52 protein-coding genes and 1 pseudogene (1 of these 53 running past the window's edge) are annotated in these 56579 nt (G+C 70.4%); 33 read left to right on the top strand and 20 right to left on the bottom strand.

Annotation, left to right across the window (positions count from 1 at the left end; translation table 11 throughout):
• Positions 1 to 102: the beginning of a pyridoxal phosphate-dependent aminotransferase gene (locus BZB76_RS33845; RefSeq protein ID WP_121438532.1), read on the bottom strand. It extends 1248 nt beyond the left edge of the window; only the first 102 of its 1350 coding nucleotides appear in the window; its start codon is at positions 100 to 102; the stop codon falls past the left edge of the window.
• A gap of 157 nt (positions 103 to 259) precedes the next feature.
• Between BZB76_RS33845 and BZB76_RS33840 the strand changes: the two genes are divergently transcribed.
• The 5 genes from BZB76_RS33840 to BZB76_RS33820 all read left to right on the top strand — a co-directional run bounded on the left by BZB76_RS33840 (position 260) and on the right by BZB76_RS33820 (position 6294).
• Positions 260 to 1234: a LysR family transcriptional regulator gene (locus BZB76_RS33840; RefSeq protein ID WP_121438531.1), complete on the top strand. Its 975-nt coding sequence runs from the start codon at positions 260 to 262 to the stop codon at positions 1232 to 1234.
• 192 nt (positions 1235 to 1426) lie between these two features.
• Positions 1427 to 2149, top strand: coding sequence for a DUF3159 domain-containing protein (locus tag BZB76_RS33835; protein ID WP_246007383.1), 723 nt, complete (start codon positions 1427 to 1429; stop codon positions 2147 to 2149).
• Between the two features lie 216 nt (positions 2150 to 2365).
• A complete protein-coding gene (locus tag BZB76_RS33830; RefSeq protein WP_246007382.1) occupies positions 2366 to 3541 on the top strand; it encodes a L,D-transpeptidase in 1176 nt (391 codons plus the stop codon).
• 171 nt (positions 3542 to 3712) lie between these two features.
• Positions 3713 to 4906 carry a L,D-transpeptidase gene (locus BZB76_RS33825; protein ID WP_121438528.1) on the top strand — a complete coding sequence of 398 codons (1194 nt, stop codon included), beginning with the start codon at positions 3713 to 3715 and terminating at the stop codon, positions 4904 to 4906.
• 62 nt (positions 4907 to 4968) lie between these two features.
• The gene (locus BZB76_RS33820) at positions 4969 to 6294 is read left to right on the top strand and encodes a glycosyltransferase family 4 protein (protein WP_147449654.1); all 1326 of its coding nucleotides are present in this window, start codon (positions 4969 to 4971) and stop codon (positions 6292 to 6294) included.
• Here BZB76_RS33820 and BZB76_RS33815 read toward each other — a convergent pair.
• Positions 6263 to 6775, bottom strand: coding sequence for a mycothiol transferase (locus tag BZB76_RS33815; protein ID WP_121438526.1), 513 nt, complete (start codon positions 6773 to 6775; stop codon positions 6263 to 6265). The genes BZB76_RS33820 and BZB76_RS33815 overlap by 32 nt on opposite strands.
• A gap of 176 nt (positions 6776 to 6951) precedes the next feature.
• Between BZB76_RS33815 and BZB76_RS33810 the strand changes: the two genes are divergently transcribed.
• The 3 genes from BZB76_RS33810 (at position 6952) to dinB (ending at position 10332) form a co-directional block, all read left to right on the top strand.
• Entirely contained in the window at positions 6952 to 7824 is an 873-nt protein-coding gene (locus tag BZB76_RS33810; RefSeq protein WP_121438525.1) for an STAS domain-containing protein, read from the top strand.
• Entirely contained in the window at positions 7821 to 8768 is a 948-nt protein-coding gene (locus tag BZB76_RS33805; RefSeq protein WP_121438524.1) for a sensor histidine kinase, read from the top strand. The genes BZB76_RS33810 and BZB76_RS33805 overlap by 4 nt, the downstream gene beginning before the upstream one ends.
• A gap of 346 nt (positions 8769 to 9114) precedes the next feature.
• Positions 9115 to 10332 carry a DNA polymerase IV gene (gene dinB, locus BZB76_RS33795; RefSeq protein ID WP_246007381.1) on the top strand — a complete coding sequence of 406 codons (1218 nt, stop codon included), beginning with the start codon at positions 9115 to 9117 and terminating at the stop codon, positions 10330 to 10332.
• Between the two features lie 6 nt (positions 10333 to 10338).
• Here the strand turns inward: dinB and hpaD are convergent, their stop codons facing one another.
• The 4 genes from hpaD to BZB76_RS33775 are packed head-to-tail and all read right to left on the bottom strand — an operon-like array spanning position 10339 to position 15270.
• The gene (gene hpaD / locus BZB76_RS33790; RefSeq protein ID WP_121438522.1) at positions 10339 to 11352 is read right to left on the bottom strand and encodes a 3,4-dihydroxyphenylacetate 2,3-dioxygenase; all 1014 of its coding nucleotides are present in this window, start codon (positions 11350 to 11352) and stop codon (positions 10339 to 10341) included.
• Positions 11349 to 12857, bottom strand: coding sequence for a 5-carboxymethyl-2-hydroxymuconate semialdehyde dehydrogenase (hpaE, locus tag BZB76_RS33785; RefSeq protein ID WP_121438521.1), 1509 nt, complete (start codon positions 12855 to 12857; stop codon positions 11349 to 11351). The genes hpaD and hpaE overlap by 4 nt, the downstream gene beginning before the upstream one ends.
• A 48-nt stretch (positions 12858 to 12905) precedes the next feature.
• Complete coding sequence (gene dapA / locus BZB76_RS33780) at positions 12906 to 13826, bottom strand: 4-hydroxy-tetrahydrodipicolinate synthase (protein ID WP_121438520.1); 921 nt, start codon at positions 13824 to 13826, stop codon at positions 12906 to 12908.
• A gap of 10 nt (positions 13827 to 13836) precedes the next feature.
• Complete coding sequence (locus BZB76_RS33775; RefSeq protein WP_121438519.1) at positions 13837 to 15270, bottom strand: fumarylacetoacetate hydrolase family protein; 1434 nt, start codon at positions 15268 to 15270, stop codon at positions 13837 to 13839.
• 179 nt (positions 15271 to 15449) lie between these two features.
• Here BZB76_RS33775 and BZB76_RS33770 point away from each other — a divergent pair, with 179 nt between their 5' ends.
• Positions 15450 to 16181, top strand: coding sequence for an alpha/beta fold hydrolase (locus BZB76_RS33770; protein WP_121438518.1), 732 nt, complete (start codon positions 15450 to 15452; stop codon positions 16179 to 16181).
• 52 nt (positions 16182 to 16233) lie between these two features.
• A complete protein-coding gene (locus BZB76_RS33765; RefSeq protein ID WP_121438550.1) occupies positions 16234 to 16908 on the top strand; it encodes a GntR family transcriptional regulator in 675 nt (224 codons plus the stop codon).
• 329 nt (positions 16909 to 17237) lie between these two features.
• Here the strand turns inward: BZB76_RS33765 and BZB76_RS33760 are convergent, their stop codons facing one another.
• Positions 17238 to 17987, bottom strand: coding sequence for an SDR family NAD(P)-dependent oxidoreductase (locus tag BZB76_RS33760; RefSeq protein WP_246007380.1), 750 nt, complete (start codon positions 17985 to 17987; stop codon positions 17238 to 17240).
• Positions 17984 to 18976, bottom strand: a complete 993-nt coding sequence (locus tag BZB76_RS33755; protein WP_121438517.1) for a methyltransferase — start codon at positions 18974 to 18976, stop codon at positions 17984 to 17986. The genes BZB76_RS33760 and BZB76_RS33755 overlap by 4 nt, the downstream gene beginning before the upstream one ends.
• Positions 18977 to 19081: 105 nt before the next feature.
• Between BZB76_RS33755 and BZB76_RS33750 the strand changes: the two genes are divergently transcribed.
• Complete coding sequence (locus BZB76_RS33750) at positions 19082 to 20095, top strand: aldo/keto reductase (protein ID WP_121438516.1); 1014 nt, start codon at positions 19082 to 19084, stop codon at positions 20093 to 20095.
• 54 nt (positions 20096 to 20149) lie between these two features.
• Here BZB76_RS33750 and BZB76_RS33745 read toward each other — a convergent pair whose 3' ends face one another.
• Positions 20150 to 21535 carry an amidohydrolase gene (locus BZB76_RS33745; RefSeq protein ID WP_121438515.1) on the bottom strand — a complete coding sequence of 462 codons (1386 nt, stop codon included), beginning with the start codon at positions 21533 to 21535 and terminating at the stop codon, positions 20150 to 20152.
• 130 nt (positions 21536 to 21665) lie between these two features.
• Here BZB76_RS33745 and BZB76_RS33740 point away from each other — a divergent pair, with 130 nt between their 5' ends.
• The 11 genes from BZB76_RS33740 (at position 21666) to BZB76_RS33690 (ending at position 33461) form a co-directional block, all read left to right on the top strand.
• On the top strand, positions 21666 to 22616 hold the full coding sequence (locus tag BZB76_RS33740) for an alpha/beta hydrolase (protein WP_121438514.1): 951 nt from the start codon (positions 21666 to 21668) through the stop codon (positions 22614 to 22616).
• The gene (locus BZB76_RS33735) at positions 22613 to 23362 is read left to right on the top strand and encodes an ABC transporter ATP-binding protein (RefSeq protein WP_121438513.1); all 750 of its coding nucleotides are present in this window, start codon (positions 22613 to 22615) and stop codon (positions 23360 to 23362) included. The genes BZB76_RS33740 and BZB76_RS33735 overlap by 4 nt, the downstream gene beginning before the upstream one ends.
• Positions 23359 to 25152, top strand: coding sequence for a branched-chain amino acid ABC transporter ATP-binding protein/permease (locus BZB76_RS33730; protein WP_121438512.1), 1794 nt, complete (start codon positions 23359 to 23361; stop codon positions 25150 to 25152). Before BZB76_RS33735 ends, BZB76_RS33730 begins: the two co-directional genes overlap by 4 nt.
• A 62-nt stretch (positions 25153 to 25214) precedes the next feature.
• Positions 25215 to 26381 carry an ABC transporter substrate-binding protein gene (locus BZB76_RS33725; RefSeq protein ID WP_121438511.1) on the top strand — a complete coding sequence of 389 codons (1167 nt, stop codon included), beginning with the start codon at positions 25215 to 25217 and terminating at the stop codon, positions 26379 to 26381.
• A 58-nt stretch (positions 26382 to 26439) separates the two neighbouring features.
• Positions 26440 to 27312, top strand: coding sequence for a branched-chain amino acid ABC transporter permease (locus BZB76_RS33720; protein WP_121438510.1), 873 nt, complete (start codon positions 26440 to 26442; stop codon positions 27310 to 27312).
• Between the two features lie 60 nt (positions 27313 to 27372).
• Positions 27373 to 28479: a zinc-binding dehydrogenase gene (locus BZB76_RS33715; protein ID WP_121438509.1), complete on the top strand. Its 1107-nt coding sequence runs from the start codon at positions 27373 to 27375 to the stop codon at positions 28477 to 28479.
• A 14-nt stretch (positions 28480 to 28493) separates the two neighbouring features.
• Positions 28494 to 29471 carry an aldo/keto reductase gene (locus tag BZB76_RS33710; RefSeq protein WP_246007379.1) on the top strand — a complete coding sequence of 326 codons (978 nt, stop codon included), beginning with the start codon at positions 28494 to 28496 and terminating at the stop codon, positions 29469 to 29471.
• A 98-nt stretch (positions 29472 to 29569) separates the two neighbouring features.
• A complete protein-coding gene (locus tag BZB76_RS33705) occupies positions 29570 to 30631 on the top strand; it encodes a FecCD family ABC transporter permease (RefSeq protein WP_211343335.1) in 1062 nt (353 codons plus the stop codon).
• Positions 30628 to 31668, top strand: a complete 1041-nt coding sequence (locus BZB76_RS33700; protein WP_170180891.1) for a FecCD family ABC transporter permease — start codon at positions 30628 to 30630, stop codon at positions 31666 to 31668. Before BZB76_RS33705 ends, BZB76_RS33700 begins: the two co-directional genes overlap by 4 nt.
• A gap of 66 nt (positions 31669 to 31734) precedes the next feature.
• Positions 31735 to 31941: a hypothetical protein gene (locus tag BZB76_RS33695; protein WP_170180888.1), complete on the top strand. Its 207-nt coding sequence runs from the start codon at positions 31735 to 31737 to the stop codon at positions 31939 to 31941.
• Between the two features lie 671 nt (positions 31942 to 32612).
• On the top strand, positions 32613 to 33461 hold the full coding sequence (locus BZB76_RS33690) for a hypothetical protein (protein ID WP_121438506.1): 849 nt from the start codon (positions 32613 to 32615) through the stop codon (positions 33459 to 33461).
• A 157-nt stretch (positions 33462 to 33618) separates the two neighbouring features.
• On the opposite strand, the gene BZB76_RS33685 is transcribed toward BZB76_RS33690, so the two are convergent.
• Entirely contained in the window at positions 33619 to 34647 is a 1029-nt protein-coding gene (locus BZB76_RS33685; RefSeq protein WP_121438547.1) for a LacI family DNA-binding transcriptional regulator, read from the bottom strand.
• 219 nt (positions 34648 to 34866) lie between these two features.
• Between BZB76_RS33685 and BZB76_RS33680 the strand changes: the two genes are divergently transcribed.
• The 6 genes from BZB76_RS33680 (at position 34867) to BZB76_RS33655 (ending at position 40584) form a co-directional block, all read left to right on the top strand.
• A complete protein-coding gene (locus tag BZB76_RS33680) occupies positions 34867 to 35859 on the top strand; it encodes an ABC transporter substrate-binding protein (RefSeq protein WP_211343334.1) in 993 nt (330 codons plus the stop codon).
• The gene (locus BZB76_RS33675; protein WP_121438504.1) at positions 35856 to 36722 is read left to right on the top strand and encodes an ABC transporter permease; all 867 of its coding nucleotides are present in this window, start codon (positions 35856 to 35858) and stop codon (positions 36720 to 36722) included. Before BZB76_RS33680 ends, BZB76_RS33675 begins: the two co-directional genes overlap by 4 nt.
• Entirely contained in the window at positions 36719 to 37513 is a 795-nt protein-coding gene (locus BZB76_RS33670) for an ABC transporter ATP-binding protein (protein WP_121438503.1), read from the top strand. Before BZB76_RS33675 ends, BZB76_RS33670 begins: the two co-directional genes overlap by 4 nt.
• Positions 37510 to 38325, top strand: coding sequence for an ABC transporter permease (locus tag BZB76_RS33665; protein ID WP_121438502.1), 816 nt, complete (start codon positions 37510 to 37512; stop codon positions 38323 to 38325). Before BZB76_RS33670 ends, BZB76_RS33665 begins: the two co-directional genes overlap by 4 nt.
• On the top strand, positions 38322 to 39332 hold the full coding sequence (locus tag BZB76_RS33660; RefSeq protein WP_121438501.1) for an amidohydrolase family protein: 1011 nt from the start codon (positions 38322 to 38324) through the stop codon (positions 39330 to 39332). Before BZB76_RS33665 ends, BZB76_RS33660 begins: the two co-directional genes overlap by 4 nt.
• Before the next feature lie 226 nt (positions 39333 to 39558).
• Entirely contained in the window at positions 39559 to 40584 is a 1026-nt protein-coding gene (locus BZB76_RS33655) for a LacI family DNA-binding transcriptional regulator (protein ID WP_121438500.1), read from the top strand.
• 86 nt (positions 40585 to 40670) lie between these two features.
• Here BZB76_RS33655 and BZB76_RS33650 read toward each other — a convergent pair whose 3' ends face one another.
• From BZB76_RS33650 to BZB76_RS33635, 4 genes are read right to left on the bottom strand one after another with little or no spacing between them, the layout of a single operon-like run.
• On the bottom strand, positions 40671 to 41489 hold the full coding sequence (locus BZB76_RS33650; protein ID WP_121438499.1) for a sugar phosphate isomerase/epimerase family protein: 819 nt from the start codon (positions 41487 to 41489) through the stop codon (positions 40671 to 40673).
• Positions 41486 to 42697 (bottom strand): dihydrodipicolinate synthase family protein, encoded by a 1212-nt coding sequence (locus tag BZB76_RS33645; RefSeq protein ID WP_121438498.1) that lies wholly within the window; start codon positions 42695 to 42697, stop codon positions 41486 to 41488. The genes BZB76_RS33650 and BZB76_RS33645 overlap by 4 nt, the downstream gene beginning before the upstream one ends.
• Positions 42694 to 43854, bottom strand: coding sequence for a Gfo/Idh/MocA family protein (locus tag BZB76_RS33640; RefSeq protein ID WP_121438497.1), 1161 nt, complete (start codon positions 43852 to 43854; stop codon positions 42694 to 42696). The genes BZB76_RS33645 and BZB76_RS33640 overlap by 4 nt, the downstream gene beginning before the upstream one ends.
• 31 nt (positions 43855 to 43885) lie before the next feature.
• On the bottom strand, positions 43886 to 44911 hold the full coding sequence (locus BZB76_RS33635; protein ID WP_121438496.1) for an amidohydrolase family protein: 1026 nt from the start codon (positions 44909 to 44911) through the stop codon (positions 43886 to 43888).
• 56 nt (positions 44912 to 44967) lie between these two features.
• On the opposite strand from BZB76_RS33635, the gene BZB76_RS33630 reads away from it, so the two are divergent.
• The 5 genes from BZB76_RS33630 to BZB76_RS33610 are packed head-to-tail and all read left to right on the top strand — an operon-like array spanning position 44968 to position 50033.
• Entirely contained in the window at positions 44968 to 45738 is a 771-nt protein-coding gene (locus BZB76_RS33630; protein ID WP_170180890.1) for an SDR family NAD(P)-dependent oxidoreductase, read from the top strand.
• A complete protein-coding gene (locus BZB76_RS33625; RefSeq protein WP_121438494.1) occupies positions 45735 to 47309 on the top strand; it encodes an acyl CoA:acetate/3-ketoacid CoA transferase in 1575 nt (524 codons plus the stop codon). The genes BZB76_RS33630 and BZB76_RS33625 overlap by 4 nt, the downstream gene beginning before the upstream one ends.
• The gene (locus BZB76_RS33620; protein WP_121438493.1) at positions 47306 to 48079 is read left to right on the top strand and encodes an enoyl-CoA hydratase/isomerase family protein; all 774 of its coding nucleotides are present in this window, start codon (positions 47306 to 47308) and stop codon (positions 48077 to 48079) included. Before BZB76_RS33625 ends, BZB76_RS33620 begins: the two co-directional genes overlap by 4 nt.
• Before the next feature lie 23 nt (positions 48080 to 48102).
• Positions 48103 to 48948 (top strand): shikimate dehydrogenase family protein, encoded by an 846-nt coding sequence (locus tag BZB76_RS33615; protein ID WP_170180889.1) that lies wholly within the window; start codon positions 48103 to 48105, stop codon positions 48946 to 48948.
• Positions 48945 to 50033 carry a glycerate kinase gene (locus BZB76_RS33610; RefSeq protein WP_211343333.1) on the top strand — a complete coding sequence of 363 codons (1089 nt, stop codon included), beginning with the start codon at positions 48945 to 48947 and terminating at the stop codon, positions 50031 to 50033. Before BZB76_RS33615 ends, BZB76_RS33610 begins: the two co-directional genes overlap by 4 nt.
• A gap of 745 nt (positions 50034 to 50778) precedes the next feature.
• Here BZB76_RS33610 and BZB76_RS33605 read toward each other — a convergent pair.
• The 6 genes and pseudogenes from BZB76_RS33605 to BZB76_RS33575 form a co-directional block, all read right to left on the bottom strand.
• Complete coding sequence (locus tag BZB76_RS33605) at positions 50779 to 51267, bottom strand: hypothetical protein (RefSeq protein ID WP_121438490.1); 489 nt, start codon at positions 51265 to 51267, stop codon at positions 50779 to 50781.
• Between the two features lie 29 nt (positions 51268 to 51296).
• A complete protein-coding gene (locus BZB76_RS33600) occupies positions 51297 to 51746 on the bottom strand; it encodes a hypothetical protein (protein ID WP_121438489.1) in 450 nt (149 codons plus the stop codon).
• Positions 51743 to 53317: a midas domain-containing protein gene (locus tag BZB76_RS34450; protein ID WP_147449652.1), complete on the bottom strand. Its 1575-nt coding sequence runs from the start codon at positions 53315 to 53317 to the stop codon at positions 51743 to 51745. The genes BZB76_RS33600 and BZB76_RS34450 overlap by 4 nt, the downstream gene beginning before the upstream one ends.
• Before the next feature lie 1785 nt (positions 53318 to 55102).
• The gene (locus BZB76_RS36810; RefSeq protein ID WP_121438486.1) at positions 55103 to 55294 is read right to left on the bottom strand and encodes a DUF397 domain-containing protein; all 192 of its coding nucleotides are present in this window, start codon (positions 55292 to 55294) and stop codon (positions 55103 to 55105) included.
• Positions 55291 to 56166, bottom strand: coding sequence for a helix-turn-helix domain-containing protein (locus BZB76_RS33580; protein WP_121438485.1), 876 nt, complete (start codon positions 56164 to 56166; stop codon positions 55291 to 55293). The genes BZB76_RS36810 and BZB76_RS33580 overlap by 4 nt, the downstream gene beginning before the upstream one ends.
• 176 nt (positions 56167 to 56342) lie before the next feature.
• Positions 56343 to 56579: pseudogene (locus BZB76_RS33575) on the bottom strand (hypothetical protein); the annotation flags it as partial.

The following is a 56579-nucleotide window of genomic DNA, read 5'->3' as shown; positions in this document are numbered from 1 at the left end:
CTCGTTCACCGCGAGCGTCGCCGACAGCGCGACGGGACGCGGCGCGAACGGTAGCGGAACGGGTTCGGACTCTTCCTGGGTGGACTCTTCCTGGGCTGGCATCAATGCTCCAAAGGGCATGCTGAAACGGGCAGGCGTCGATGAACGGTGGTGAAAATCCGGAATCCCCTGTGCGCCCCGGCCGGGCTCGCAATCATCCTTTCCCGCGTTTAGCATCATTACAAGCGAGTCTCGTCGATGCTGACCGTAAGGTGGACTGATGCTGGAGTTGCGCCGCCTGCGGCTGCTCGCCGAATTCGCCCGTCGCGGCAGCATCGCCGCGACCGCCGCGGCCCTCGGCTACACCCCGTCGGCCGTCTCGCAGCAACTGGCGGCCCTCGAACGGGAGTCCCGCGTCCCGCTGCTGGACCGCACGGCCCGCAGCGCGGAGCTGACCGACGCCGGACGCCGTCTCGCCGAGCGCGCCGAGGAGATCCTCGTGCTGGTGGAGACCGCCGAGGCGGAGCTGTCGGCCCACTCCGACACGCCGATGGGACGGGTCGTCGTGACCGCGTTCCCCACGGCCGCCGTCGCCTTCGCGCCCGCCCTGGCGGAGAGCCTCGGCGAGCACCCGGACCTGACCTTCGTCCTGCGCCAGACCCGGCCGGGCGACGGCATCCGGCAGGTGCAGAACGGCGAGGTCGACATCGCGCTGATCGACGACTGGACGGGCAAGGTCCCCGAGCAGTCGCCCGCGGCCCTGGAGTTCTTCCACCTGCGCCGCGACCCGCTGGTGCTGGTCGTCCCGGCGGGGCACCCGCTGGCGGACCCCGAACGGCCCGTCGACCTGAAAGAACTCCGGGACGAGGCGTGGATGGCCGCGCCGCCGGGGGAACCGTCCCGGCAGGCCCTCGAACGGCTGATGGACACCGTCGGCGGGGCCCATCCCGTCCCGTGGGAGTTCGAGGGCCTGCACACGATTCTGAGCCTGGTGGCGCGCGGCATCGGCATCACCGCGTTGCCCGCGCTGGCGCTCACCGCCGGTGACCAGGACGTCGCCGTCCGCCGCATCCCCGAGTGCAACCTGGCGCGGGAGGTCTACGCCGTGACCCGGGCCGCGAGCGTGCGTCGCCCGTCGGTCGCGGTCACCCTCAGGGCCATCTACGCCGCGGCTCGCGACGCTTCGTCCGCCCCGCCGGAGAACCGGGCGGGGCACCCGCTACCGTCGAAGACGAGGCCTGGATCACAGCCGTGACCAGCCCCGTCTCCGGCCGATTCCGGCCACCGCCCGCACGGGTCGGCGCATGGATCCGAACTAAGGGGGAACCGACGGCACACGGACCGGATCACACGAAAACGGACATGTGCGTGCCGCTCATCACGTACCGTGGGGCGAATCGTGACCACATCCGAGTCCAGGCACACTGATCGGGGAGCGCAACACTCGATGGATCGACCGGCGACCACTCCCGCCGCACCCTCCGGGGCGGTGGAGACGCCCACGCCGACGGCACCGGACGCCGAGGCGCAGGGCGGCGGCCACCACGCGTTCGAACTGCCGCGGGTGACGGCGCTGCTGATGCACGCGTTCCCGCGGTTCGTCGAGGGGGTCATCGCCCCCGTCGCGGTGTTCTACGCCGCGCTCACCCTGCTCGGGCTGAACGGCGCGCTCGTCGCCGCCGTCGCCTGGGTGTACGGCGGCATCATCTACCGCTTCGTGCGGGGCCACCCGGTCTCGGGGATGCTGCTGCTGGCCGCGGTCGGTGTGACCGTCAGGGCCGTGACGGCCGCCGCGACGCACAGCGCGGTCGTCTACTTCCTGCAGCCGACGCTCGGCACGCTGATCGTCAGCCTGTCGTTCCTCGCCTCGGTGCCGCTCGGCCGTCCCCTGGCCATGAAACTGGCCAAGGACATGGCGCCGATCCCCGAGGCGTTCCTGAAGCACGCGCGGGTGCATCAGTTCTTCCTGCGGATCTCGCTGCTGTGGTCGATGGTCCTGTTCACGAACGTGGCCGTGAGCCTGTGGATGCTGTTCAACGAGTCGATCGGCATGTACCTGTGGGTCCGCACCGGCATCGTCGCAGGGCTGGGCGCGATCGGCGTGGCCGTCTCGGTGTGGGGCTTCAAGCGTCTGGTGCGCCGCGTGAACCACGAGCCCGCAGGTGCCTGACCGACACCGCCTGACCGACACCAGCTGACCAACACCGCCTGACAGTCATCGCTTGCCGTCCGACCAACTCCTTGTGACCGACGTCACGTGATCGATACGCCCTGACCGGCACTTTTCTGGTGATCCGGTCGAACTTCCGGTCCCGTCGTGGCGTCTCCTTTTCACAGTTGGATTCACCGGCTTGGGGTGAAGCCTTGGGCTATGGGGGAGTTTGTTGTGATCGATGGGCGTTTCAGGCTGGTGCTGACCGGCGGCGCGGGGGCGGCGGTGCTCGCGGTCGGCGGCGTGACCGGCTGCACGATCGGCGGTGAGGGAAAGCTGGCCTCGGGCAACGCGGCCGACGCCGTGACGATCACGCCGGCCAACGGGACCGCCCAGGTCCGACCGGACGGGACCATCGAGGTCAAGACCTCGGGCGGCAAGCTGCAGAACGTCACCGTGCAGGGCCAGGGCGCCACCATCACCGGGGCGTTCGACGGCGGCCGTCGGAAGTGGCGCTCCACCCGGACGCTGACGCCCGGAACGTCCTACACCGTCACGGCGCAGGCCCGCGACGACGGCAAGACCCGCACCGTGACGAGCTCGTTCACCACGCTCAAGGCGGACAAGACGCTGTCGATCGTCGACGTCACCCCGAACGTCAAGGGGGAGAAGGTCGGGATCGGCATGCCGATCATCGTCCGGTTCGACCGTCCGGTCAGTGACAAGGCCGCCGTGGAGCGGTCCCTGCGCGTCACGCCGGACAAGCCGGTCGAGGGCGCGTGGCGGTGGGTCTCCGCCGACCAGGTCGTCTACCGGACGAAGACGTACTGGCAGCCGCACCAGACCGTCCGGTTCCACGCGAGCCTGGCGGGCGTGAACGCGGGCGGCGGAGTGTACGGGGCCGAGGACGAGCAGGCCACCCTCACCATCGGCGCCGCGCAGATCACCACCGGTGCCATCGACGGGCACCACATGACCGTGACGCGGGACGGCAAGAAGCTGCGCACCGTCCCGTTCAGCGCGGGCAACGGGCAGACCCGCGAGTACACCACCACCAGCGGCGTCCACCTGCTGATGGAGAAGGGCAACCCCGTCACGATGACGTCCCCCGGCCGGAAGCCGGGCGACCCGGGCTACTACAAGCAGGTCGTCAACTACGCGGTCCGTTTCTCCAACAGCGGCGAGTACGTGCACTCGGCGCCCTGGTCGGTCGGCTCGCAGGGGTCGGCGAACGTCAGCCACGGCTGCCTCAACGTCAGCCCCGCCAACGCGAAGTGGTTCTACGACATCATGCAGCGCGGCGACGTCATCAAGCTGACCGGCACCGACCGGCAGGTCGAGCCGGACAACGGCTGGGGCTTCTGGCAGCTCTCCTACGATGAGTGGCGGCAGGGTAGCGCACTGCGATGAACCTTCGTCCCACCAGCACCTCTTGCAACGCTTTGATCTCGGACACCCGTCAAAAGCCCGGGTCATGACATGATCCTTGAATTTTGTCGCTAATGTCTCCCTGATAGACGGCAGGTTCGGGAGGTCGTAGTGCAGCGGAGGGTTTCCGCAGGTGTTCGGGCGAGTGCGGGGATGGCCGGTGTCGTACTGCTGCTCACGACGGCCTGCAGCGGAGGAGAGAAGGAGGGCGGCGTCACCGTCGGCGAGAAGGCCGACGCGGCGCTCCCTCAGGTGACGATCAGTCCGGGCAACGGCAACACCAAGGCCAAGCCGGAGGACGGTGTCGTCGTCACCGCGGCGGGCGGCACGCTCCAGCAGGTCGCCGTCACGCTCAAGGGCAAGCCCGTCGACGGCGAGATGGCGGCAGACAAGACCAGTTGGAAGTCGCGGACGCTGCGTCCCGGCGCCAAGTACCAGGTGACCGCCGTCGCCACGAACCCCAAGGGCAAGACGGCGACGGTCAGCGCCACCTTCGCCACGCTCAAGGCGCCGAAGACGCTCGGCATCATCGACATCACGCCGAGCAAGAACGAGAAGGTCGGGGTCGGCATGCCGATCCGGGTGGTGTTCAACCGGGGCGTGGCCGACAAGAAGACCGTCGAGAAGGCCCTGGTCGTCAAGTCCACCAAGCCCGCAACCGGCGCCTGGCACTGGGTCAACGACACCACGGTGATCTTCCGGACGAAGAACGGCGAGTACTGGCAGCCCAACCAGGAGGTCACGTTCTCGGCGAAGCTGGCCGGCGTGCTGGCGGGCAAGAAGACCTACGGCACGGCCGACTACAACCGCAGGTTCCGCATCGGCGACGAGCACATCCTCCGCGTCAGCACCAAGACGAAGCGGGCGGTCGCCATGAAGAACGGCACCAAGGTCCGCAGTTGGCCCATCAGCGCGGGCAAGGGCGGCCGGGTCGTCAACGGCGTCGACACCTACCTCACCACCAGCGGCATCCACCTCACCATGGGCAAGGAGAATCCGGCGATCATGACGTCGGAGTGGATGGGCGTCGACCCGAAGGACAAGAAGAACGGCGGCTACCGGGAGGTGATCCCGCACGCGGTGCGGATCTCCGACACCGGCGAGTACGTCCACTCGATGGCCGCCACCATGTGGGCGCAGGGCCGCCAGAACGTCAGCCACGGCTGCCTCAACTCGCCGCCCAAGGACGCCCGCTGGTTCTACAACTGGTCCTACCGTGGCGACCCGGTGATCGTCACCGGCACCAAGCGCAGGCTCGACCCGATGAACGGGTGGAGCTACTACCAGATGACCTGGAACCAGTGGGTCAAGGGAAGCGCCCTCGACCGATCCGTGACCACGGGATGAGTTGACCGGGCCCCTCGGTGGGAAGATGGCGGGCACGCCCGCCACCAACCTTGGGGGACCCGGTGAACGAATCGACGCACGAACCGTTACCGCCGTCGCCTGGGCGCCGTCCGCCCGGGCTGCGGCGCCGTGTGCGGCGCGGCGCGCACCGCGCCGTGCGCCGCGTGACGCTGTGGGCCCTGCGCCCGCTGCGTTGGAGACGTGCGCCGCGACCGGGTGAACGGCTCCGCGTCCGCGTCCTGCTGCAGAACGCGCACGGGACCGGAGGGACGATCCGCACCGTGTTGAACCTGTGCGGCCATCTCGCCCGCGACCACGACATCGAGATCGTCAGCGCGTTGCGGAGGAGCAGGCGCCCGTTCTTCGCGATTCCCCGCGACGCGCGGGTGACGTACGCCGACGACCGGTTCGCGCCGAAGAGCGCCGTGGCGCGGCTCCTGGCCCGGTTGCCGAGCGTTCTGACCCCGGTGGACGAGGCGTCCTTCCGGCTCATGAGCCTCTGGTCGGACGTGTGTCTCCTGCGCGCCCTGTACCGGTCGCCCGCCGACGTCGTCATCGGCACCCGGCCGTCGCTCGTCCTGCTGGCGGCCGAGCTCGCGCCCCGCGGCGTCGTCACGATCGGGCAGGACCACATGAGCCTGGAGTCCTACCAGCCCGCGCTGTACCGCCAGGTCGTCCGAAGGTACCGGCGGCTGACCGTCCTCGCCGTCCTCACCGAGGCCGCCCGCGACGGATACGAGAAGGTCCTCGCCGGATCCGGCGTCCGCATCGTGCGCATCCCGAACGCCGCGCCGCCGCTGCCCTGTCCGCCGTCCCGGCGCGAGGACAGGGTCGTGCTGGCCGCCGGACGGCTCGTCGCCACCAAGGGCTTCGACACGCTCATCCGCGCCTTCGCGCCGATCGCCGCCGAGCAACCCGACTGGACCCTGCGGATCTTCGGCCGGGGAGTACGCCGCGACGGGCTGCTCGCACTGATCGACGAGCTCGGCCTCACCGGACGGGTCGAACTGCGTCCCGTCACCCGTGACCTGCACGGTGAGATGGCCCGCGCCTCGATCTACGCGCTGTCGTCCCGCCGCGAGGGCATGCCGATGGTGATCATCGAGGCGATGGGGATGGGCCTTGCGGTGGTGTCGTTCGACTGCCCGCACGGCCCCGCCGAGCTGATCACCCACGGGGAGGACGGGCTGCTCGTCCCGGCGGGCGACACCGACGCGCTCACCACCGCCCTCCGCGAGCTGATCACGAAACCCGAGTTGCGCGACCGGCTCGGTGAGCGGGCCGTCCGGTCGGCGCGCGCCCACGACCTGGAGCACATCGGGCCCGTATGGTCGCGGCTGCTCGCCGACGGCGCGGTCATCGGGCGCGCTGGACGAGACCGCGGATGAACGCCGCCTGCCCGACGTGCTGAAGGTCGTCGGAGACGACACTGACCAGCCGGACGCCCAGCGTGACCGGCGGGTCCCAGGAGCGGTCCACGACACGGCCCAGATCGGCGTCCCCGAGCGTGCCGACGTACCCGACCGTCCTGGCGTGCACGGTGTCGTGGTAGCCGGTCAGCAGGTCCGCCGACTCCACCCGCACCGAGGCGACCTCGTCGACGGTGTGGCCGTAACCGGTGTCGGACGGGTCGAACGGCAGGCCGAACCGTCCGGCCCAACCGTCGTCCGTCCACGCCTGCGGGACGCCCGCGACGGCGGCGATGTGGTCGTCCTGGACGCGGGTGAGATGCCAGACGAGCCAGGCGATCGTGTTCGCCGCCTCGTCGGCGCGGTAGGCGAGCTGCCTGGGGGTGAGCCCGTCTACGGCGCTGTGGACCTCTTCCCGGATCCGGTCGAACGCGTCGGTGAGCAGGTGCGCGCTGGTCATTGACGAGACGCTACCCGCAGACCGAGCCCGATTTCAGTGCCGGCGCGGCGAGTTCCGCTGTTCCGCTTGATACTCAACGTGTTCAATAGAATCCTTGGGGTAACCGGAAGGGTTCCGTGCGCGGGGGAAGGGGCGGATGCCGTGACGCGCCTCTCCTCGCCGACGCCGGGTGGGCCATGTCAGAGCCCCTGACCACCGTCCTCGGGGTCGCGCGGGGCGACCACGCCTGGATCCGCTACGCGGGGGAGGACGAGCGGCGCGAACTGCGTGCGGCGCAGGTGCTCGCCGCCGCGGAACGCGGCGAGCGCGTGGTGTTCGTCCATGCCGGTGCCCGGCGCGGCCGCCCCGGCGACGCCCCCGCCGAGGGCGGACAGGCGACGGTCATCGCCCCGCGCGACGCGGGGTTCGCCGCTGGACGGCTGGACGTACGCCGCCTCACCGAGGTCCTGGAGCAGGAGATCGTCCACGCCGCCCGGCTGGGGCTGCGGGGCCTGCGCCTGTGCGTGGAACTGGCCGACGTCCTCCAAGAGCCTCCCGACGTCCCGGCGCGCGGACGGGCGCCGGGGGAGGGGAACGGGCCGGCCGGCGGCTGCCCGCTCGCCGCGCTGCCCGCGCTGCCCCGCCCTCCGGCGATCATCTGCCATGGCGACCGTGCCCGCCTTCCCGGCCCGCGCCTGCGGGCCCTGGAACGCCGGCACGCGCTGGTGCTGGAGGCCGGACCGGTGCTGACGCGCGGTCCGCGGCTGTGCGTGCTGCCCGTCCACGGCCCGGCCGGGCTGCGCCTGGTCGGCGAACTCGACGACTCGAACCTCGGGGTGCTGGCACGGGCGCTGGAGACGGCGCCGCTGGACGGCCACGACCTGCACCTGGACCTGCGGGAACTGCGGCACGCCGATGTGGCGGCCGTCCGGCTGCTGGTGCGGGTCGCGGCGGCGATGCCGGACGGTCACCGGCTCGTCCTGCACGCGCCCGGCCCGGTGGTCAGGGCCGTGGTGCGGCACTTCGGGTGGGCCGGGCGGCTCGTGCTGGAAGAGGGGGGCCGGGGGTGAAGCGTTCGGCGTTCGTCCACCATGGCTGCGTGTACGCGGGCGACGAGGAGTTCCTGCGGATGGTCGTGCCGTTCGTCGACGAGGGGCTGCGCCGTGACGAGCCGGTGCTGGTCACCACCACACCCGCCAACCTCGACCTGGTGCGGGCGGCCCTCGGACGGCACGCCCGGCACGTCGACTACGCCGAGACCGCGTTCTTCGGCCGCCGCCCACCGCAGCGGGTCGCCGGGTTCCTCGGCTGGCGGCACCGGCATCCCCGCGCCGCCCGGGTCCGGATCCTCGCCGAACCCGTGTGGGCCGGACGGTCCGCGCGGCAGATCGAGGCGTGGGAGTGCATGGAGTCCGCCCTCAACGCCGTGCTCGCCGACACCGGCATCCACATGATCTGCCCCTACGACGCCCGTACCGTCGAGCCGGAGATCGTCCGCAACGCGCACCGCACACATCCGCACATGGTCGACGGGACCGAGGTGTCCGCGAGTTCCGGCTACGTGGAGCCCGTCTCGTTCGTCCGCGGCCGGGAGACGCCGCTGCGGGACCGTCCCGGCGACGCCGTCACCCTCACCTTCACCGGTGACCTCAGCCGCATGCGGCACGCCATCGTCATGGAGTCCGCGATGCTCGGCCTCGCCGGCGAACAGCTCATGATCTTCGCGGCGGCGGTCAGTGAGCTGCTCACCGGGGCGGACGGCGAGGCGCTGCCCAGCGTCGCGCTGTGGGCGCGGCCCGGGGAGGTGGTCTGCGACATCCATCTGCCCGCGACCACGTCCCTCGACCCGTTCATCGGCCTGCACCCGCCGACGCTCGACCCGCGGCCGGGCGACGGGCTCTGGCTCGCCCGGCAGATCTGCGACCACCTGGACGTGCGGCCCGGACGGGACGGCACGACGATCCGGCTGCACACCCCGAACGTCCGCGTCGCCGAGGCGGGCCACGGCGGCTAGCCCGACGCGCGACCCGGAAGCCGGACGGTGACGTCGAGCCCGCCGATGGGACGCGGCCGCGCGGTGACCGCCCCGCCCGTGCGCGGTCGCCGTGGCCCGGACGATCGACAGGCCGAGCCCGCAGCCGCGGTCCGACCGCACCCGATCGGTGCCGAGCCCGCGGAACGGCTCGAAGGCCGTGTCAACGTCGTAGGCGGGAACGACCGGCCCGGTGTTGGGCACGACGAGCGAGGGCCGGATCACCGGACGGTGGGGACGGACTGTGTCCCGCCGTCCGCGCGAGCCGCCTGGCCCCGACCGAGGCCCTCGCCGCTCCCTGAGAACCGGCGTATGCGAACATATGTTCGTGTCGGGTTTCAGGTCGGGTCGGGCCACGATCCTGCACGCCGACCTGGACTCCTTCTACGCGTCGGTCGAGCAGCGCGACGATCCCGGGCTGCGGGGGCGACCGGTGATCGTCGGTGGCGGGGTGGTGCTGGCGGCGAGCTACGAGGCCAAGGCCCACGGCGTGCGCACCGCGATGAGCGGCGGGCAGGCGCGGCGGCTGTGCCCCGGCGCGGTCGTCGTCCCGCCGCGCATGAGCGCCTACGCCGAGGCGAGCCGGGCGGTGTTCGCGGTGTTCCGTGCCACGACGCCGCTGGTGGAGGGCCTGTCGATCGACGAGGCGTTCCTGGACGTGGACGGTCTCGGCCGTCCCGCCGTGGACGTCGCCGTGCGGCTGCGCCGGGAGATCGCCGAGGAGGTCGGGCTGCCGATCACGGTCGGGGTGGCGCGCACCAAGTTCCTCGCGAAGGTGGCGAGCGCGGTGGCCAAGCCCGACGGTCTTCTGGTGGTGCCGCCGGACGGGGAACGGGAGTTCCTGCGCCCGCTGCCGGTGCGGCGGCTGTGGGGGGTCGGGCGGGTCACCGCGGACAAGCTCGCCCGCTTCGGTGTCACGACCGTCGGGGACGTGGCCGACATGCCGGAGGCGGCGCTGGTGTCAATGCTCGGCCCCGGTGCGGGCCGTCACCTGCGCGCCCTGGCGGCGGGCCGTGACCCGCGTTCCGTGCGGAGCGGGGCGCGGCGCCGGTCGATGGGCGCGCAGCGGGCCCTCGGCCGCCGCCCGCGCACGCCGGGGGAGTTGGACGTCCTGCTGATCGGGCTCGTCGACCGGCTCGGCGGGCGGCTGCGCCGAGCGCGGCGGGTGTGCCGGACGGTCACGCTCCGGCTGCGGTTCGCCGACTTCGCGCGCGCCACCCGCTCGCACACCCTGCCGCACGCGACCGCGGAGACCCCGGTGATCCTCGACGCCGCCCGGGGCCTGCTCGCGGCGGCCGCGCCGCTGGTCGAGAGCCGGGGCCTGACCCTGATCGGCGTCTCGCTCGGCCACCTCCGCGACGACCGGGCCGTCCAGCTCGCGCTGCCGCTGGACCGGACGTCGGCGGCGGCCCGGGAGCTGGACGGCGCGGTCGACGGCGTCCGCGACCGGTTCGGTGCGAACGCCATCACCCGCGCCGTGCTCCTCGGCCGTGACCAGGGTCCGTCGGTGCCGCTCCTGCCCGACGAGCAGGACGGCCCCGGCTAGAAAGGGCTAGGACGGCTTGACGATGCCCAGGCCGTCCGCGCCGACCTGGACGGCCGACTCGTCCAGCTCCGCCTCGGAGATCGGCTGGACCTGGCCGTCGAGGTCGAGGACGGGGCTGGCCTCCTTGTACCAGGACTCGATGACCGCGTTGCCCCAGAAGTCGCGGCGGCGGTCGTCATGGACGTTCCACCGGTACGTCTCGTGGTCGGGGTCGCCGGTGTAGTAGTCGGAGGTGTAGACCTCGACACGGTGCCCGTCCGGGTCACGGAGGTAGACGTAGAAGGCGTTGGAGACGCCGTGCCGTCCGGGCCCGCGCTCGATGTGGTGCTCCTTGCCCAGCGACCCGAAGATGTCGGCGGTCCGCAGCACCTGGTGGGACTCGTGCGTCGCCACCCCGAGGTGGTGCAGGCGCGGCCCGGCGCCGCCGGTGAAGGCGACGTCGTGGACGGTCTGCTTCCGGAACATCCACGCCGCGTACAGCTCGTGCTCGTCGCCCTCGATGGTCTCCGAGCAGCCGAACCCGAGCGACTTGTAGTACTCGTAGGCCGCCGGGATGTCGGGCGTGCAGACGTTGAAGTGGTCGAGCCGCGCGATCTGGGCGCCGCGGTGCAGGTCGTAGCGCTGGATGAGGCGCTCGCCGCGGGCGATGTCGTGGAAGAACTCCACGGTGAAGCCGAGCGGGTCCACGGTGCGCAGGGCGTCGCCCACGCCGTAGGTGCCCTCCCCGGCGGGGACGCGGCGGACGGGACGGCCGAGCTCGGTGAAGAACCGTTCGGCGTGGTCGACGTCCTCGGGGGTGCGGACCCGGTAGGCGAGATGGTCCAGGGCGGCGATCGGCCCGGTCCGTAGCACCAGCGAATGATGGGTCAGTTCGTCGGTACCGCGCAGGTACAGGGCGTCCGGCGTCTCGTGCTGGACGTGCAGACCGAGCATGTCGACCCAGAACCAGCGGGCCGCGCCCAGGTCCGTGACGACCAGCTGCGCGTACGCGGAGCGGATGACGTCGGGGGCTGTGCTCATTCCTTCTCCTGTGCGCCGAAGCGGGGCGTGTGCACCTCGCCGAGCATGACGTGAACGATCTTGGACTCGGTGAAGAAGTCGATGCTGTGCGCACCGCCCTCCCGGCCGACGCCCGAGTCCTTCATGCCACCGAAGGGGGTGCGCAGGTCACGGACGTTGTGGGAGTTGATCCAGACCATACCCGAGGCGACGGCGTGCGCGATCCGGTGACCGCGGCGCAGGTCGTTGGTCCACACATAGCCGGCGAGGCCGTAGCGGGTGGCGTTGGCCAGCTCGATCGCCTCGGCCTCGTCGTCGAACGGCGACACCGCCACCACCGGGCCGAAGATCTCCTCCTGGAAGATCCGGGCGTCGCGGGAGACGTCGGTGAACACGGTCGGCTGCAGGTAGTTGCCCTCGGGCAGGTGCGCGGGACGGACGCCGCCCGCGACGAGCTTGGCCTCCCGCTGTCCGATCTCCACGTACTCCAGGACGCGCGCGTAGTGCTCGGGGTGCACGAGCGCGCCGACCTCGGTGGCGGGGTCGGACGGCGGCCCGACCTTGACCCGCTCGGCGCGTTCGGCGAGACGCCGGGTGAACTCCTCGTAGACGGGCCGCTCCACGAGGACGCGGGAACCGGCCGTGCAGCGCTCGCCGTTCAGCGAGAACACGCCGAACAGGACCGAGTCGAGGGCCGCGTCGAGGTCGGCGTCGGCGAACACCACGACGGGCGACTTGCCGCCGAGTTCCATCGACAGCGTCTTCAGACCCTCGGCGGAGCACCGCATGATGTGGCGTCCGGTGTCGGTGGAGCCGGTGAACGACAGCAGCGGGACGTCCGGGTGGTCGACCAGGGCCTGGCCCGCCTCCTCGCCGATGCCGTGCACGATGTTGACGACCCCGGCGGGCACCCCGGCCTCGGCGAAGATCTCCGGCCACAGGTTGGCCGACAGCGGCGTCCACTCGGCGGGCTTGAGCACCAGCGTGCAGCCGGACGCGATCGCGGGGGCGAGCTTCCAGCTCTCCAGCATGAACGGGGTGTTCCACGGGGTGATCAGCCCGGCGACCCCGGCGGGCGTCCGCACCACGTAGTTGAGCTGCTGCTCACCGACGCGGAAGGACTCCTCGCCGAGCGCGACGATCACGTCGGCGAAGTAGCGGAAGTTCTCGGCGGCGCGGCGGGCCTGACCGCGCGCCTGGGTGATCGGCAGCCCGGAGTCGAACGACTCGAACGCCGAGAGCCGGTCCTCGCGGGCCTCGACGGCGTCGGCGACGCGGTTGAGGATGTTGGCGCGCTCACGGTTGCCGAGGCCCGCCCAGGCGGGGAACGCCGCGCGGGCCGCGGCCACGGCGCGGTCGATGTCGGCGGGGCCGCCCGCGGCGGCGGTGGTGTAGGGAGTGTTGGAGACGGGGTCGACGACGTCGAAGACGGAGCCGTCGGCGCTGTCGGTGAACTCGCCGCCGATCCAGTGCCGGATGCGCTCCGGCAGACCGTCAGGGCGGGCGGGGCTGGAGGGGAGGGGCATCGTGATCTCTTCCGGTTCGTTGGGGGACGGCGCTGGGCGGGATCGGGCTCAGATCCCCGCGGTGAGGTCGCCGCCCTGGTCGAGCAGCGCGCGGATGCGCTTCTGGCCTTCGGCGGTCGGCGTGGTCAGCGGCGGCCGGACGTACCCGGACGGGATCCGGCCCTGCTGCTCCAGCACCCACTTGGCGGGTGCCGGGTTGGTCTCGACGAACAGCAGGTCGACGAGGGGGTGCAGGCGGTAGTGCAGCTCGCGGGCGGCGTCGTGGTCGCCGGCCGTCCACAGCTCGTACATCCGGGCGACGGCGTTCGGAGCGAGGTTGGCGACGGCGCTGATGAAGCCGGTGCCGCCGAGCGCGAGCAGGGGCAGGCACAGCAGCTCGATCCCGGACCACACGAGCAGCTCGGGGCCGCAGGCGTGCAGGACGCGGGAGAAGTGCTCGAAGTCCTTGGTGGTCTCCTTGATCCCGACGACGTTGTCGAAGTCGGTGAACAGCCGCCGGACCGTCTCGGGCGCGATGTCGACGCAGGTGCGGGACGGCACGTTGTAGATCACGAGCGGAAGGTCGGGGAACTCGCGGGCGATGGTCGCGTACCAGGTGTAGAGGGCTTCCTGGGTGGGCCGCGCGTAGTACGGGGTGATGACCAGGGCGGCGTCGGCGCCGGCGTCCCGGGCGGCCGCGGTGATCTCCAGGGTCTCGTCCAGCTTCGTGGAGCCGGTGCCGGGCAGGAACGGGACGCGGTCGGCGACCTCGTCCGCGGCGGTCCGGATGGCGGCGATGCGCTCGGCGGTGGTCTGGCTGCTCGGCTCGCCGGTGGAACCGCCGAACGAGATCCCGTGCGAGCCGGACTCCAGCTGCCAGCGGATCAGGCCGCGCAGCGCGTCATGGTCGACGGCGCCCTCGGCGGTGAACGGCGTGACGACGGGCGCGATGGATCCGCGGATCGTGGCCGGGTCGGTACGGAACTTCAACGTCTGCTCCTCAGTGGTGGTTCTCGCGGCGCCAGGTCTCGTAGGCGTCCCGCCAGCGGGGGCCGAGCGGGTACAGGCCGTCGACGGACTCCCCGGCGGCGACGTGCTCGGTGATGAATCGCTCCTGCGTCTCCTGCTCGACGGAGTCGGCGACCAGGCTCTCGGCGATGTCGGGCGGAATGACGACGACGCCGTCGGCGTCGCCGACCAGGATGTCTCCGGGTTGGACGAGGGCGCCGCCGCAGGCGATCGGCAGCCCGGTGTCCCAGGGCACATGGCGGCGGCCGAGCACGGCCGGGTGGGCGCCCGCGTGGAAGACGGGCAGGTCCATGCCGCCGACGGTGGCGCTGTCGCGGAGCCCGCCGTCGGTGACGACGCCCGCGGCGCCGCGTTTCTGGGCGCGCAGGGCGAGGATGTCGCCGAGCGTTCCGGCGCTGGTGTCGCGGCGGGCGTCCATCACCAGCACCTGTCCGGGACGCAGCTCCTCGATCGCGCGCTTCTGCGCGTTCATGCCGCCGCCGTACCGTTCGAACAGGTCCTCGCGGAGCGGCAGGTAGCGCAGCGTGTGCGCGGTGCCGACCATCTTCACGTCGTCGCCCCCGGCCGGGTGCACGCCGTCGATGGACATGTGCTGGAGGCCGCGCTTGCGCATCTGGGAGCTGAGCGTGGCGGTCGACAGCCCGCGCAGCGCCGCCGCGAGTGCCTCGTCGAGAGTGGGCTTCGTCACATGTCGCGAGCCCCAGGCGTCCGCGCGCGCCGCGTCGTCGACACGGGGCATCGCGCCCCAGTCGTCGAGCGGACCGCCCTCCACGATCGTGTTGGACAGCCTTCCGGTGGTCTGCGATCCGGCGGTCACCTCGACCTCGACGGTGTCGCCGGGACGGGCCACCGACGCGCCGGCGGGGGTCCCGGTGAGGATGACGTCACCGGCCTCGAGGGTGACCATCCGGGACAGGTCGGCGACCAGCGTCGCGAAGGGGAACAGCAGGGTGTCGCTCGTGTCGTCCTGGACGACCTCGCCGTTCACCCAGGTGCGGATCCGCAGCCCGCGGGGGTCGATCCCGCGGGCGTCCAGCAGCCGCGGGCCGACGGGGGTGTACCCGTCGGCACCCTTGGACCGCAGGTTGGAGCCGCGGTCGGCCCACTTCATGTCGTGGACGCCCGCGTCGTTGGCGGCCGTCACCCAGCCGACGTGCTCCCATGCCTCCTCGGGGGAGACCCGGTGCGCGCGGCGCCCGATGACCAGGGCGATCTCGCCCTCGAAGGTCATCAGCTCACAGCCGGCCGGGCGGGTCAGGGGGTCGCCGGTCCCGGCGAGCGAGGACGACGGCTTGAGGAAGTAGGAGGGGTGACCGGGAATCCGTCCGCGCTCCTTGGCGCGGGACGGGAAGTTCAGATGCACTGCGATGATCTTCGAGGGCCGGTCGCCCAGGGGGTGCGGCACTGCGGAGCTCCTGACGGTACGGAAGAGGTTCCGGAGAAATCGTATATGAAGTCATGCACGATGACGAGGGCGCCTCTTTGATCGTTCCAACTCGACCGAACACGTCCGAGCGGGACCCGAAGTTCCCGTGCAGTATGATCGCAAATCGTATGCGAAATCCTCTAGGAGGTGTTTGACGGATGCGCGACCTCGCCGTTCGCACGTTCACGTCCGCCAGTCCGGTGGACGCGCCGCCCGTGCTGCTCGTACACGGCTTCTGCTCGGACGGGACGACCGACTGGGTCGACACCGGCATCGCCGAGGCCCTCACCGCGGCGGGCCGGACCGTCGTGGTCCCGGACCTGCCCGGCCACGGCCGCAGCCCGGCGCCCGCCACGGCGGCGGAGGTCACCGCACCGGCCATCGCCGCCGATCTCGTCGCGGCCCTGGACCGGGCCGGGATCACCTCGTTCGACGCCGCGGGCTACTCCCTCGGGTCCAGGATCATATGGGAGCTTCCCGCGGCTGCGCCCGGCCGGGTGGAACGCACCGTACTCGGTGGGCTGAGCCCCGTCGAGCCCTTCTCCGCCGTCGACATCGACGCCCTGCACGCCGCCGTCCGGGACGGCGCCGAGCCCGCCGACCCCTTCACCGGCATGATCGCCGGCATGATCAAGAACTTCGGCGACCGCGCCCCCGCACTCGCCCTGTGCGTCGAGGGACTGCGCTCGACGCCCTTCTCGGGCGGTGCTTGGAAGGCCGAGACCCTTCCGGTCTTCGTCGTGGGCGACAATGATGAGCTGACACGAGGAATCAACGGCCTCGCCGAGGAGATCGGCAAGGCCGAACTGGTCACCGTGCCCGGCGCTCATCACGAGGTGCTGGGCGGGGCGCCGTTCCGCGACGCCGTCGTGCACGCGTTGTCACGGTGACCAGGCCGGCGAACACGACCCGGGGGTGCGGGGCGACGATGAGGAGAACCGGGTGAGTCCCGCGAAGAAGCAGGAACAGCCCAAGGAGAGCAAGGCAGAGTTCTGCTACGACCTGCTGCGCTCGCGCATCCTTGACGGCACCTACGTGCCCGGCTACCGGCTGGTCATCAACCAGCTCGCGCAGGAGACGGGGGTCAGCACCATCCCCCTGCGCGAGGCGTTGCGCCGCCTGCAGTCCGACGGTCTCGTCGAGGTGGTGCGCAACGTCGGCGCCCGCGTCGCGGTGTTCGAGGCCGAGCAGGTGGAGCACACGCTGCAGATCCTCGCCAGACTTGAGGGCTACGCCACCGCCATCTCCGCGCCGCTCATGACGGCCACGGAGCTGGAGCGCTCCCGCAAGATCAACGACCGTATGGTGGAGGCGCTGGAGGAGTTCGATCCGACCGCGTTCACCGCGCTGAACCGCGAGTTCCACTTCTCGATCTACGAGCACTGCCCGGACGCGCACCTGCGGGCACTGCTGGAGGCGGAGTGGACGCGCCTGGACCACATGCGCCGCTCCACCTTCACCTACGTTCCCGGCCGCGCCCGCCGCTCGGTGGTCGAGCACGAGGGAATCCTCGAACTCATCGCCCAGGGCGCCGACCCCGCCGAGATCGAACGCGTGGCCTGCGCCCACAAGAACGCCACCGCCCACGCCCTCCACAGCGCCGTCCCCCACAAATAACCGACCAGAACCCCGAACGCGCCGCCCCGACAGGGACGGCGCGTTCGTCTGTCTCTCTTGCTCAACCGCTCAGAACCCCAGATCCCGAGGCCACGACCCCGGACCCCGAGGTGGTACTCCCAACCCCGATCCCGAGGTGGTAACCCGAGGCCGGGTCACGGTTCGCGCGGTGTCCGGCGCTGGGGCGCCGGACACCGCGCGAACCGTCGACGCAGGCGAAAGCAGCGATGCCACGCACACCCGCACGGGCACGACAACCGCACGGGCGGCGTGAGGATCGCCCGCGTCGCGACGCGACGGGGTCCCAGGGGGGTCGCCCCCCTGGCAGATCACGTCAGCAGTTGTCCGCCGTCCACCTGGATGATGGCGCCGGTGATGTGGTTCGCCTGGTCGGAGGCGAGAAACAGCACCAGCGGGGCGATGTCGTCCGTGGTGGCGATCTTGCTCAGCGGGATCCGGGACTCCCAGGCCGCGCGGGCCTCGGGGACGTCCATGAGCCCGGCCGTCATCGGGGTGTGGACGGGGCCGGGCGCGACGCCGTTGACCCGGATGCCGTTGCCCGCGAGTTCGAGCGCGGCGGTGCGGGTGAGGGCGTCCACGGCCGCCTTGGTGGCCTCGTAGTGGCCGAGACCGGCGGTGGGCTGGCGGGCTCCGATGGAGCTGATGTTGACGATGCGGCCCTTGGTGCCGCGCTCGATCATCTGGGTGGCGACCGCCTGGGTGACGGTGAAGGTGCCGCGCAGGTTGACGGCGACGACCGTGTCGAAGATCTCCATCGGCAGGGACGCCAGGGGACCGCCGCCGGCGACGAGACCCGCGTTGTTGACGAGGATCTCGATGGGGCCGACGGTCTCGGCGACGTGGGCGACTCCGGTGGTGACCGAGTCCACGTCGGTGATGTCCATGGTGACGGAGTCGGCGTCGATCTCCTTGGCGACCCTGGCGGCGCTCTCGGCGTCGCGGTCGGCGATGACGACACGGTCGCCCGCGGCCGCGAACGCGGCGGCGATGGCGCGGCCGATGCCGCTGGCGCCACCGGTGACGAGGACGACCCTGCCGTCGTTCACCCGGCCGCTCACCGGGCTTCCGCGATGATGATGCGCGGGCTGCCGGGGAGGGCGCGGGTCTCGACCGGCTCCCAGCCGGCGGCGGTCAGCCAGCCGCGGACCTCGGCCTCGGGGTAGACGACGGTGCCGTCGATGACGAGGTACTCACCGGCGTGGAGGGCGTCGATGAGGCGCTGCTCCGGGTCCTCGTCGAGGAAGAAGTCGAGCAGGACGAGCTTGGCGCCGGGCGCGGCGGCCTGGCGGGCCCGCTCGATGAGGGTCTTGTTCTGCTCGGCGTCGAAGCGGTGCACGACGTGTTCCATCAGGATGCAGTCGAACCCGTCCGGCAGGTCGCCGGTCAGCGGGTCGGCTTCGACGACGGCGGTGCGGTCGCCGAGGCCGGCCTCGTCGAAGGCGGAGGTGGCGAAACCGGTGAAGTCGGCGGGGCCGAGGAAGGTACCGTGCGCCTTGTCGGCGGCCTTCAGCGCCTCGATGAGGAACGAGCCGGACAGGCCGCCGAAGTCGAGGATGCGCGAGTAGGGGGTGAAGTCGAAGTTCCCCGCGAGCATCCGCGCGTGCAGCGCGTTGTAGGTCATGACACCGGTCATGAACGTCTGCATCCGCTCGCCGGCCATGTCGAGCTGCTGGGGCTTGTCGCTGCGCGTGGTGGCGGCGAACCCGAGCCAGTGCGGGTAGCTGATGGCGTCGAGGAAGGCCAGGAAGGGCCGCAGGTCGATGCCGCCGGTGTCCCCGGCGAGGTACGCGGCGGTGGCCGGGGTGTTGGCGTAGCGGCCGTCCTCGCGGGTCAGCAGGCCGAGGGCGGCCATGGTGTCGGCGAGGATGCGGGCGGTGCGCTCGGGCAGCCCGGCCCGTCCGGCGATCTCGGTCGCCGTGGCGGGTCCGTCCGCGAGCGCGGCGAACACGCCGGTTTCACTCGCCGCGAACAGCTGCTTGGCGGCCATGTAGCCGGTGGCGACGCCGAGGATGCTGGAGGGGTCGGCGCCCGGGGAGGGATGCGACATGAAAATGTCTCCTTCGCGGTAAGAATATGCAGGATGCTATACGATCTATGCTGAGACGGCCAGGGGTCCTCCCGGGGCCGACCACCCCTCTCATCGGAGGTCACGATGGAGTTCGCAGAGCGTGTACCCCGGCGCCGGCTCGGTGTGCGCGGTCCCGAGGTCCCGCTTCTGTCCCTCGGTTCCTGGAACACGTGGGACCGGATGGACCGTGACGACGCGGCGGAGCTCGTCCGGCTGGCGGTCGATCGCGGCGTCGACATGTTCGATGTGGCGCACTACAACTTCGGCCCCCATGCCGAGAACGCCGTTACCGATGTGTTGTTCGGACAGGCCGTCCGTGATGCCGGAATCGCTCGCGAAGATTACCTCCTGTGCGGGAAGCTCTGGTTGTGGGAGTACCCGGCGTCCTCGTTCGCCGAGCAGATGAAGGTGTCGCTCGGACGGATCGGCACGGACCACGCGGACATGGTCGTGGTCGGCGACTTCATGGAACGTCCCGATCTGAAGGCCGTGGTGCGGGACGTGGCGGAACTCGTCCGGGCCGGGCGCTTCAAGGCGTGGGGCGTGAACAACTGGTCGGCGGGCGATGTGCTGTTCGCCTGCCGGTTCGCGACCGCCGAGGGGCTGGTTCCGCCCACGTTCGCCCAGTTGAAGTACAACCTCGCCCGGCGGTCGGTCCCCGAGGGCGACCTGTACGGCAGGCTGTTCACCGAGGAGGGGCTGGCGCTGCAGGCGTCGGACGTCCTGGAGGGCGGCATCCTCGCCGGCAAGCTCGACCCGCAGCGGAAGATCGGCGCCGACCCCGGGGGCATCCGTGACCGGATCCGCGCCGCGCTCCCCGAGATCCGGCGGATCGCCGAAGAGTTCGGCGTCACGCCCGCGCAGCTCGCGATCGCCTTCACCCTCGCCCATCCGGCGGTGTCGAACGTCCTGGTCGGCGTCAGCAGGATCGGCCAGTTCGAGGACAACCTGGCCGCGCTCGGACTGTGCGCCCGCCGCGGCGACGAACTGCGCGAGGCCGTGGCCGGGCTGTGGCTGGACGAGGGCGTCGTGGACCCGGCGGCCTCCTGGGGGACCGACGCCCCCACGGCTCCCAAAGACGCCGCGTCCTGCGGATGACGCACCGCCGAGCCGCCGAGCCCGCCTTGCCGGGCCCGGCGGCTCCGGCGCATTTCAGAGTTCGTACACGACCTCGCCGTCCAGAACGGTCATCCGGACCGGCACCGACGGCAGGGCCTCCGGCTCCACGTCGTCCAGGTCGCCGTCCAGCACGCACAGGTCGGCGACCTTGCCCGGCTCGACGGAGCCCTTCTCCTTCTCGGCGCCGTCCTGCCACGCGGGGGTGATCGTGTACGCGCGCAGAGCCTCGGTGACCGCGAGCCGCTGCGCCGCCCCGCGGACCGAGCCGTCGAGGCCGCGCCGGGTCACCGCGGCCGCCACCCCGGCCCGCCAGTCCGGGGTCAGCACCGGGGCGTCCGAGCTCAGGCACAGCGGCACGCCCGCGTCGAGGGCGTCGCGGGTCGGCCACGCGTCCCGCAGGACGTCCTCGCCGAGGGCGTCCACCAGCATCGGCTCGGTCGCGACCGGGATCCCGGCCTGGGTGTTCAGCCCGATCCGGGCGGCGGCCAGGGCGGTCAGCGTCCGCGGAGAGAGGAGGTCGCCGTGGATGACGTAGTGCCGTGCGTCCCGCTCGTCCCGGGCGAGCGCCGCCGCGAACGCGTCCGCCACGACCCGGGTCGTGGCGTCGCCGGTCGCGTGCACGCCGATCTGGTGCCCGGCGTCGTGCGCCGCGTCGATCATCGTGCGCAGGGCCCGCTCGCGTTCGGCGTCGGTGTCGCCGTCGACCAGCAGCGCGCCATGGGACCCGTCGGTGTAGGGACGGTCCGTCCAGGCGTTCCGCATCGGCGGGATGCCGTCGGCGAAGATCTTCACGCCCGCGACCCGGAACCGGCCGGGGACGTCCGCGGGCGGAACGAAGTCGCGCAGCCCGGCCAGCAGGTCCTTCGCCGTGCTGTGTCCGTCCAGCTCCCCGAACAGCAGCAGGGCGGTGACCCGGGCCTTGAGCCGGCCCTCCGCGGCGAGTTCGGCGTAGTCCCACAGCGCGGCGGAGCCGAAGCAGCCGGTGGCGCCGTCGTCCTCGCCGGGCCCGAGACCGGGCTCGGTGTAGCTGGTGATCCCGAACGAGGCGAGCAGGTCCGCGGTGCGCAGCAGGGCCCGGCGGCGGTCCTCGGAGGTCTCCAGCCGAGTCGGCCCCGCGGGGGCGTCGTGCCCGTGACCGCCGGAACCGGCCAACTGATCCATGAGCAGGTTTGGCCACATCGAGCCGAGCCACATACCGTGCAGGTGCGAGTCGTTGATGCCGGGCAGGACGGACCGACCGTCCAGCCGGACGACCCGCGTACCCGCTCCGACCAGGGGCTCGACCTCCTCGGCCGTGCCGACGCGGGCGATCCTGCCACCGCGTACGGCGACCGCCTCCGCGACATGATCGTTCGCGTCGACCGTGTGGACCCGTCCACCCGTCAGGACGAGGTCGGCGGGTACGGATTCATCCGGCATATCGTGCTCCAACTCTGGACACCATCGACAAGCTGCAATTAACGTACACGGAATCAGATACGATTTTGGAGTGTCCGACCTGCGGGTTCCGCCCGCGGTCACGGACACACCGGGCCTTCGGAGGTAAACGATGCCCCTGGATCCCGAGGCGCAGCGGATCATCGACCGCACCCCCGCCGAGGACCCGAACGCGTCGGGGCCGCTCGACGTCGTCGCGATACGCGAGGGCTTCAAGCAGATGTTCGTCATGCCCGACGACCTGCCGGAGGTCGGCTCCGTCGCCGACACCACCATCCCCGGCCCCGCCGGGGAGCTGCCCGTCCGCGTCTACACACCGGAGGGCGAGGGCCCGTTCCCCGCGTTCGTCTGGTTCCACGGCGGCGGCTGGACGGTCGGCGGCCTCGACGAGAACGAGTACTCGTGTCGCGCCGTCTGCGCCGCGGCCGACACGGTCGTCATCTCCGTCGACTACCGGCTCGCTCCCGAGAACCCCTTCCCGGCCGCGGCCGACGACGCCTACGCCGCCGTCTCCTGGGTCGCCGAGCACGGCGCGGAGATCGGCGCCGACCCCGCCCGGATCGCCGTCGGCGGTGAGAGCGCGGGCGGCAACCTCGCCGCCGTCACCGCGCTGAGGGCCCGCGACCTCGGCGGCCCGCAAATCGCGCTCCAGGTGCTGGTGTCGCCCGTCCTCGGCCACCCGGACGACGGGCGCCCCTCCTACAGCCTGTACTCGGAGGGCTACTTCCTCTCCAAGTCGAGCATGGACTGGTTCTTCACCACCTACCCGAAGAGCCCCGCCGACCTCGACGACCCCTACCTGCTGCCGCTGCGGTCCGACGACCTGTCGGGCGTCGCCCCGGCCCTGGTCCTCGGGGCGGAGTACGACGTGCTCCGCGACGAGGGCGAGGAGTACGCCGCGCGACTGAAGGAGGCGGGCGTGGAGACCGAGGTCGTCCGCTACGAGGGCATCATCCACGCGTTCTTCGGGCCGCTGGCCACCGAGCTGTCGGCCGGCCGGAAGGCCCAGGCCAAGGCGTCCGCCGCGCTCCGCGCCGCGTTCGGGACGGACGGTGAACGATGACCGCACCGGCCCTCGCGCTTGAGGGCGTCGCCGTGAACCGGGCCGAGGTCCCGGTCATCCACGATGTCTCCCTGGAGGCCGCCCCGGGCACCGTCACCGTCGTGCTCGGCGCGAACGGCGCCGGGAAGACGACGCTGATGGACGGCATCGCCGGCCTCGCGCCCGTCAAGTCCGGCACGATCCGGCTGGACGGCACCGCCATCGAGAAGCTCCAGCCCTACAAGCGGGCCCGCGCGGGCCTCGGCTACGTCGAACAGGCCCGCACCACGTTCCGGACGCTCACCGTCGAACAGAACCTCATCGTCTCCCAGTCGGCCGACGGTGACATCGCGACGGTCTACAAGCTCTTCCCCGAGTTGGAGAAGCGGCGCACCCTCCAGGCCGGGTACCTGTCGGGCGGCGAGCAGCAGATGCTCGTGCTCGGGCGGGCGCTGGTCTCGGCGCCGAAGGTCGTCCTGATCGACGAGATGTCCCTCGGACTCGCCCCGCTGGTGGTGCGCCGGCTGATGTCGACCGTCGGGGAACTGGCGGGCATGGGCATCGCGGTGCTGCTGATCGAGCAGTTCGCGAACCTGGCCCTCGATGTCGGAACCCACGCCTACGTCCTGCGCAAGGGCGGCGTGGTCTTCTCCGGCCCGTGCGAGGAGCTGCGAGGCGACGATGAGCGCCTGCACCGGCTCTACTTCGGCGGGCCGCCCCTCAGCGCCGCCGGAACGGACGCTGCAGATGAGAGCGAGCTCGAATGAACCTGGTTGACAAGCGGGGTCTCGGCACCGGGGTCGGTGCCGCGATACTCGCGTGCGCGGTGCTTCCGGCGGTGCTGCCGCCGTACTGGATCTATCTGGCGATCAGCGCCGCGATCAGCGCGGTGATCATGCTGAGCTTCGGCGTGATCGTCGGCCGGGCCGGCGTCATGTCGCTGTGCCAGATGTCGTTCGCGGCGATCGGCGCGTGGGTCGTGCTGCGGCTGAACGTCGCGGAGGCGCCCGGCGGCTTCTTCCTGTGGCTGCTGCTCGGCGGCCTCGCCGCCGTGCCCGTGGGCGTCGCGATCGGGCTGCCCGCGCTGCGGATCCGCGGCGTCAACCTGGCCGTGGTGACGTTCGGGTTCGCGGTGTCCACCGACATCGTGCTGAACGTGAACCCGTTCCCCGGCGCCAAGGACCTGGTCATGCTGGACCGGCCGGCGCCGTTCGATACCGACGGCGGCTACTTCGTCTTCTCGGTGATCGTGTTCACCGTGCTGGCCATCGGGCTCGGCATCATCGGCAAGACCCGGCTCGGGCTGTCGTGGTACGAGCTGCGGCACTCCGAGCGGTCCGCCGCCGCGCACGGCATCTCGGTGGCGCGCAGCAAGCTCGCCGCCTTCGCGATCAGCGCGTTCGTCGCCGGGATCGGCGGCGGGCTGCTGGTCGGGCAGCTCAGCCTGGTGGTCCCGCAGAACTTCGCGATGGGCCAGTCCCTGGCGCTGTTCGCCGTCGCCGTCATGATCGGCCCGCACCACCCCGAGGGCGCGGTGATCGGCGGCGTGTTCGGCGCGCTGATGGGGACGCTGATGGAGAAGATCTCCCTGCCGCAGGACTTCGGCGGCGTGCTGTTCGGCGTCGGCGCCCTGCTCGCGCTGCGCAGCGGGCTGAGCCAGACCGACATGACCCGCCTGCGCAAGCGGGAGGTCGACGCCCGCAAGCTGCTGAAGGCCGCCGAGGACGCCAAGGACACCGAGAACGCCAAGGCCGCGGAGGGCGACAGCGCCGCCGCGCAGGCGCAGGTGGAGGCGGCCGCCGCCGCGCTCGCCGAGGCGCCCGCGCGGCGACCCGTCGGGGACGCCAGGCCGCTGCTGACCGTGCAGGGCCTGACCGTCAAGTTCGGGGAGGTCGTCGCGCTCAACGGCGTCGACGTGACCGTCCCCGAGGGCGGTGTCGTCGGGCTCATCGGCCCGAACGGCGCGGGCAAGTCCACGTTCATCGCGGCGGTCAGCGGTTTCGTCCGCTACGAGGGCGCGGTGGCGCTGGACGGACGGCAACTGGACCGCCTCTCCCCGAACAAGCGGGCCACCCTCGGGCTGCGCCGTACCTTCCAGACGACGGCCATCGCGCCGGAGCTGAGCCAGTACGAGTACCTGACGATCGGCGCGGGGCGGCGGCTGTCGCGTGCCGAGGCGGACGAGCTGCTGGAGTTCTTCGGCTGCCCGCCCGGGCAGGTGCCGGTGTCCATCGTGGACGCCGGGACCCGCCGGCTGCTCGACGTCGCGGCCGCGATCGCGGCACGGCCGAAGGTGGCGCTGCTGGACGAGCCCGCCGCCGGGCAGTCCGCGGCCGAGTCGCTCACGCTCGGCGCCAGGCTCGCGGAGGTCCCCGAGCGCTTCGGAGTCTCGATCCTGCTGGTCGAACACGACATGGAGCTCGTTCAGGCGGTCTGTGAGCAGGTCACCGTCCTGGACTTCGGCAATGTCATCGCCAGCGGCCCCACCGGCGAGGTTCTGGAGGACCCCGCCGTCCGGGCCGCCTATCTCGGCGCCGCGGACGTCCCGGCGACCTGACGGAATCTGGAGCGGATTCCGTCGTCCAACCCATCCCTTCCCCGCGAAACAAGGTCCACTCGATGAAACGCACTTTCGTTCGCACCTCCGCGATCGCGGCAGCGGCCGCGCTCGCCCTCTCCGTCGCCTCCGGCTGCTCGGACTCCGGCGGGTCCGACGGCCCGATCAAGATCGGAGCCATCAACGGCATCACCGGGCTGTTCCAGACCCCCGAGGTGCCCAAGGCCGTCAAGGCCGTGTTCGACGAGGTCAACGCCGCGGGCGGCATCAACGGCCGCAAGCTCGAACTGGTCAGCAAGGACGACGCCATGGACCCGGCACGGTCCAGCCAGGCCGCCCGGCAGCTGATCAAGTCGGAGAACGTCGTCGCGCTGGCGGGTTCGTCCAGCGCCGTCGACTGCGGTGTCAACCGCGCGACCTACACCAAGGAGAAGATCGTCTCGGTTCCGGCCATCGGCGTGGACCCGGCCTGCTTCACCAGCCCGAACATCGCGCCGGTCAACCCCGGTCCGTACACGCTGACCACGGCGATGCTGTACTACGCGTCCGAGACGCTGAAGCACGACAAGGTCTGTATCGCCTACACCGTGCTGCCCGGCAGCGGCGGCGGCATCGAGAACGCCATCAAGGAGTGGGAGAAGCTCACCGGCAAGACCCTGGCGCACAAGAACCTCGCGGTCGGCCAGGGCGACCCGACCCGTTACCTGGTGGCGATCAAGAACGCCGGCTGCCAGGCCGTGGCCTACAACGCGACCGTCGGGCCGTGGTTCCAGCAGGCCAAGACGCAGGGCATGCAGAACGTCGACTTCATCCTCGCGGCGAACAGCTACACCGACGCCAACGCCAAGGTGATCCCGCCGGACATGAACGCCTACGCGGGCACCGAGTGGCAGCCCTACACCGACCCGACGCTGCCCGGCAACGACCGCTGGTCGAAGATCGTCACGGCGAACAACATCCAGAAGACCGCGTTCAGCCAGGGCGCCGTCATGTCTGCGGACGTCCTCGTCCAGGTCCTCAAGGGCATCAAGGGTGACATCACCCGCGAGTCCGTGACCAAGGCGTTCAAGGAGATGAAGCCGATCAACTACCCGATGGTCGGCACCCCCTACGTGTTCGGCCCGGGCAACGAGCACAACCCGATCAAGGGCAGCCAGTTCGTCAAGGCGGAGAACGGCGGCTGGAAGGTCCTTCCCGGCGGCTTCACCGTCCCCGCCCCCAAGAAGTAGCCGGTACGCAGCCGGACGCGCGGCGCGCCGCGCGTCCGGCCCCACCCGGAGGAATCCGATGCTCAACTCTGTGATCGCCGGGCTGACCAGCGGCGGCGGTTACGCCCTGCTCGGCCTGTGCGTCGTGCTGACCTACCGGCTCGTCGCCGTGGTCAACTTCGCGATGACGGCCGTCGGCGCCATGGGCGCCTTCGTGATGGTGACGCTCACCGACAAGGGACTGAACGTCTGGCTCGCCCTGCTGATCGGCGCCGCCTTCGCCGCGCTGCTGTCCGGTGTGTTCGGCGCGGCGCTCGTCCGCTGGTTCGCGGGGCACCGCGAGGGCACCAAGGCCGCCGTCACGGTGGCGCTGTACGTGGGGTTGACCGCGCTCGGGCTGCGGCTGTTCGGCGGCAACACCACCGGCGCCCGCCAGTTCCCGAACCCGTTCGACGACCCCGTGTTCACGGTCGGCGGCGTGGTCGTCCCCCAGTCGGTGCTGGTGTCGCTCGCGTTCGCGGTGCTCATCACCCTGGGCGTCGGCCTCATGCTGACCCGCACCCGTCTCGGCCTGAAGCTGCAGGCGCTGTCGGAGCGGCCGGGCACCGCCGAGGTCGTCGGCATCCCCGCGCCGCGGCTCGCCGTCGGCGTCTGGGCCGGGGTCGGCGCCATCACCATGCTGGTGATCGTGCTGGTCGCGCCCCGGCTGGGCAGCGACTTCGGCGCGCTGGCCGGGCTGATCAGCACCGCCCTGGCGGTGGCGATGGTCGGCGCGTTCCGCAACCTGCCGCTGACGCTCGCGGGCGGTCTCATCGTGGGCTGCCTGGAGGGCATGTCGTCCTCCCTGGACTCGATCCAGAAGTACCAGGGCGTCGTGCCCTTCCTGGTGATCCTCGTGCTCCTGTGGTGGCGCAGCCGCCGCGAGGTCTGGGACACCGCGCACAGCAGGTAACGAACAACGAGCCCTTCCGGGGGGCCTGGGGGCCGTCCCCCAGGAGAAGAAAGAGGAAAGATGGGTCATCCGACCACCACCAGGGCGGCCGTGCTCCGCGAGCACGGCGAGGACCTGAGCATCGAGGAGCTGCCGCTTCCCGCCGAGTGCGAACCCGGCGCGGCGGTCGTGCGGGTCGACTGCGCCACGCTGTGCGCGACGGACGTGCACCTGTGGTCCGGCGCCATGACGTTCCCGGAGATGCTGCCGATCGTCCTCGGCCACGAGATGATCGGCACCGTCTGCGCGGTCGGCCCCGGCACCCGTGACGCGCTCGGCCAGGACGTCAAGGTCGGCGACCGCATCGGCTGGTCGGAGTCGGTGTGCGGGAGCTGCTATGGGTGCACCATCCTGCGCAACCCCGTCGCGTGCTCGCAGCGCGGCTACGGCTTCCTGCAGCGCGCCGACCGGCCCCCGTACGCGACGGGCGGTCTCGCCGGGCACAACTACGTGACGCCGGGCGCGTTGAAGCTCGTCCTTCCGGACGACGTGAAGGACACGTGGGCGGCGTCTGCGGGCTGCGCGGTCAAGACCGTCCTGCACGCCTTCGAGCGGGCCGGGGGAGTGCGGCCCGGATCGACGGTCGTGGTGCAGGGCGCGGGCGCGCTCGGCATCGTCGCGACGGCCGTGGCCAGCGTGTCGGGCGCCGGCAAGGTCATCACGATCGGGGCGCCGGACGCGCGGCGCGAGCTCGCCCGCCGGTTCGGCGCGGACCTGACCATCGGGCTCGACGGTGACGCCGACTCCCGGGTCGCCGCGGTCATGGAGGCCACGCAGGGGCGCGGCGCCGAACTCGTCCTCGACCTCGCGGGCGCGCCGGGCGTCGGCGCCGAGGCCATCGGGATGGCCGCGTTCGGCGGCCGGTTCGTCATCGTCGGCAGCACCGGGTTCCAGACGGAGCCGCTCGCCCTCGGCGCGATCATGGGCAAGCAGCTGGACGTGCTCGGCTCGCTGAATGGCGACGTCGGCGACCTGTACCGCTCGATCGAGTTCCTGCGCCGGTTCCAGGACCGCTTCGCCTGGGACGACCTGTTCGGCTCCCCGGACGGCCTCGCCGGCGCGTCCGCCGCCCTCGCGTCGATGTCGCGGCTGGAGCAGGTCAAGGCCGTCATCAACCCCAACCGATAAGGACATCCTCCACCGTGGTTTCTGAGACCCCCGACCGGAAGGTCCCCCACCGCCGCCTCGGCACGGCGGGCCCGCAGACGTCCGTGCTGTCGCTCGGCTCCTGGCACACCTACGACCGGATGGACTTCGGCGACGCCGTGAAGATGCTGCGGCACGCCATCGACTCCGGCATCAACCTGTTCGACGTCGCCGTCTACGGCATTCCGGGCGTCACCCCGCCGGTGTTCACCGACGTGCTGTTCTCCGCGATGGTCCGGGCCGCCGGGGTCGCCCGCGACGAGTACCTGCTGTCCACCAAGCTGTGGCTGGAGGGCTACCCCGAGCAGTCGATGCGCGACCAGCTCACCAACGCGCTGTTCCGGGCCGGCGTCGACCACGCGGACGTCGCCGTCCTCGGCGACATCCGCAGCGACGACCTCGACCTCAAGCGGCTCGCCGAGGACCTCGCCGCGCTGGAGAAGGAGGGCCTGCTCGGCTGCTGGGGCGTCAACAACTGGTCGGCGACCGCCATCCGCACGATCCGCGAGCACGCTCTGGCGGCCGGTTCGCCGGGCCCGCAGCTCGCGCAGCTGAAGTACAGCCCGTGCCGGCGCTCCATCCCCGACGGGGAGCCGTGGGCGGCCGTCTTCGCCGAGGGCGTGTCCCTGCAGGCGTCGGACGTCCTGGAGGGCGGCATCCTGGCCGGCAAGTCCGGCGAGTCGCGGCAGATCGGCCGGGACCCCGGTGACATCCGCCCGCGCATCCAGGAGGCCGCGAAGGGACTCGCCACGCTCGCGGCGGACCTCGACGCGACGCCCGCGCAGCTGTGCATCGCGTTCACCCTCACCCACCCGTCCACCAGCACCGTCCTGTTCGGCTCCACGAGCCTGCAGCAGCTCAAGGACAACATCGCGGCGCTGGACGTCCTGGACCGCGTCGGTGCGGAGCGGCTGCGCGAGCTGATGGACCCGTTCTGGGTCGACCGCGACATCGTCGACCCCGAGGGCCCGTAGGCTCCGCGTCCCGCATACTCGCCGCCCCCTGGGCCCGCCCGTCGCGCGCCCAGGGGGCGTTCTCGTCGGGTCACCCGGGTTAGGTTAGCCTCATCTACGTGCAGTCCCCCGTGCGCAGGCGTCCGCCGCGAGTCCAGGTGAAGGGGGACGGACGGCGAGGCCGGGACCGCCGGGCGCGTCACCTATGGCCGGTGCTGCTCGTCGCCGCGCTCGGCGCGACCGTGGTGGCGAGCCTGGCGATCGGGGCCGGTGACGTGCCGTTCGCGCGGGTGCCGCCCGGGGTGTTCTCCCCGGACGAGACCTCGCGGCCGGATCTGATCGTCCACGAACTGCGGTTGCCGCGCACGCTCCTCGGCATCGCCGTCGGCATGGCGCTCGGGCTCGCCGGAGCGGTCATGCAGGCGCTCACCCGAAACCCGCTCGCCGAGCCCGGACTGCTCGGCGTGAACGGCGGCGCGGCACTCGCCGTGGTCATCGTGATCGCGGCGTTCCGGACCGACGACGCGCTCGTCTACGTGTGGGCGGCGTTCGCCGGCGCGGCGGGCGCGGCGGCGCTCGTCTACATGATCGGCGCGCGGGGGAGGGGCGGCGCGTCACCCGCGCGGCTGGTGCTCGCCGGGGCCGCGGTCAACGCCGTGTGCAGCGCCCTCACGGCCGGGCTGGTGCTGCTCAGCCCCTCCGGCTTCAACGGCTTCCGGTTCTGGCAGGTCGGCGGACTCGGCGGACGGGAGCTGTCGGTCTTCCTCCGCGTCCTGCCGTTCGTGCTGGTGGGAACGGTCCTGGCGCTGCTGCTGGCCCGTCCGCTGAACGCGCTCGGCCTGGGCGAGGAGGCGGGCCTGGCGCTCGGCTCGCGTCCCGGACGGACCCGGGCGCTCGGCGCGCTGGCGGTGGTGGTGCTGTGCGGGTCCGCGACGGCGGCGGCGGGGCCGATCGCGTTCCTCGGGCTGGCCGTCCCCTACATCGTCCGGGCGCTGGTCGGGCCGGACCAGCGACTCGTCCTGCCGTACTCGCTGCTGCTGGCGCCCGTTCTGCTTCTCGGCGCGGACATCATCGGCCGCGTCATCACACCGGGCGAACTGGAGACGGGCATCGTCACCGCGTTCCTCGGCGCGCCGCTGTTCGCGGTGATGGTCCGGCGGGGGAGGACGCGCGACACATGAGACCGATGCGCGGGAGGGTGGTCCGCGCGGGCGCGCTGTCGCTGCGCTGGGAGCCGCGCGCCGCGGCGGTGTGCGCGGCGCTGGCGCTGATCGCGACGGGCGCCGCCGTCCTCGTCGTCGGCTCGGGGGAGTTCCCGATCGCGCCGCCGGACGTGGTGCGCGCCCTCCTCGGGCGGGGCGACCGGGCCACCGAGTTCATCGTCACGACGCTGCGGCTGCCGCGCGCCGTCACCGGGCTGCTCGCCGGGCTGGCGTTCGGGCTCAGCGGCGCGATCTTCCAGAGCATCTCCCGCAACCCGCTCGGCAGCCCCGACCTGATCGGCTTCACCTCCGGCTCGGCCACCGGGGCGCTGCTGCAGATCCTCGTGTTCGGCGGCGGCGCGGTCGCCATCACGGTCAGCTCGGTCGCGGGCGCGGTGCTGACCGCGCTGGCGGTGTACCTGGTCGCCTACCGGCGCGGCGGCGGCGTCCACGGCGTCCGCCTGGTGCTGGTCGGCGTCGCCGCGGCGGCGATGCTCCAGGCGCTGAACTCCTACCTCATCACCCGCGCGGAACTGCGTGAGGCGTACGAGGCCGCGTTCTGGCTCACGGGCAGCCTGAACGGGCGGGACTGGGACCAGGCCGTCCCGCTCGGGATCGCGCTGGCCGTGCTCGTCCCGGCGGCGCTCGCCCTCGCCCGCCCGCTCGGCATGGGCGAACTCGGCGACGACACCGCGCGGGCGCTCGGCGTGCCCGTCCAGCGCACCCGGGCGGCGCTCACCCTCCTCGGGGTGGGGCTCGTCGCGGCGGCGACCGCGGCGACCGGGCCCGTCCCGTTCGTCGCGCTCGCCGCGCCGCAGCTCGCCCGGCGGCTGACGCGGCGGCCCGGCGGGCACCTGCTACCCGCCGCGCTGACCGGCGCGGCGCTGCTGGCGTGCGCCGATCTCGTCTCGCTCCACCTCCCGGTCGCGCTCCCGGTGGGCGTCGTCACCGGCGTCCTCGGCGGCGCGTACCTGGCCTGGCTGCTGGCGACCTCCGAACGGAAGGGGACACCGTGAGGGGTTCTCCTCCGCCGAACGAAAAGTTCAAGCCTTGCCTTAGTCGATCTGAGGAAGGGGGTACCGGTGACCCGTGTGGACGGCTTCACTCCCTGGCCGGACGGCTTCTACCGCACCGGTGACCTCGTCCGCAGGCTCCCCTCGGGCCATCTCATCGTGGAGGGCCGCGAGAAGGACCAGGTCAACCGTGGCGGCGACAAGATCTCCGCGGAGGAGCTGGAGAACCACCTCCTGGCGCACCCGTCAGGGCCATGCCCAGAAGCGTCGGGTTGATCCGGCCCGGCACGATCTCGACGACCGTCTCGCCCCGGGGACACCTGGTGCTCAGCGGAAGGCGGCTCGACGAGACCGGAAGCAGATCGAAATTCCCTTCGTGGTCACAGACCCGATCCGACATGGATTTCCCAGAGTAGAAAGCGGACGCGATGCCGTAAAGCACCGTGGCGCCCGCGATGAGCGCTCCGCTCGTCCAGGAGAGTGCCTGAATGGCGGTGGGGCGATTCCACGTCGAAACAAGTCGGTACAGAGCGAAGAGTAATTTCCCTGTCGCCACCAGAAAAATCACACCACAGGTCACACGTAGCAGCATCACCCCCCATATGTACTACGAACGTCACGCCGGACTACCGGACGGCCGAGGTCGGGAGGGAGATCGCCGGTCACGAGGCCGCGCGTGTCGTGGGTCCAGGGCCGGTGATCTGGTATAAGGCGGCTCCCCCAGCTCCCCGCAAAGCGCCCGGATCCCGGTATAACGATGCCCCGCGGTCGGCGGCAATTCGGACGTCCCATCCCATTGCTAAAATGCACGGCGATGCGATCATTTCGTGAAATGGAACCGCCGCGACACGGCGACCCACCCACCCCCGGGTGACCTCTTGCGCGGGCTTGTTATGATCAGTTCGTCGCAGTGTGAAAACGCGACTCGAAAAAACGGGGGAGATACAATGAAACGCATCGCTCGGGCGGCGGCGGTGACCGGCATGGTCATCGGCGCCAGCCTCCTGGCGGTTCCCGCCGCGTCTGCGGATGGCGGGAAGCCCACCGACATCAACATCAACGTCGGGCCGCAGTACATCATCGAGCAGGGCCCGGGGGACCTCAACTTCAGCCAGGTCGCAGGTTCGCCGCACGCCAACGTGAACCTGGGGAACAAGCCGGTCACGACCGGTCCCATCAAGCAGACCGTGAAGGGCAAGAACATCGGCCCGATCACCATCGAGGTCGAGGGTCCGGAGCAGGACCAGGGTGAGGAAGAGGGCGGCGGCAACGCCACCGCCGAGGCCGAGGCCAAGGGCGAGACCGCGGCCCAGCCCGAGGCGCAGACCGAGGCGAAGCCGGAGGCCGCGGCTCAGCAGCAGGCGCAGAACAAGCCTGAGGCCGCCGCTCAGCCGACCGCCCAGGAGCAGGCCGAGGCCGCCGCTCAGCCGGCGGCCGAGGAGGAGGCCGAGGCGACTCAGCCCGAGGCTTCGCAGGCCAAGCCCGAGGCTGCGGCTCAGCCGCCCGCTCAGCAGCAGCCCGAGGCGGCTCAGCCCGAGGCGGCGCAGGCCCAGCCCGAGGCCGCGGCCCACCCGGTCGCCCACGAGCAGGCCGCTCAGCCGGCGGCTCAGGAGAAGGCCGAGGCGGCTCAGCCCGAGGCGGCGCAGGCGCAGCCCGAGGCCGCGGTTCAGCAGCAGGCGCAGAACCAGCCCACGGCCCAGGAGAAGAGCCCGAGCCAGGGGGAGGCGCCGAACCAGGTCCAGAACCTGGAGCAGGTGCAGAACCACCCCCTGACCGCGGGACACGGCCAGGGCTGATCCCGGCTCCGCGAGGGGTTCGCGGCCGGCGGTGAGCGGGGATCGTCATCACGGACCCTCGCGACGCGACCGGCCGCACAGCACAAGTCATGCCCCGCCGACGACCGTCGGCGGGGCATGACTTTTCTCTTCGCCGCCGCGGGCGACCCCGGCGGGGTCAGGCGGAGACGGGACGGCGCCGCGCGGTGGTCTCGCGGGGGATGAGCCGGTGGCTCAGGACGGTGGTCTCGGCGGCGCCCGTGGCGGCCTCCGGGGGAGTGTCGATGATGTGGCGGGCCGCCATGGCGCCCATCTCGTACAGCGGGAGGCTGACCGTGGTCAGCCCCACGAACCGGGAGACCCGCAGGTCGTCGATGCCCGCGACCGAGATCTCGCCCGGGACGTCGATGTGCGCCTGCCGCAGCGCGCTCAGCGCGCCGACCGCGGCCTCGTCGTTGACCGCGACGACGGCGTCGGGCAGGGGCGGGTGCGCGATGAGCCGCATGGCGGCGGCGTGCCCGGCCTCGAAGTCGAAGCCGCCGGGGAGGCACCGCGCGCCGTCGGCGAGGTCGGCGTTCTCCATGCAGGCGAGGAAACCGTCGCGGCGCTGCTGGGTGGCCACCATGCCCTCCGGCCCCTCGATGAACGCGATCCGGCGGTGGCCCAGCGAGATCAGGTAGTCGGTGACGTCGTACGCGGCGGCCCGCGCGTCGGCGGCGATGACCCGGCACCCGATGTCGCGGGCGGTGAGCGACACGGCGTGGATGCCCTGCTCCTGCGCCTGGCGGACCGCCTTGGCGAGCTCCGGTTCACGCGGGTCGTCGACATAGCCGCTACCCGCGAAGATCAGCCCCGCGGCGCGGTAGTCGCGCATGGTCCGCACCCGGGTGATCTCCGTGGTGGTGCGGCGGTCGACGTTGCACAGCATGGTGACGTAGCCGGCGCGGCTGGCCACATCGTCCACCCCGCGGGCGATGACGGAGAAGTACGGGTTGACGATGTCGCTCACGAGCACACCCATGAGCCGGCTGCTGCGCGAGACCAGCGCGCGGGCGAGCGCGCTCGGCGAGTAGCCCAGCTCTTCGGCCACGGCGATGACCTTGGCGCGGGTCTTGGCGGAGATCGGGTGACTGGATCCGGTCAGCACCCGGGACGCGGTGGAGACCGACACCCCCGCCGCCTGGGCGACTTCTGCGAGTGAGCTCACGGCCACCCCCTCTAGGAGAACGTTTGCCTGATTATGGCATGGCCTACTGATGGCAGCAACGGATCCACGGCCCTCCAGAGCCAGTCATTCCGGGAACTTCCTTGACATTTCTGTGGTGCTCCTCACTATCATGCCGCGCAAGGCATACGTTTGCCTAGTCGATTACCTCGGGTTTCCCCAATGGATCCGGGGAGCGGCGCGATCTTGAAGGAGGAGGCTGTGGACGCCTGGACTCATCTCAGACGGTTCGCCGCGCTCGCGACCCTCGTCACCCTGGCCGCGTGCGGAGGAGGCGGCGGCGGGGGTGCGGCCGACACCAAGGGGAACGGAAAGCTCTCGTTCAAGGTGGCGGTCACCGAACCGGACATCACCACCGTCCCGATCCTCGCCGCGCTCGACGACCTTCGCGGGCAGGGGCACGACATCAAGGTCGTCGAACTGGCCGAGCCCGAACTGTCCATCGAGGGGCTGGCCAAGGGCGACTACGCCCTGTCGGCCGAGGCGACCAGCGCCGCCCTCCTCGCGGTGGAGCGCAAGGCCCCGATCAAGATCATCGCTGATGCCATCGGCAACCAGTGGGCGGTCTACGGCAAGCCCGGCATCTCCTCGTGCGACCAGCTCGACGGCAGCCCGTTCGGGATCTTCAGCGAGGGCGCGACCGCGACCGCGATGGTCAAGGAGTGGGTGAAGGCCAACTGCTCGTCGGGCAAGCAGCCCAAGTACCTGACGATCGGCGGCTCGGACGTGCGCGCCCAGGCCCTGGTCAGCGGCCGGATCAACGCGACCGCTCTGGAGGTCTCCGACGTGGTGGCGCTGGAGTCGAAGGGCGGCGAGTTCGCGAAGATCGCGGACTTCGCGGAGAGCCTGCCCGACCTGCGTCCGCAGACCGTCTACGCCAACAGCGGCTTCATCACCGAGCACAAGGACGTCACACAGGCCCTGGTGACCGCGCTGGTCCGCCAGCACGCGAAGATCAACGCCGATCCGCGGTACCTGGTGCGACTGGCCGGCAAGTACCTGCCGGAGGAGGACGGCGCCGACATGACGAAGGTCGCCGAGCGGTACGTCCAGGCGCGGCTGTTCGACGCCGCCGCCCTCACGGAGAAGAACGTCCAGGGCACCATCGAGTTCTTCGTCCGGGCCGGAGTGATCAAGAAGGGCATGAGCGCGAAGGACGCGGCCGACCTGACGTTCGTCCAGGCGGCCCGATGACGGCCACGACGACGTCCCGGCCACCGCGCCGGTCGAGGACGCGGAGCGGCCGCACCGGCCCGCGCCCGGCGCGGCGTCCGGGAGTCCTGCGGCGGGTCGCCGACCGGAACCTGCCGTACCAGGTGCTCACCTTCGTCGTCTTCGCGGCGGGCTGGGAGCTGTACGCCCGCAATCAGGGCGGCCTGCTCATCCCCGGTTTCACCGAGACCGTCGAGGCGACCGTCGAGATGCTCGGCAGCGCGGAGCTGTGGCGGGCGATGTACGTCAGCAACCAGGCGCTCGTCATCGGGTTCGCCGTCACCGTCGTCGCGGGCGTGCCGCTCGGCATCCTGCTCGGCAGGTTCCGCGGGCTGGAGCGGCTGGCGGACGTGTACCTCAACATCCTGCTGGTCACCCCGATGGCGGCGATCATCCCGCTGCTGGTGATGTCGGTGGGCTTCGGGCTCGCCTCGCGGGTCATCCTCGTCACGATCTTCTCGATCGTGATGGTGGTGGTGAACGCCCGCGCCGGGGTCCGGCAGGTGGATCCGTCGCTCATCGAGATGGCACGTTCCTTCGGGGCGGACGAACGTACCGTCTGGACGCGGGTCCTGCTGCCCGGCGCGCTGCCGGCGATCATGACGGGCATCCGGCTGGGCCTCGGCCGCGCGGTCACCGGCATGGTCATCGTCGAGCTGCTCATGGTCTCCGACGCGCTCGGCGGGCTGATCCTGGAGTACCGCGGCCTGTTCCAGGCGCCGCTCCTGTACGGCACCATCGTGATCATCCTGGCGGAGGCGCTGCTGCTGATCTCCATCGCGCGGTGGGCCGAACGCAGGCTGACCCGATGGGCCCAGACCACCACCGCTAGGAGCGTTCGATGATCGAAATCCGCGAACTGCGCAAGACCTATGTCGGCCAGGACGGCGGCCTCGTCGAGGCGCTGCACGACGTCGACCTCGACGTCCGTCCCAACGAGTTCCTCACCGTGCTCGGGCCGAGCGGTTGCGGGAAGACCACGCTGTTGAAGTGCATCGCGGGCCTCATCCCCTGGGACGACGGCGACATCCTCATCGACGGCACGCCGGTGCGCGGGCCGGGTCCCGACCGCAGCATGGTGTTCCAGAACTTCGCGCTGCTGCCATGGGCGACCGTGCTGGACAACGTGGCCTTCGGGCTGCGGATGCGCGGTGTCGGACGCGCCGAGCGCGAGGAGCGCGCCCGCGTCCTCATCAAGAAGGTGGGGCTGGCGGGTTTCGAGACCAAGCGGCCCGGTGAGCTGTCCGGCGGTATGCAGCAGCGCGTCGGGCTGGCCCGCGCCCTCGCCGTCCAGCCGCAGGTCCTGCTCATGGACGAGCCTTTCGGCGCCGTCGACGAGCAGACCCGCCGCCTGCTCCAGGAAGAGCTGCTGTCCATCTGGGAGGAGCACCGGCTGACCGTCGTCTTCATCACCCACAGCATGGAGGAGGCGGTGCTGCTCGGTGACCGCGTCGTCCTGATGAGCGCCCGCCCGGGGCAGATCGCCGAGATCGTGCCCGTTCCGTTGGAACGGCCTCGGTCCAGCGACGTGGGCGCATTGGAACGTTCCGGCCAGTATGTCGAGATCACCGCGTACCTATGGGACCGGCTGCGCGACATGCACGAGGAGCACCGTCCGGCGAAGGCGGCCGGATGAGCGCGCTCGCACAACGCCGCGGCCACACCGCCCGGGCGCGCGGTCGCCTGTCCTGGCGGAGCCTGCCCGCCGCCCCGGTCAGCCTGGGCCTCGCCGCGGCGGCCTGGGAACTGGTCGGGCAGGTGGCGAACGCGTCGTTCTTCCCGCCGCTGACCACGGTGCTGGGCCGGCTGGTCGACATGGCGTCCAGCGGGCTGATCTTCAGCAGCCTGCGCGACAGCCTGATCAACCTGCTGCTGGGCTTCGCGATCTCGCTCTTCGGCGGGCTGGCCATCGGGGTCGCCATGGGCCGCTACCGCAAGGTCGAGGCCGCCCTCGGCGTGTACGTCTACGCGCTGCTCACCGCGCCGTCCCTGGTCTTCGCGCCGATCTTCTTCTCGCTGCTCGGCGAGGGACGCGGCTCGATCGTCGCCGTCGTCGTCATGTACTCGATGTTCGTCATGATCATCAACACGGCCTCGGCGATCCAGGGCGTGCCGGCGCATCTGCCGGAGATGGCACGTTCCTACGGGGCGGGCGAGGGACAGGTGCTGCTGCGCGTCCTGCTGCCCGCCGCCGCACCCATGATCATGGCCGGTGTACGGCTCGGCGTCGGACGGGCCGTCACCGGAATGATCAACGGCGAGATGTTCATCGCCGTCGTCGGCCTGGGCCGGGTCGTGACCCAGGCGGGCGGGCGTTTCGACAGCGCGAGCGTCCTGGCGGTCCTCCTGGTGATCATCGCCGTCGCGCTGGGCGCGGTGGCCCTGGTCCAGGCCGTCGACCGCAGGATCACCCGCTGGGTGCCGAAGACCGCACGAGGAGAACGATGAAGATCGACGCCTACAGCCATATCCTGCCCGCGCCGTACTTCGCGCGGATGCGGGAGCTCGCCGACCCGGCAGCGTTCAAACGCTGGCTGGAACTGCCCGCGCTGCACGACCTGGACGAGCGGTTGCGGATCATGGACGAGTTCGGCGAGGGCTACCAGCAGATCCTCACGCTGTCCTCACCGCCGATCGAGCTGCTCGCCGGTCCGGACGAGTCCCCGGCGCTGGCGCGGCTCGCCAACGACTCGATGCGCGAGCTGTGCGAGAAGCATCCCGACCGGTTCCCGGCCTTCGTCGCGTCCCTGCCGATGAACGACCCGGACGCCGCGCTCGTGGAGCTGGAGTTCGCGATCGACGAGCTCGGCGCCCGAGGCGTGCAGGTGTTCACCAACGTGAACGGGCGGCCGCTGGACGATCCGGCGTTCGCCGCCGTGTTCGCGGAGATGGCCGCCCGGGACCTGCCCGTCTGGATGCATCCGGCCCGCACCCCCGCGTTCGCCGACTACGCCACCGAGGACTCCTCCCAGTTCGAGATCTGGTGGGCCTTCGGCTGGCCGTACGAGACGAGCGCCGCCATGGCCCGGCTCGTGTTCTCCGGCCTGTTCGAACGGCATCCCGACCTCAAGATCATCACCCATCACATGGGCGCGATGATCCCGTACCTGGAGGGCAGGATCGGGATCGGCTGGGGGCCCCAGCTCGGCAGCCGGACGTCCGGCGCGGCCTACGAGCGGCTGCGGAACGCGCCGCGGCAGCCGCTCGACCACTTCCGGAAGTTCTATGCCGACACCTCGCTGTCCGGCTCCGACATCGGAACCCGGTGCGGCCTGGAGTTCTTCGGCGCGGACCATGTCGTGTTCGGCACCGACTGCCCGTTCGACCCGGAGGGAGGCCCGCTCTACATCCGGGAGACGATCCGCGTCCTCGACGCCCTCGACATCGCCGAGGACGCGCGGGACAGGATCTACCACGGCAACATCCGCGAGATGATGCGGCTCTCCGACGGGTGACCTCGTCGACGCGGGTGTTCGTCGAGAACGACGTGCCGCCGTCCCGGGACGTCCCGGGACGGCGGCACGTTCCTTCGCCATGGGCGGACACCAACGGTAAGCGGTTTCACTTCTGGTCATCGGCGAGGTATGCAGGTGGAGAGGACTCGCGTCGAGGGGGCGAGTTGTAAGCGCTTACGGATTCCGCCACGATAATGCGGACCGTACCCGGGAGGAAGCGACACCCATGGCCGACCGCAACCTGGTCCGACTGCAGGACGTCGCCGCGCACGCGGGCGTCTCGATCGCCACGGCGTCGCGGATGCTCAGCGACCCCGACTACGGCGGACGGGCCGGGCTCCGCGAGCGGGTGCTCGCCGCGGCGGCCGAGCTGGGGTACCGGGCGAACCCGCACGCCCGCGCCCTCGCCACCTCGTCGTCCAGCAGCGTCGGACTCGTCGTCCACGACGTCCGCGACAGCTACTTCGCCCTGCTCAGCGGCGGGGTCATGTCGGTGGCCGAGCGCGAGGACCTGCTGGTCAACATGGTGTGCACCTACCGCGACCCGGCGCGCGAGCTCGAATACGTCAAGCTGCTCGTCCACCAGCGGGTCCGGGCGCTCATCCTCACCGGCAGCGCGTTCCGCGACACCGCGCACAACGCCGCCATGCGCGCCGAGCTGCGCGCCTACCAGGAGTCCGGCGGATCGGTCGTCTCGGTGACCCGTGGCCGGGACGTCGGCCACCTCGTCCAGATCGACAACGCCGCGGCCATGCGCGAGCTGGCCGCCGCGATGGTGAAACTCGGGCACACCTCGTTCGGCGTGATCGCGGGCCCGCTGCGGCTGCTCACCGTCCGCGACCGCCTGCAGGGGCTGAAACAGGGCCTGAAGGACCACGGCATCGTGCTGCGCCGCGACGACATCGTCTACCCCGACCTGTCCCGCGAGGGCGGACAGTCCGCCGCGCAGTCGCTGATGAGCCGCCGGAACCCGCCGCGCTGCGTGATGGCCGTCGCCGACGTCCTGGCGCTCGGCGCGATGTCGTGGCTGCGCTCCGCCGGGATCGTCGTCCCGGACGAGGTGTCGGTGACCGGGTTCGGCGGCCTGCCCGCGGCGATCGACGCGGTGCCGTCCCTGACCACGGTGGAGATCCCCCTGGAGCGGGTGGGGGAGACGGCGATGGACCTGGCGCTGCGTCCCGCGTCCCCCCGGCACGTGGTGGAGATCGAGGGCACCCTCGCCCTCCGCGAGAGCGCCGCCCCACCCGCCTGAGGCGGGCCTCCCGCCGCGTCCGGGGCGGGGCGGGCATGCCGATACGCCCGGCGAGCGACGCTGCTCACCGGGCGCACCGGCCGTTCTCAGGGCAGGACGTGGTGCGGGAAGCCCGCGACGACGGCCGCGAGAACGTCGTCGGGGTCCCGTGCCCACACCTTCTCGTTGAAGATCTCGACCTCGATCGGTCCCGTGAACCCGGCGGCGTCGACGGCCCGGGTGATCGCGGGGATGTCGATCGCGCCGTCGCCGGGCAGCCCGCGCCCGAACGTCGGGTGCGGCTGCGGCACCAGCCAGTCGCACACCTGGTAGCCGATGATCCGGTCGCCCGCGCGGGCCAGCGCAGCGTCGAGCCCGGGATCCCACCACACGTTGTAGGTGTCCACCGCGAGCCCGACGTGCGCGGGGTCGAACCGCTCGACGATGTCGAGCGACTGGTCGAGGGTCACCGTGACCGACCGTTCGGCGCACATCATCGGGTGCAGCGGCTCGACCGCGAGCCGGACGCCCGCCGCCGCCGCGTACGGCACCAGCTCGGCGATCCCCTCCACGACGGCCGCACGCGACCGGGGCAGGCTCAGGTCATCATGGACGCCCCCGCTCACCATGTAGAGCACGTCCCCACCGATCGCCGCCGTCAGGTCCACGGCACGGCGGTTGGCGTCGTGGTCGAGCCCCCCGCCGTCCGGGTTCTTGCCGGTGAAGAACCCGGCCCGGCACATGCTGGACACCCGCACGCCATGGTCGCGCAACAGCGCCGCCGCCCGCTCCAAGCCGTACTCCTCGACGGGACCGACCCAGGCGCCGATCCAGCCGATCCCGTGCCGCGCGAGCCCGCGCACGGTCTCCTCGAAGGACCATGCCTTCACCGTGATCTGGTTGATGGCGAGCCGTTCGACGCTCACGTTCCGCTCCTCGCTGACGTGCCGCTCCCCGCGACCACGGTGTCCCTTCCGTCGATGCCCGCGGTCGCGAGCACGGCGCGCATGCGGGCGACCGCGAGGTCGACGTCCTCGATGAGGCCCGCCCGGTCGGCGAGCCGGAACAGGCGCGCGAGATGGCCGACCGACCGGGCCCCCTGGTGCCCGCCGAGCATGACGAAGTGCGACTGGAGACCGCGCAGGTAGGCCAGGAACACGATGCCGGTCTTGTAGTGGTACGTCGGCGCCTCGAAGATCGCCCGGGACAGCGGCACGGTCGGCGCCAGCACGCGGTCGAAGCCCGCCGCGTCGCCCCCGTCCAGCAGGGCGAAGGCCTCGGCCGCCAGCGGCGCGATCGCGTCGAAGATCCCCAGCAGGGCGTCGCTGTGCCCCTGCTCGTCGCCCCTGATCAGCTCGGGGTAGTTGAAGTCGTCCCCGGTGAACATCGTCGTCCCGGCGGGAAGCCTGCGGCGCAGGGCGACCTCCCGCCCGGCGTCGAGCAGGGAGATCTTGATGCCGTCGACCGACCTCGCGTTCTCCGTGATCAGCCGGACGACGGTGTCGGCGGCCGTGTCGAGGTCGGCGGTGCCCCAGTAGCCCGCCAGCCGCGGGTCGAACATGTCGCCGAGCCAGTGCAGGATCGCGGGCCGGGTCAGCGAGCCGAGGACCGTCCCGTACACCGACAGGTAGTCGTCGGCCGAACGCGCCGTGCGGCACAGCGCCCGGCTGGCCATCAGCACCACCTGGCCGCCCGCGTCCTCGATCCACCGGCACTGGCGCAGGTAGGAGCGTTCGATCTCGGCGAGGGTGACGGGCCGGTCCTCCGGGAGGTCGTCGGTGCCCGCGCCGCACGCGATGGCGGCGCCGCGTTCCACCGCCTCCCCGCAGGACCGCTCGATCAGCTCCCGGACGAGCCCGTGCGGCAGTCCCATGCCGCGTTGCGCGGTGTCCATCGCCTCCGCGACGCCCAGCCCGAGGTCCCACAGGTGGTGCCGGAACCTCAGTGTCGCGTCCCAGTCGACGGCCGGGTCGAGCGCCGGGTCGACGGTGGCGAGCGGGTCGGCCACGACGTGCGCGGCCGCGTACGCCCGGCGGGTGCGCGGCGCGTCCCGGCGACTCGGCAGCGGGCGCGGGGCGCCGCGCAACGTGTACTTCTCCAGCGTGGTGCCGGAGGGCAGCAGCAGCGAGGTCACGCCGACCCGACCGTCAGCTCGGGCACGTCGACCCAGCGGCGCTCGCGCGCGGACCGCAACGCCAGCTCGGCGAGCTGGACGCCCTTGGCGCCCTCCAGCAGGTCCCAGCCGAACGGCGCGTCCTCGACCACGTGCCGCAGGAACATCTCCCACTGGACGCGGAACGCGTTCTCGAACTCCTCGTTGTCGGGCACCCGCAGCCATCCCGCCCGGAAGTCGATCGGGTTCGGGATGTCGGGGTTCCACACCGGCATGGGCGTGTTGGCCCGGGACTGCGCCCGGCACTCGCGCAGCCCGGCGATCGCGCTGCCGTGCGTGCCGTCGAGCTGCCACTCGCCGATCTCGTCGCGGTAGGGGCGGGTGGCCCAGGACGTCGTGAACTGGGCGGTGACGCCGTTCTCCAGTTCGAACAGGCCGTAGGCGGCGTCCTCGGCGGTGGAGTCGTAGGGGCGGTGGTCTTCGTCCCAGCGCTTCGGGATGTGGATGGCGCTGTGGCACAGGACCGACTTGATCGGCGAGACGACGTTGTCGATCAGGTACCGCCAGTGCGGATACATGTCGAGGATGAGGCCGCCGCCGTCCTCGCTGCGGTAGTTCCACGACGGACGGTTGAGGTGCTGCCAGTCGCCCTCGAACACCCAGTAGCCGAAGTTCAGCCGGAAGCTCAGCATGGTGCCGAAGAAGCCGCCGTCGATGAGCCTCTTTAGCTTGCGGATGCCGGGCAGGAACAGCTTGTCCTGGACGACGCCGTGCTTGACCCCGGCCGCGTCGGCGAGCCGTGCGAGTTCGAGGGCCTCGTCGAGCGACACGGCCGTCGGCTTCTCGCAGAAGATGTGCTTGCCCGCCGCGATGGCCTTGCGCACCGCCTCGGCCCGCAGTTGCGTCGTCTGCGCGTCGAAGTAGATCGTGTCGTCCTCGTTGGCGAGGGCCCCGTCGAGGTCGGTCGTCCAGCGGTCGACGCCGTAGCGCCGGGCGAGGTCCTCCAGCTTCGCGGGGTTGCGTCCGACGAGGATGGGGTCGAGGACGAGCCTGCGGCCGTCCTTGAGGGCGAGCCCGCCCTGGTTCCGGATCGCCACGATCGAACGGTCGAGGTGCTGGCGCGTCCCCATCCGTCCGGTGACGCCGTTCATGATGATGCCGATGCGCACCTGATCCATGAGTACCTCCCTGGATTTCTGTAAGCGCTTTCTATTTCATGGAATTCAGGACTGTCAAGGTGCGGTGGCCGAGGAGACCCGCGGCGGCGCCGCCCAGAACGTCGCCGCGCTGGGCGTGCGACAGGCCGGGAGCCGTCGCCACCGCCGCGACCGCCTCGGGGTCGCCGGTGGGGAACGGATGGTCGCTGCCGAGCAGCACGTGGTCGCTCCCGGCGAACTCGACGAGCCACGCCAGCGACGTCGCCGAATGGGTGAGCGAGTCGTAGTAGAGCCGCCGCAGGGCCGTGCTCGGCGGCACGCGGTCATCGGACCAGTCGGGCCGGAGCCGGGCGATCGCGTCGAGCCTTCCGGCCTGGTAGGGCAGGAACCCGCCCCCGTGGACGACGCACAACCGCAGGTCGGGGAAGCGGTCGAAGACGCCCGTGAGGATCATCGCGGCGACTGCCGCGGTCGACTGCGCCGGATTGTCCACGATGTCGCCGAGCCGGTCGGTGCGCAGGTCCGCCGGGGACGCCGCCCGCCAGGGATGCAGCAGCACCAGCGCGCCCGTGTCCGACGCGGCCTTCCAGAGTGGATCCCAGCGCGCGTCGTCCAGCCGGGGACCGGGCCCGCCCACGGCCAGTTCTCCACCGGCGAACCCGGGCCGGGCCGCCGCCCGCCTGAGCCGGACCGCCGCCGACTCCGGGTCGTGCCGGTCGAGGAGGACCAGCGCGACCAGCCGGTCGGGGCGCGTCGCCACGACCGCGGCCATGGCCTCGTCCAGGACGTTCAGGAACGCGGTGGCCGCGGCCGGGTCGAGTTCGTCCGGGCTCAGCTCCAGCCACGGCGAGACGACCTGGACGTCCACACCGGTCCGGTCCATCTCCGCGATGCGCGACCGCACGTCGGTGAGGGCCTCCGGGACGGGCGGCGTCAACCGCGCCCCGAACCGGATGCGCAGGTCGTCGGTGAGGTCAGGTGGTTTCAGTTCGGCCAGCAGGGCCGCCGGGACGGCGTGCGCGTGGACGTCGACGACGCGTCCGCCGCCCGCGGCCGGATGGGGGCTTGAAGTGGTCATCACGCTGTGAGATGGTAACGGAAAATTGAAAGCGCTTACAGAGAATGAGGTGGGGCATGTCGGAGCGAAACGGGTCGGGCCCGCTGTACGGCCGGGTGGTGGCGGTGACCGGCGGCGGCCGGGGCCTCGGCCGATCGATCGCGCTGGCCGCCGCGGCCGCCGGAGCCGATGTCGCGATCGCCTACCGGGACAGCGAGGCCGGGGCGAAGAACGTCGCCGACGAGGCCCGCGCCCTCGGCGTCGACGCGGACGTCCACCGCTGCGACGTCACCGACCGCGACCAGGTGTTCGGTTTCGTCGCGGCGGTGCAGCGACGGTTCGGCCGGATCGACGGCCTGGTCAACAACGCGGGCATCATGCCCGAGACACCGTTCCTGGACGTGACCCCCGAGGAATGGGATCGGGTCATCGCCACCGACCTCACCGCGGCGTTCCACGCGAGCCAGGCGGTGCTGCCCGGGATGCTGGAACGCGGGTCGGGCTCCATCGTGAACATCGCGTCCCGCCTCGGCCTGGTCGGCTGGCCGGGCGTCGCGCACTACGCCAGCGCCAAGGCCGGGCTGATCGCGCTCGCCAAGTCGATCTCCCGCGAGTTCGGGCAGCGCGGCATCCGCGCGAACTGCGTGGCGCCCGGTGTCACCAACACCGACATGGGCCGGACCGTGATGGAGGGCGAGGTCGGTCGCAAACGCATGGCCGAGCTGCCGCTGGGCCGGTTCGGTGAGCCCGAGGAGGTCGCCGACTGCGTCGTCTTCCTGCTGTCGGACGCGTCCGCGCTCCTCATCGGCCAGACCCTCAACCCCAACAGCGGAGGGCTGATGCCATGAGCCCCGCCATCGGAACCGTCGACGACGCGCTCGCCCTCGTCCGCGACGGCGACGCCGTCTGGGTCGGCGGCTCGGGCGCCGGACACGGCGTGCCACAGGCGTTCATCGACGCGCTCGCGGAACGGTTCCGCGCCACCGGCCACCCGCGCGACCTCACCACCGTCCGTGTCGTCGGCGTCGGCGACTTCGCCGACAAGGGGTTCTCCCAGCTGGGACTACCCGGCCTCGCCCGCCGGACGATCGGCAGCAACATCGGCAACGAACCCCGGCTCGGCGCCCTGGTCGCCGACGGCGCGCTGGAGGCGTACTCGCTTCCGCAGGGCGTCCTGTCGGCCCTGTGCCGCGACATGGCCGCCGGACGTCCCGGCCACCTCACCCACGTCGGCCTCGGCACCTATGTCGATCCGCGGCAGACGGGCGGCAAGCAGAACGCCCGCACCACCGAGGATCTGGTCGAGGTGGTCGAACTGGCCGGACGGGAGTGGCTGCTGTACCGCGCCCTACCCATCGACGTCGTCGTCCTGCGGGCCACCACGGCCGACGAGGACGGCAATCTCACGTTCGAACACGAACCGATCCTCGGCGACACCCTCGCGCTGGCGATGGCCGCCCACAACAACGGCGGCAAGGTCGTCGTCCAGGTCGAACGGCTCGCGGCACGGCGTTCGCTGCGCCCGGCGGACGTCCGCGTCCCCGGCGCCCTGGTCGACCTCGTCTACGTGGACGCCGCGCAACGCCAGACCTACGCGACCGCGCACTCCCCGTACTACTCGGGCGAACTGCGCGCCCCCTCCGCAGGCGTCGCCGCCTCGCCCCTGGACGTCCGAAAGGTCATCGCGCGCCGATCGCTCATGGAGTTCCGCCGCGGCGACATCTGCAACCTCGGCTTCGGCATCTCGCAGCAGATCGGCTCCGTCGCCGCCGAGGAGGGCGTCTCGGATGCGCTGACCCTCACCGTCGAGCAGGGCGTCTTCGGCGGTGTCCCGGCGTTCGGCGGCGACGGCGGCGCCGGATACGACTACCAGGCCCGCCTGGAACAGCCGTCGATGTTCGACTTCTACGACGGCGGTGGACTCGACATCGCCAGCCTGTCGTTCGCGCAGGTCGACCGGTACGGGAACGTCAACGTCCACGCGTTCGACGACCGTCCACGCGGCCCCGGCGGCTTCATCAACATCAGCACGAAGACCAAACGCCTCTGCTTCGTCGGCACCTTCACCGCGGGCGACCTCCGAGTCGCCGTCGAGGACGGAAAGCTCACCATCCTCACCGAGGGCCGGCACCGCAAGTTCATCAACACGGTCAACGAGATCAGCTTCAACGGTCGCCTGGCGGCGGAGAGAGGACAGTCCGTCCGGTACATCACCGAACGCGCCGTGTTCGAGCTGACGCCCGCCGGGCTCGCGCTGATCGAGGTTGCCCCCGGCATCGACGTGGAGAAGGACGTCCTGGCCCACATGGACATCGAACCCGCCGTTCCCGTCCAGCCCGCCCTGATGGACCCGCGACTGTTCACCGCCGCGCCGATGGGCCTGGCCGCCGACCTCACCGAGAAGGGCACCGCCCCATGACCGACCTCGTCCACGTCGTCACCGGGCCGTGCACGGAAATCGTCCTGGACAACCCGCCCCTGAACGTCGTGTCCCGCGAACTGACCCGACAACTCCGCGCCGCGCTCCACACGGTCGCCCGCGACCCCGAGGTCCGGGCGGTCGTCGTGCACGGCGCCGGAGGCAAGGCCTTCTGCGCCGGTTCCGACATCGCCGAGTTCCGTGACCTGCACGGCCGGGTCGCCGAGGACAAGCTGCTCCTGGAACGGCTGGTCTACCGCCAGCTCGCCACGCTCCCGGTGCCGACCGTCGCCGCGATCGAGGGCCACGCCCTGGGCGGCGGCCTCGAACTGGCCCTGTGCTGCGACTTCCGGATCGCGACCCACCGGTCCAAGCTGGGCATGCCGGAACTGAAACTAGGCGTGACACCGGGCAGCGGCGGAACCCAACGGCTGCCGCGGATCATCGGCCTCGCCCGCGCCAAGGAGATGATCCTGCTCGGCGAGCCGATCGACGCCGCCCACGCCCTCGCCATCGGCCTGGTCACCCGCGTCGCCGATGCCGGACAAGCCGTCAACGCCGCCCGCGAGATGGCCGAAACACTCGCCTCCCGCGGACCCGTAGCGATGCGCGTCGCGAAGAAACTCCTCGACCTCTCCACCGACACGGCCCTCGAGGACGGCCTGGCCCACGAACTCGACGGCTCGGAGACGGTCTTCGCGACCGACGACATGTTGGAGGGCGCGGCGGCCTTCCTCGCCAAACGCCAGGCCCGTTTCACCGGCCGATGACCCCGAACGGCAAGGAGAAGACCATGCGCACGGTCGCCCTCTTCGGCAGCCCCCTGCGACGCCGCCACTCCGCGGTCATGCACAACGCCGCGTTCGCCGCCGCAGGCGTGGACGCCCGCTACGAACTCCGCGAAGTCGATGAGCAGGGCCTCACCGAACAGGTCGCCGAGGCCCGCCGCGACAACTGGATGGGCTTCCAGATCACCGCCCCGTACAAACTCCGCATCATGGACCTGCTCGACGAGATCGAACCCGACGCCCGCGCGATCGGCGCGGTCAACAGCGTCGCCGCCGAAAGCGACCGCCTGATCGGCTTCAACACCGACGTCATCGGCTTCATGACCGGCGTCCGGTCTTGCCTCGGCGGCGACGTGAAGGGACGCTCCGTGGTCGTCGCGGGCTCAGGCGGCGTAGGCCACGCCGCGGTATACGGCCTGGCCACCGCAGGCGCCGGAACCCTCACCGTCCTGGACCTGGACGCCGCCATGCCACGCCGCCTCGCCGACGACCTCGGCGACGCGGCCACGATCGAACCCCTCGCCTTCGACGACCCCCGCACCCATGACCGACTCGCGAAGGCCGACCTGTTCGTCAACGCGACGTCCGTCGGCATGCTCTCCCCGGGACCCGTCATCGACGTCGACGTCCTCGACCCGTCCGCGGCCGTGTTCGACGTCGTGTACATCCCGGCGGAGACCGAACTGGTCCGCCGGGCCCGGGCCCGCGGAATGCGGGCGTCGAACGGCGATGGGATGCTGGTCGCGCAGGCCGCCGCCGCATGGTGCCGGTGGACGGGCCTGCCCGATCCGACCGAGACCATGCGGCGGGCCGTCGCCCCGCTGCTCGCGGAGGGAGACGCCCGACCGTGACCCTACGGGTGGTGCTCGCACCCGACTCGTTCAAGTCGACCCTCTCGGCGGCCCGTGCCGCCGCCGCGATGGCCGACGGTTTCCGCCGCGTCCGCCCCGACGTGACGACCGAACTCCTACCCCAGGCCGACGGCGGCGAGGGCACACTCGACACGGTGCTGGCCGCCCGCCCGGACGCGACCGTCCGAAAGACCACGGTGACCCTGCCGCACGGCCCGCACGAGGCCCGCTGGCTCATGCTCGCCGACGGCACGGCGGTGGTGGAACTCGCCGAATGCTGCGGCCTGCCCCTCCTCGGCACCCACGACCCGGGCGGCGCCGACAGCGCCCCGCTCGGCACCGTCCTCCGCGCGGCCCGACAGCAGGCCCGGCGCATCGTCGTCGGCCTGGGCGGCTCCGCCTCCACCGACGGCGGCGCCGGCTGCCTCCGCGAACTAGGCCTCCGGACCACCGACCACCACGGCCACGACCTCCCACCCGGCGGCACCGCCCTGGCGCACGTGACCAACGTCGACACCACGAACCTGCTACCACCCCCACCCGACGGCGTCCTGGTCCTCTGCGACGTAGACGCCCCCCTCTACGGCCCCCACGGCGCAGCAACCGTCTTCGCCCCACAAAAAGGCGCAACCCCCGCCCTGATAAAGGTCCTGGACAACGCCCTCCGCCAATGGGCGAAAGTACTAGGCGGCACCCCCGACACCCCAGGCGCAGGCGCAGCAGGCGGCATCGCCTACGGCCTCTCCTCCTGCTGGAACGCGAAAACGGAATCCGGCGCCCGCTACCTCACCAATCTGACCGGCCTCCCAACCCGCATCGCCGGCGCCACACTGGTCGTCACGGGAGAGGGCCGCCACGACGCACAGTCCTACACAGGCAAGGTCACCGGCCACATCATCCACCTGGCAGAACGCCACGGCGTCCCCGCCGCAGTAATCGCCGGAAGCGTGACAACGGAACACCCCGGCGTAACAATGCTCAGCCTCACCGACCTGGCAGGCTCACCCCAGGCCGCAATGAAATCCCCAGAACACCACCTCCGCCAAGCCGCCGAACACCTCGCCGCCACCCTCTCCACCCCTTGACAACCACAACCCCCACAGCCGCCCGAGGCCTCCCTCCATCCAACCCAGGCACCACTCGAGGACAGGCTCTGAATCAACCAGCCAGGACGCGATGCCACGTCCATCCAGCTCCCGAGAAGGGGCTGAACACCGACTTCGAGACTCCACCCGAAGTCAGCAGCGGACTGGACACCTGTCCCGCTGAAACGACGAGTCTGCCTACCGCGGTTGCGATATCTGGGTCACTCGGCGCTGAGAGAAGCGAGCGAAGCCCGGCTTGCCCAGGACGACGAGGAGCTCGGCGGACAGGGCTGATGTCACCCTCCATCGCCCGCAGGTACATCTAGGGCATCTTCTACCCGACAAGCTGTCCGATTCGACGGCCAACGGCGTTCCGTCGTCGACGCTCACGTACTTCCAGGGGATGAAGTTCGGGCGGCACCCACTCTTCGAGAAGCTCAGATGGAGCCCGCCCCGGCGATCGAAGACGATCAGCTTGGATATCGGGGTAGCGCGCGGGATCTCCGTAGGCGACACGTTGGCGTCCAGACGCTCTCCGCAGGTGCCGGTTCATCACCCACACATTCAAGGACGACGGGCGGGCGCGGAACGTGTGCCCGTCGGAGGTCCCCCAGGCCGTCCACCCGAAACTCGGCATGGAGTACGGCCTGGGGGGGTGACGCGTCGGCCTCCACATCTCTGGGAGGCATGCACTTCACGCGTAGGCGTCGGCGTTCCTCGTAGCGCTTCCCGGAGTGGCTTCTTCCTACACCTGCTCTTGGTCGGCGGCCGCCCATTCATTGGCGAGAACGGCGGAGTCCTTGATGAACTCCTCCAGTTCCGCATCGTTGAGTTTCGCTTCCTGAACGAGAGCCATGAGCAGGTACATTTCGGCGCGCACCACGCTCATCGTGTCCACGCCGAACGGTGGGCGCTCGCCCAAGCTCTCATCGCCTAGGGCGAAGCGAAGAAGGCTCTCAGCAACGCGAGGGTTCAACTCGCGTGCATGCTCCTCAAGGCTGAGGCGATGATCGGCGACGTATCGAATCAACTGTGGAACGCTGTAGAGCGGCGAGAATTTCTTTTTCGTCGCCTTGGTGAATGCGGCGTAGAGCAGAAGCGAGAATCCGAGGTCCGTTTCATCCTTCGCTAGATTCTCATGTCGCTTCAGCCAAACCTCGGGACCTTCGACCAGAAACGTGCGCAGAGCTGTCACGTGCAGGTCGCTGACTGTGGTGGGAGCTTTGTCTGTCATGCCGAGATCCGATCGGGGGGGTGTTTGTATCAGTCCAGGTGTTCGTCCGCTTCAGCGCGCGCCTTGGACAGGAAGGTCTCAAGCTCGGAGTCGCTGAGATCGGCTTCGCCGATCAGTGCTGCGAGCAGGAGCACCTGAGTCTGCATCAGCGTGTCGCTGTCGATTTCGGTGGGTATCGATCCCTTGCCCAGTGCATGCGCGAGCACTTGCTCGGCTACAGTCGGGTCGAGTTGTTCCGCGGCGATGGGGTTGATTTCTCGCTTCGTGGCAACGAAGTCGATGATGTCACGATCATCGGCAGCCTTGCCGTTGACGACGAAGTGCCGATCGACGGCTTCGAAGAACGCTGCGGTGATCAGAGTTGTGTAACTTGTCTGAGATTCCGGAGAAGTTATCTCATCCAAGCGTTGCACATACTCATCCGTGTCTCCGGAGAGTTGCGCACGCAAGGTAGCGACTTGTTCGTCAGTTACCTTCATTCATGCTCCGCCTCTCTATGCTTGATCTTGTCCACTGTTCTCATGATCGCACCGATAGCCGCTGTCGCTACTATGGCGGCGCCGAGTACCACGTCTGTGGGATTCGCGGCCGCATTTGTCGTGGGAGAGTGTGCGGAACCGGTGTCGGTCTTAACTTCCGCCTTCCCGGTCGGCGGTGACTTATCTAGGTAGTGTTTTGCACCTTCCGTTGCCTTCTTTACACCGTCCATCCCAGCCTGTAGCCGTTCAAGCGGCTCCCAGCGGCTCCGTCGGCGTTCCTCGAGTTCAGCGTCCCGGTCTGCCGGGTCATCCTCCGGTGGGCGGAGTTCGCCGCGTCCAGGTGTTCCATCGCGTGGGAGCTCGGGAAGCCGCCGATAATCGCTGGCCTCGTTGGTGGTGGTTGGTGTCTCGGGTTGGGTCTCGGCATTCCTATCACGAGGCTCGACCTGGGTGCCCGATGTTCTGTCGTCGATGCGGTAGACGGGTGTGGACCACCGAGTTCCGCCGTCGTTCGTTCTCGGTGGCCAGTCTGGAGGCAGCGCGGGCGCGTCGGGCTGTGCGGCGGCGTCGGACGTGCCGGGCTGGTTTCCGGCGGGCCGCGGATCTCCGGGGGCCCGGACCTGTTCGTCCGCTACCTCCTGGCCTTCTTGACCAGGTGACATGTCCGGGGACTGCGGGGCCCGCTCGGCCTCACCGGTCTCCTGGTCGGCATCGCGATCGGCGGTGTTGGACGAGCGTTCCCCGTCTCGGGGGAGCGGCGACTGGCTGTCGGCTACGCCATCTTGGGTCTGGCCGGTTTCGTCGAGTGGGCGCTGGGTGTCCTGGGTGTGGGGTTCCTCGTCCAGGACGTCGGGTTGCTCGGCGTCTTCGGTTTCAACCTGTGCGTCTGTGTCTTCCGAGGAGCGCTCAGCTTCACCGGCTTCGGCCTCGGACCCCTCCGTGGCCTCGATGGGTTCCCGCGTCTCACCCGGGATGTCGAGTTGCTCAGCCTCGTCGGTTTCCGCGTTCTCGTCGTAGCCGGCGGTGTTAGACGAGCGTTCCTCGCGCCGGGGGAGTGGAGGGCGGTCGTGCTCAGATAGATCCTCAGTTTCGGCTTCGCCGTCTCGGGTCTGGCCGGTTTCGTCCGATGAGTCGGCAGCAAGCCGGTCGGTGTCCCGGGTGTCGGGCTCTTCGCCCAGGGTGTCGGATTGCTTGGGCTGCTCGGTCTGTGGGTCTGTTTCTTCCGGGTCGCGCTCGGCCTCATCGGTTCCGGCGTCGGGTTCTTGTGCGGTGTCGGCGGGTTCCCGCGTCTCGTCGTTGTCCTCCGGTTCGGCCGGGGTGTCTTGTGTCTGGTCTTCGGTCGAGGGGTTGTCCTCGACGGGCCTCTCACGCTGTTCGGTTTCGCGGGCCGCAGCGATTTGGGCGGCTCTGGCATGTTGCTCTTCGCGGGCGCGGCGGAGGCTTTCGAGGCGGGAGGGTTGGCCGGGGGCGCCGGGGTTGTCCGGTTGTGGTGCGGAGGGCCGCTCGTGGGTGTTGGGGGAGTCGGTGGTGTCGGTACGGGTGTCCGTTCCGCTGGTGCGCTCGAGGCCCACGCCTGGTGCCCTTTCCGCCGGTGGTCGGAGTCCGCATGGACGATCAGCCGGATAACGGACGGTTCGCCCGTTTTCCCTACGGTCGGATGGGAGGTGGCGCGGGGTTGACCCTCCATGCGTCGCGTCCATGTAAGCGTGCATGTGGTCCTTTCGCACGTGCGAGATTTGTGCGCAGCGAACTTGGCTGACGACTCGGCGGAATGACTGTGTGCTCTGCCAGCTCTTCGGTTCTGCTATGTGTGAGAGGGAGACGTTGTCGTCGTACAGACGGGAGAACCCAACGAATGCGGGAGCCGAGAGAAGCGCCGGAACGCCCCATGCTGGGCGGACGCTGTGAGGTCCGGGGGCGTCCTACTACATCCCCGAAGGTGTGCCCACTCTGTCTATCGCGTGTGCGGCAGTGGCCGAGGAGGTTGATTGACCCAGCAACGTGACTACGGCATTTCGGGTGACGACCTCAAGAACTGGCGTCCCCAGAGCCTAATGGATATGGAAGGCAAGCACTTATGGCTGGCCGGTGAACCAGGTAGCTGTGCGGCGGTGGTTGATGCCTGGCCGGGGCCCGCGGTGGCCGCTTCGGCATCGCCGCCGAACGCCGCCGCGCGGGCCCGGATGGCAGCGGTCGCTGGTTGCGCGCGCGGCGTTCGGACGGGCGCGCAGGCGGGAGCGGCGACGGTCCGGGCCCGTCCGCGGGCCGGTCGACTGGCGGGAGTGGACGACTTGTGCACGTGTCTACAGCGGCTCCGCACTACAGGAGGTTGCGTTCGATCTGAGTGGACCGCCGCTCATCGGTGCGTCGTGAACGTTACCGGTTCGCTTGACGGGTGGAGCGACGGCATAGGCAGGTCGACCTAGCCTTCGAGCAGAGGCTTGCCGAGACGGAGACGCCTGGAGTCCTAGCAACGCGACGGCATCTCGGCGACGAACTCAGAAACCGGTTTCCTAAGACACCTAGGCGCGACAGCTGGAGGAGGGATGATGCCCGGTCGGCCCAGGTGAAGCAGCGGCGGGGGATGGTGGCCCGGCTCGCGGGCAAGGCCTTGCCGACGCGTACGCGATATTCCTGAGATCAGGCGAAGGGAGGACGACACTTTGGACGACGAATGCGAAGACTGGCGTCCCAAGAAGCCTTGATGGGCGGGTGGGAGGAGAGATTCTGCCTGGTTGCCCAGTGAGACTGGCTTACAGCCGCCGCAGACTTGTGCACGTCTCCAGTGGTTCCACGCCATAGACGTACACGGTCGTCTAAATGGGCCGTCGCTCATCGGTGTGTCATGAGCGCAACCGGAGGTCCGACGAGCGTGAAAGCGGCATGGAAGGTCGATCTGACCTGCGGAGGTGCAGTCCTATCAATGCGTATGCGATGTACCTGGCGCTCAGTAACACAAGGGCGTGATCTCGGTCGCGATCTCAAGAATCGGCGCTTCAGGAGGCTAGGGGAGGAAAAAGGAAAGCTTTCGGTCGTCCGAGAGACTCTAGAGCCGCTGCAGTGAATTTGACTTACAGCGGCTCTGCTGAAGCAGTGTAGTGGTCGGTCTGATCGGACCACCGAATCAAGCGTGCGTGTAAATGTAACGTATTCCATTCTGCTGGGCCAGCTCAAGAGACCAGACTTCTGCTATGGAGTGCGGAGTCGTGCACTCCTACTGTTGCGTCAGGGAAGTGAACTACCCCAACGCCTCCCAGTGGCTCGCTGTGATGGGACTTGCGCCAGTGGTCGTACTGCGTTTTCATCCTAGTCTTTACGCTTCCGATCGCAGAGCCTAGGCGAGTGCAGTTGTGTCTTCAGGAGAATGACCGGATCGCTGTGAGGAGCGCAGCCCATTCCGTCCGGGTGAACTCCAGAATTGGCCCTTCGTTACGAAGGGTAGAGTCGCGAACACCTACGGTTGCGGCAAGTGATCGTCCTGCCTCGACGCAGTTCGCTCCTGGCTGGCTATGGCTGGATACTCGCCACGCTGTGAACTTCTCGTTCATCCGCCTGTCCTACCTGATAGTCGGTCGGCGGCCTCGGTCAGACACTTGAGGCTGCCCTCAGAGGATAGAACAACCTCGCCGAGAAGTTCGTACCTCTTTGCGTGCTGCTCGACCTCACGGGTTCCGGTGTAAGGCAGGTCGGTTAGGGATGTCTCGATCATGACCATAGGTGGGTCGTTTGAGTTCGGAAAGGTGTAGAGCGAGAAGGCGGCCTCGGGGATGGCGACGCCTTCGACATTCGCGTCGACTGGGAGCACCCGTACGCCGAGTTTTGGAACAGATGCCATGAGCTTGATGAGGTGGCGTATCTGAGCTGCCAAGACATCAGCGGGTACGCTGACTCTTCTGAGGACTACTTCATCGAGGATGACGGTGTATGCCGGACCCTCTGGATGTAGGACGGCCTCCTGTCGACGCTGTCGCGCCTTGGTCATCTTCTTGAAGTCGAGGCCCCGGAGCTTGTCTCCTCGCCAGAGTTCCGCTAGGGCGGAGCTGTACTCGGCAGTTTGCAGTAGCCCAGGGATCATGGTGCCGTTGTACTCGCGGATGGTGTCAGCTCCAGACTCGATGTCTGCGTAGAGCCGCTGACGGGGGCCCATGCTTTCGCCGTAGGCGTCCCACCACCCCTTCTTGGAGGCAGCAGTGGCGAGGCGGACCAACCTCATGCACTCATCATCGGATAGCCCGAGAGCATCGAGAACCCTTAGGACGTCACCGACATCGGGGCGACCGGAGGCGTTCTCGAGACGGCTGATCTTTGTGCGTGAGTAGTGGATGCGTTTGGCTAGCTCTTCCGCCATCAGCCCGCGGTCTTCGCGGAGAGCGCGAAGTTCAGCCGCAAGCCGTAGACGCTTTACGTACGGGCTACCCATGTCAACCCCCGAGGAGCTGGAGCGTGTTCGTCTAGCTACCCTGTGTACACCACCGTTGAGATCTCGCGCGGCGATTTAGACGGGTTTCCTGGTCGAAAACGGTTACACTTTTATATCGAACAGGATCGTATATGGCCGCACAATTTCTTACGCTTCGACGGTCTTCGCTGAGCACGCTAGCTCGGCGTCCGATCACCAGGGGTTGGTGGCAGCGTGCATCTGAAGTGGTGACTGACATGGTGCGGTCGACGACCCTTGGCGGCGTACAGGCTCTTGAGGTCCAGGTGGCGGGAGTGGCCGAACGGAGACCCGGTGTCGGTGAACCGCATCCAGTACCAGTACAGAAACATCCAGTCGTAGCCGAGTGGGTAGGCCACCAGTACTGGCGACGCTTCCGCGGTAGAGGCCACCTT

The sequence above is a fragment of the Actinomadura pelletieri DSM 43383 genome, from assembly GCF_003634705.1.
In the GTDB taxonomy this organism is placed as follows: domain Bacteria; phylum Actinomycetota; class Actinomycetes; order Streptosporangiales; family Streptosporangiaceae; genus Spirillospora; species Spirillospora pelletieri.
The sequence above is the reverse complement of the archived record's forward strand: the minus strand, read 5'-3'. Positions and strand labels throughout refer to the sequence as shown.

What these genes read in the sequence shown, in the direction of transcription:
- BZB76_RS33810 (WP_121438525.1), top strand. Translation starts at nt 6,952, where the DNA reads ATGTCAGAGCCCCTGACCACCGTCCTCGGGGTCGCGCGGGGCGACCAC.
- BZB76_RS33690 (WP_121438506.1), top strand. Translation starts at nt 32,613, where the DNA reads ATGAAACGCATCGCTCGGGCGGCGGCGGTGACCGGCATGGTCATCGGC.
- BZB76_RS33670 (WP_121438503.1), top strand. Translation starts at nt 36,719, where the DNA reads ATGATCGAAATCCGCGAACTGCGCAAGACCTATGTCGGCCAGGACGGC.
- BZB76_RS33615 (WP_170180889.1), top strand. Translation starts at nt 48,103, where the DNA reads ATGCGCACGGTCGCCCTCTTCGGCAGCCCCCTGCGACGCCGCCACTCC.
- BZB76_RS33735 (WP_121438513.1), top strand. Translation starts at nt 22,613, where the DNA reads ATGACCGCACCGGCCCTCGCGCTTGAGGGCGTCGCCGTGAACCGGGCC.
- BZB76_RS33740 (WP_121438514.1), top strand. Translation starts at nt 21,666, where the DNA reads ATGCCCCTGGATCCCGAGGCGCAGCGGATCATCGACCGCACCCCCGCC.
- BZB76_RS33755 (WP_121438517.1), bottom strand. Translation starts at nt 18,976, where the DNA reads ATGTCGCATCCCTCCCCGGGCGCCGACCCCTCCAGCATCCTCGGCGTC.
- BZB76_RS33660 (WP_121438501.1), top strand. Translation starts at nt 38,322, where the DNA reads ATGAAGATCGACGCCTACAGCCATATCCTGCCCGCGCCGTACTTCGCG.
- BZB76_RS33750 (WP_121438516.1), top strand. Translation starts at nt 19,082, where the DNA reads ATGGAGTTCGCAGAGCGTGTACCCCGGCGCCGGCTCGGTGTGCGCGGT.
- BZB76_RS33770 (WP_121438518.1), top strand. Translation starts at nt 15,450, where the DNA reads ATGCGCGACCTCGCCGTTCGCACGTTCACGTCCGCCAGTCCGGTGGAC.
- BZB76_RS33605 (WP_121438490.1), bottom strand. Translation starts at nt 51,267, where the DNA reads ATGACAGACAAAGCTCCCACCACAGTCAGCGACCTGCACGTGACAGCT.
- BZB76_RS33580 (WP_121438485.1), bottom strand. Translation starts at nt 56,166, where the DNA reads ATGGGTAGCCCGTACGTAAAGCGTCTACGGCTTGCGGCTGAACTTCGC.
- hpaD (WP_121438522.1), bottom strand. Translation starts at nt 11,352, where the DNA reads ATGAGCACAGCCCCCGACGTCATCCGCTCCGCGTACGCGCAGCTGGTC.
- BZB76_RS33675 (WP_121438504.1), top strand. Translation starts at nt 35,856, where the DNA reads ATGACGGCCACGACGACGTCCCGGCCACCGCGCCGGTCGAGGACGCGG.
- BZB76_RS33635 (WP_121438496.1), bottom strand. Translation starts at nt 44,911, where the DNA reads ATGACCACTTCAAGCCCCCATCCGGCCGCGGGCGGCGGACGCGTCGTC.
- BZB76_RS33700 (WP_170180891.1), top strand. Translation starts at nt 30,628, where the DNA reads ATGAGACCGATGCGCGGGAGGGTGGTCCGCGCGGGCGCGCTGTCGCTG.
- BZB76_RS33725 (WP_121438511.1), top strand. Translation starts at nt 25,215, where the DNA reads ATGAAACGCACTTTCGTTCGCACCTCCGCGATCGCGGCAGCGGCCGCG.
- hpaE (WP_121438521.1), bottom strand. Translation starts at nt 12,857, where the DNA reads ATGCCCCTCCCCTCCAGCCCCGCCCGCCCTGACGGTCTGCCGGAGCGC.
- BZB76_RS33745 (WP_121438515.1), bottom strand. Translation starts at nt 21,535, where the DNA reads ATGCCGGATGAATCCGTACCCGCCGACCTCGTCCTGACGGGTGGACGG.
- BZB76_RS33835 (WP_246007383.1), top strand. Translation starts at nt 1,427, where the DNA reads ATGGATCGACCGGCGACCACTCCCGCCGCACCCTCCGGGGCGGTGGAG.
- BZB76_RS33600 (WP_121438489.1), bottom strand. Translation starts at nt 51,746, where the DNA reads ATGAAGGTAACTGACGAACAAGTCGCTACCTTGCGTGCGCAACTCTCC.
- BZB76_RS33840 (WP_121438531.1), top strand. Translation starts at nt 260, where the DNA reads ATGCTGGAGTTGCGCCGCCTGCGGCTGCTCGCCGAATTCGCCCGTCGC.
- BZB76_RS33825 (WP_121438528.1), top strand. Translation starts at nt 3,713, where the DNA reads ATGGCCGGTGTCGTACTGCTGCTCACGACGGCCTGCAGCGGAGGAGAG.
- BZB76_RS33720 (WP_121438510.1), top strand. Translation starts at nt 26,440, where the DNA reads ATGCTCAACTCTGTGATCGCCGGGCTGACCAGCGGCGGCGGTTACGCC.
- BZB76_RS33640 (WP_121438497.1), bottom strand. Translation starts at nt 43,854, where the DNA reads ATGGATCAGGTGCGCATCGGCATCATCATGAACGGCGTCACCGGACGG.
- BZB76_RS36810 (WP_121438486.1), bottom strand. Translation starts at nt 55,294, where the DNA reads ATGAACGAGAAGTTCACAGCGTGGCGAGTATCCAGCCATAGCCAGCCA.
- BZB76_RS33625 (WP_121438494.1), top strand. Translation starts at nt 45,735, where the DNA reads ATGAGCCCCGCCATCGGAACCGTCGACGACGCGCTCGCCCTCGTCCGC.
- BZB76_RS33815 (WP_121438526.1), bottom strand. Translation starts at nt 6,775, where the DNA reads ATGACCAGCGCGCACCTGCTCACCGACGCGTTCGACCGGATCCGGGAA.
- BZB76_RS33630 (WP_170180890.1), top strand. Translation starts at nt 44,968, where the DNA reads ATGTCGGAGCGAAACGGGTCGGGCCCGCTGTACGGCCGGGTGGTGGCG.
- BZB76_RS33620 (WP_121438493.1), top strand. Translation starts at nt 47,306, where the DNA reads ATGACCGACCTCGTCCACGTCGTCACCGGGCCGTGCACGGAAATCGTC.
- BZB76_RS33715 (WP_121438509.1), top strand. Translation starts at nt 27,373, where the DNA reads ATGGGTCATCCGACCACCACCAGGGCGGCCGTGCTCCGCGAGCACGGC.
- BZB76_RS33730 (WP_121438512.1), top strand. Translation starts at nt 23,359, where the DNA reads ATGAACCTGGTTGACAAGCGGGGTCTCGGCACCGGGGTCGGTGCCGCG.
- BZB76_RS33665 (WP_121438502.1), top strand. Translation starts at nt 37,510, where the DNA reads ATGAGCGCGCTCGCACAACGCCGCGGCCACACCGCCCGGGCGCGCGGT.
- BZB76_RS33655 (WP_121438500.1), top strand. Translation starts at nt 39,559, where the DNA reads ATGGCCGACCGCAACCTGGTCCGACTGCAGGACGTCGCCGCGCACGCG.